Raw genomic sequence first — 57,671 nt, 5'->3', positions numbered from 1 at the left:
ACTGCAACCTTGGTTTCTGCTATGCCATGATCCCGGCTTTGAAGAAGTTCTATAAAAACGAAGAGGAATATAAGGAAGCGCTTGCGAGAAACAACGAGTTTTTCAATTGCCATCCCTACACCGGAAATGCAGTCATTGGGGTGACCCTGGCACTGGAGGAAGAAAAATCGAGGAATCAGCAAATGGCTCCGGAAATCATCTCTTCCACAAAAGCCGCGTTGATGGGACCGCTGTCCGGAATTGGGGATTCTCTTTTCAAAGCGACCTTTATGACCATTTTTGCGGCGATCGGCGCCGGAATGAGTTTGAACGGGAATTTTCTGGGGCCCATTGTGTTCATCGTTCCGAATGTTTTGCTGAATGTTTTTTCGCGGTGGTACTTTATCAAGTATGGCTATCGGTTCGGAATCAAGCTTGTCAGTAAAATCAATGAATCAAATCTGATCGATAAGTTTGTTCAGGCGGCCACTATTGTGGGTTTGATGGTCACCGCCGCAATGGTTGTCAGCTTTGTCAAGCTGCCCATTGCCCTGCAGTTTATTTCCGCCGGCAAAAAAGTCGTGGTGCAAGAGCTTTTGGATCAGATTCTGCCCGGCCTGCTTCCCGTTGCGGTCACTCTCATTTATTATAAAATCTTAAACAAATCACAAAAAGGCAATTATATTTGTATTGTTTTAAGTTTTGTGATCGGTATTTTTGGAAAACTGTTTGGGATACTTTAAAGTTCTCTGTTGAAAGGAATGGTTGGATGACGTCGAAACAGGAAACTGTTTTAAACCAGATCAAAAACGGTCTCATTGTCTCCTGTCAGGCCCGGGAAGGCTGGGCGATGCGGGGCAGCGATATTATGGCGGCCTTCGCAAAAGCCGCTGAAGAGGGAGGCGCAGTGGGAATCAGAGCAAACGGCGAAGAGGATATTCGCGCCATTTCCCGGAAAGTAAAGCTTCCGATTATCGGGATTCGTAAAATATGGGATCAGGATAAACGTGTTTTTATCACGCCGGATTTTGAAAGCGCCAAAAAAGTGATTGAGGCCGGCGCCTCCATTGTTGCACTGGACGGGACAAAAAGAGAAAGGCCGAACGGCGAAACGCTCACTTCCATTATTCAGGGTATCCATAAAAATTACCCGGATATATTGGTTATGGCGGATATTTCAACCTTTGAAGAGGGTGTTTACGCAAGTGACTGTGGCGCGAATATCGTGTCAACCACGCTTTGCGGATACACTCCCCAGACGAGCCATATAAACGGACTCAGCTATGAGCTGGTGGAACAGCTTGTCCGTCATCTCGCAAAACCGATCATCGCAGAAGGCAGGATCCACACCAAAGAAGAGGCGCTTAAAATTCTGGAGCTGGGCTGCCACAGCATTGTTGTGGGAACGGCGATCACCCGACCGGAGATCATTACCTCGTGGTATGTCGAAGAATTGAAAAAGCGGAAAGCTTCTCCCACGGCCTGACGGACAAGAGATTAAAAAAGGATGCACTATGATAAAATTTGATTACACGATTCAGGATAAACTTGGATTACATGCGAGACCGGCGGGAATGCTGGTGAAAATCGCGCAGGGCTCCGGCTGTAAAATCAGTGTGCTGGCCAATGGCACGACAGCCGATGCCAAACGCCTGTTTTCCATCATGAGCCTGTGCGCCAAAGAAAACGACAGACTTACCTTTGCCATCGAAGGGGAAGACGAACAGACGGAAACGGACCGTTTGAAAGCGTTTTGCAAACAAAATTTATAACAAATAGTCTATTTCAAATTAGCTGTCGGTAATGGAAGCGGACCCGGAACAATCTGTTCCGGGTCCGCTTCTCTGTTCTCCTCTTAACCCGGTATCCTCACCGGTTAAGAAATGCCTTTCCTTTTCCCTGAAACGATTTCTTTGGTACCCCGCCGGACTTTTTATGTCCGCTTTGTATGGGATTGTGCCGGGATTTGTGTCCTGTAACCGCCTTTTCAAGCTCTACCACCGCAAGGGGAATCAGGGACAGCAGCGCTACGATCAGCCATTGGCGGCCGTTCAGCACCGCGGTTTTGAAAATTACGGCCAGTGGTTCAAAGACGATCACCATTGTCTGGAGCGCCGTGCAGATTATCCCCGCCAGCACAAGCTTGGGGTTGGCGAAAATGCCGGCTTTAAACACGGAGTGCGGAGACCGCATGTTAAAGGTATGTACGATCTGAGAGAGGCTGAGGACAGCGAACGCCATGGTGCGGCCGACATACGGGGACGACGGGTCGACGTCGAAATAAATGCGGCCGATGCTGTAGGCCAGGAGCGAAATAGCGCCGATCAGGCACCCTTCCACAATAATATTGTATCCCATGCCGCCGGAAAAAACGCTTTCGTTCGGTTTTACCGGCTTGCGGTCCATGATGTCCCTGTCTATCGGTTCAACACCCAGCGCAAGCGCGGGAAGGGAATCCGTCACAAGGTTTACCCACAGCAGCTGAATGGCCAGCAGGGGGGTAGGCAGGCGCAGCAGAAAGCTGACAAACACGGTCAGAATTTCCCCGATGTTGCAGCTGAGCAGGAAATGTACGGTTTTTCGGATGTTCTCATAGATGCCCCTGCCTTCGCGTACAGCGGTCACAATCGTTGCGAAGTTATCATCCGTCAGAACCATATCCGACGCCGCCTTGGCCACGTCAGTGCCCGAAATGCCCATTGCGCAGCCGATGTCCGCGGCGCGCAGCGCGGGGGCGTCGTTTACGCCGTCCCCCGTCATGGCGACGACCTCGCCATGGGACTGGAACGCGCGTACGATGCGTACCTTGTGCTCCGGGGAAACGCGGGCAAACACGGCGTAGTCGTAGATGCTTCTTTCAAGCTCCTGCTGGCTGAGTCTGTCCAGCTCCGCGCCGGTGATGACGCGGCTTTTTCCGTCCATAATGCCGAGCTGCTTCGCAATCGCCGCCGCGGTGGCGGCGTGATCCCCTGTGATCATAATGGGCCGGATGCCGGCCTTGCGGCATAGATCCACAGCGGGTTTTACCTGCGGGCGGGGCGGGTCGATCATTCCGATCAGGCCGCAGAAGGTCAAGCCGTGTTCAATATTTTCATCCGGGTCCGGCAGAAAGTCGATGTCCCGGTAGGCGACGCCGATCACGCGCAGCGCGCGCGAGGCCATCTCCTCGTTCTGCCGCGGCGCTCCGCCCGTACAGTGCGTGAACAGAATGTCGGGCGCGCCCTTGGTGATAATCCGGTAACGCCCGCCGCCCAGGCGGTGTACGGTCGTCATCATCTTGCGCTCGGAGCTGAACGGGATTTCCATTACGCGGGGATACTGTTCGTCGAGCCGTTTCTTTTCGGTGGGAGCGGCGGAGACGATCGCCGTTTCGGTCGGGTCGCCGTGGATCGTGCTCCCGCTGACCGTACAGTTGCAGCAGAGCGACGCAAGGCTCAGAAGGAAATCTCCCTGCGTCGAGTGGATCGGTACGGTCCCGCCGGAGCCCCTCAGCTCCACCACGGTCATCCGGTTCTGCGTCAGGGTGCCGGTTTTATCGGAGCAGATCACACTGGCGCTGCCAAGCGTTTCCACAGCGGGCATACGCCGTACAATGCTCCTTTTCGCCGCCATGCGGCGTACGCCGATCGCCAGCACAATGGTGACGACCGCGGGAAGGCCCTCAGGGATCGCCGCCACGGCCAGACTGATGGCAATTAAAAACATTTCCAGTGGTTGAACGTGCTGAAACAGGCCCATAATAAAAATGACAAAGCAAATGACCAGGGCGCCGATTCCAAGCCAGCGCCCCGTCTGTGCCAGCTTGCGCTGCAGCGGGGTCTGGGGAGCCGACTGGGTGCTGATCATATGCGCGATTTTCCCCACCTGTGTTTCCATCCCGGTCGCCGTAACGATGCCGGCGCCGTGCCCCGACGCAATGGAGCTTGAGGAAAACAGCAGATTGTGGCGGTCGCCGAGAGGGGTGCTGGCGGAGCAGGTCATGTCCGCGCGCTTTCTGCTCGGCAGGCTTTCCCCGGTCAGGGCGCTTTCCTCCGCCTTCAGGTTGACGGCTTCGGTCAGCCGCAAGTCGGCCGGAACAAGATCGCCCGCGTTCAGAAGGACAAGATCGCCGGGGATCAGGTCCTTTGCCTCAATTAGCGCTTCCGTGCCCGCGCGCACCACATGGGCGTGAGGACTGGACATCTTTTTTAGCGCTTCGATCGATTTTTCCGCCCTGCTTTCCTGTATCATGCCCATCATCGCGTTCACCGTGACGATTGCCAGAATGATGATGGAATCAATATAATCGTTGTCCTTCTGCAAAAAGGAAGTCACAAACGAAATTCCGGCCGCCACCAGCAGGATGATTACCATAAAGTCTGAAAACTGCGCGAAAAACCGCAGCAGAACGCTCTTCTTTTTCGGCTGCTCCAGTTCGTTCGGGCCATACCTGTTCCGACGCTCTTCCGCCTGGGCCGGCGACAGGCCCGTCTTTATATTGGTACCAAGTTTTTTTGCACATTCTTCTTTTGTAAGACTCTGCCAATCCAATCGTATCAACCCCCTGTTATGGTTAAGTATATTCGCGGATTTCTCAAAATATGGTAGTATCGTCCAACGATAATACGTTCCCGTTTCCCACACGGGTAGGCGGAAAGGAGGAAAAGAGAGGATGAATCTGGATTTTCTGATCCTGAATTTTATACAGAGCCATTTTCACAACGGCTTTACGGATTTCTTTTTCCCCGCCGTCACCGTGCTGGGAAACGCGGGATTCATATGGGTTGTGGCCGGCATCTGCCTGATCTGCTCTAAAAAATACCGTCCGTACGGAGTGATGCTTCTGGCCGCTCTGATGCTGACGCATACGGTCGGGGAAGGAATCCTGAAGCCGATTGCCGCCCGCCCGCGCCCGTTCAGCGTTATCCCCGGGTACAGGCTGCTGATTGCCGCGCCGCACGGGTATTCCTTCCCGTCGGGTCACGCCGGTTCTTCCTTTGCGGCGGCGTTCATCCTGCGCAGGGCAAACCGTAAATTTACGGCTCCTTCTTTTTCCCTTGCGCTGCTGATTGCCCTTTCACGCATTTTTTTATTTGTGCATTACCCGTCGGACGTTCTCGCGGGCGCAATACTGGGCGTATTATGTGCCGGTTTTATTTGCTTCCTGTATAAAAGAGTTTAAATAGTTCTTAAATCCAATATACAAGATATGCCTGAAAAGTCCAAAAGAGCCAAACATATTGCGTAAATATAATTTTCGTGAAGAAAGAGAACGTTTTCGTCTTGCATATCTGACAAAATTGAATTATCATTAAACTAGTTTGTGGTCATATTTCACACAAAAAGGAGGGGAAAAATGAGAAGATGCGTAGGGAATATTGAGCTGTGCGGCAACAGTCTGAAGTATTACGTTTATGGTAGCCGCAGCACGGGCTTCGGGGTGGAAATCACCGTGACCCGTGTAGAAAAAGCTGACCAGATAGTGTCACATGATTTGGGGACGGCAATGAGTGTGGCGCAACAGCTGCAGAGGGGTTCGGTTTTTCCGACCAATTTAAGCGAAATAATCGAAGACTTTCAATTTGAGGCCAATTCCGATTGACAAAAAAGCTGTGCTATTCTATACTAATGACAAATTCAACCAAAGGAGCGAAGTTTATGAAATATGTTTGCAATGCATGCGGCTATGTATACGACCCCGCGGTAGGCGATCCGGACAACGGCATCGCGCCCGGAACAAAATTCGAGGATCTGCCCGACGACTGGACCTGCCCTATGTGCGGGGTCGGCAAGGATATGTTTTCTCCGGAATAACTGAAAAGGAAGAATGTCATTAGAATGGGTGCAATCAAACTCAAAAACAATGTTTATTCAGTCGGTGTGCTGAATCCGTCACTTCGTGTTTTTGACATCATTATGGAGTCGCGTTATGGAACCAGCTATAACGCGTACCTCATTACGGGTGAAAAGAACGTTCTGATCGATACGGTACACGCTCCGTTTTTCGACGAGTACCTGAATAACATTCAAAGTGTCATCGATATTTCAAAAATTGATTATCTGATTATGGACCACACGGAACCGGACCATTCCGGCAGCGTTGGAAAGCTGCTCGAAATGAATCCCAATATTACGGTTTACTGTACGACAGCGGCAAAGATGTATCTTTCTGCCATTACCAACCGAGACTTTCAATGCGTCACTGTAAAACAGGGAGACAAGCTTTCGATCGGAGAGGAAGAGCTTGAGTTCATCATAGCGCCTCTTCTTCACTGGCCGGATTCCATGTTTGTCTACATGGGTTCGGAAAAGACGCTGTTTACCTGCGACTTTCTGGGGACGCATTATTGCGAGCCCACTATGCTTGATACGACCGTCCATTATCCGGACAAGTACAGCGAGCAATTTAAACATTATTACAATTGTATTTTCGGGCCATTCAAGCCTTATGTTCTGGCCGGACTTGACAAGATAAAGGACCTTCCGGTTACCTTGGTCTGTCCCAGTCACGGCCCCTGTCTTACCGAAAGCATTCAGAAATGCGAGGACCTTTACCGGGAGTGGAGCACTCCTGTCCCGCGTGAGAAAAAAACGGTCGGTATCCTTTACGCTTCCGCTTACGGATGTACTGGGAAGCTGGCCGAAGCGGCCTATGACGAACTGAAAAAAGACGAGAAGCTGGATGCGAAGCTGATCAATGTCGTCTTTACGCCGTTGGAAGAGGCAGCGAAGCTTGCGAATGAAGCGGACGCTCTGCTGATCGGTTCCTGCACCATTAACCGCGACGCGCCGAAAGTGATCTGGGATATCCTTGCCAGCGTGGACGCGATCAACACCAGACAAAAACCGGCCGGGGCGTTCGGCGCTTATGGCTGGAGCGGCGAAGCCGTTCCGATGATGAAATCCCGGATGGAACACCTGAAGTTCCGGTTTATCGGAGAAGGCTTCCGTGTTCTTTTCAATCCTACGGACGAAGACCTGACGGCCATCAGGGCGTACGCGAAAGAAATAGCATCCAACATGAAGTAAAAAAAATAAATCCGGGAGCGCTGATTTGTCAGTCGCTCCCGGATTTTTCTTTTTTGTCCTGTCGGTACCGTCTGGAAATTTTGCGGTAAGCAATCGCGCCGATCAGGCTGGCGGCCGCCGTGATGGAATAAATGATGGCCGCGATCCTGTAATCCTGCATTCCCAGCGCGTTGCCTGTAATCGTAGAGGTGATCACGGAAGGAATCCGCGCAATGCTGGTCAGAATTAAAAAGGTTTTCAGCTTCATGGACGTAAGACCGATGAAATAGGTCATAAGGTCCTTCGGGGTTCCCGGAATCAGGAACGCGAAAAATACGATGAAGTTCAGATTCCTGCTGTATTTCATAAAGCGCAGGGAATGGATTTTTTCCCGGCTGATAAACGCTTCCACCAATCTGTTCCCCCAAAGCTTTGTAAACAGGAAAATAACGGACGAGCCGACCGCCGCTCCGGCCAGGCACAGCAGGGTGCCCTCCAGAGTGCCGAAGGCGTATCCCGCGCCAACCTCCATCGGTTCGCCGGGGATGACGGCAAAGATGATCTGCAGGACCATCATACCGACGAAGGCGAATCTTCCCGCCACGCCGTGCAGGTTGACCCACGCGCGGAACTGCTCCGGGTTGGAGATGGTGTCGATCAGCGGCCTCCAAAGCAGCGCGGTGGCTGCCGCAAACAAAAGGAGCAGCACGGAAACGGAAACAATGCCGGTGATTTTTCTTTTCTCTTCGTATTCCTTTTGATTTTCAGTGTTTATAATTTCAGGTTCCTCCCAAAACATATTTCAGGACCAATTTTTAACCGGCACAGTATGGACCGGAGGAGCGCATGACGGTATTTTCGGATAGAAAAGGCGGCCGGGTCCGAGAGCCGGCCGCCTTCCTGTATTGATATGCTGTATTTGCGTGATGATGCAGCTTGTTATTTGTTCCAGCCGAGTTTTTCCACCAATTCTCCGGTTTTGCTGGAGTTGTTCAAAAAGTTGTAGCTGTTCATATACAGGTAAATATCGCCTTCGTATCCGTTCAGCAGGGCCTTCAGTTTCCCGTCCTTCACCTGAAGGGGGGACTTGTATTCGATCACCAGATAAGAGGAATCTGCGGCAAGATTTTTGCCGTTGCTGAGCTTGCCGTCCAGGTAATCCTGCCTCATTGCGTCCAGCAGTTCCTTTTTGGTGTTCAGGTCCGGCGCGAAGGTGGTGCTTTCTTCCCCGCTCCATGGCTCCAGGTCGACGCTTTTCATGTACTCCGGCTCAACATAAAACAGGAGATCCTGCGTTTCCTTGTATTCCCTGGTGTCGGCGATTTCGCCCAGCGGAGAGATCGGATTTCCCTGTCCGTCATTCTTGTATTCAAAATAATAAGTTCTGTCTACGGCGCCGCCGTTTTTCAGATGATAGGTCAAAGTGAAGGAAGTGCCGTTTCCGCCGTTCAGGGAATAAGGATAAGAATGGCTTCTCTTATCCTGCACAATTTTCTTATGGAAATCGGTTACCTTCGCGATGTTGGCTTTTTCCGTCAGCGTCGGCGTAATGGAGGCAAGCAAACGGTGGTTCCCGTCAAGAATCCCGCCGTTATTCGTATAGGGATCCCGGACGGTGACGCTTGCCACGTCCTCCGCCAGGGGAACGCGGGTGTCATAGCCCAAAGCGCCCGTGGCAAGAAAAGCGTAAGCGGCCACAAACACGGCCATGAAAACGCCGTATCCGACGAAGCTCTTTTTCAGCTGCTTAAACCCGCGGGAATAAATGGTCTCCGTCACAATATGCGCGGCAAGGGACCCGGCGATCAGGCCGATGAAAAAGTTTCCGGAGCTTTCCGTTCCGCTCTGGAGCAGCAGTCCCAGTCCGAGGCCCGTTACGGCGGTGATCATGAACCGGATCCCGTTTTTGGGAAGGGAAAAGGCAAAGCTGCTTTCGGCGCATTCGCTGCGGCGTTTCCGGTAGAGAAGGACGGTGCCCGCCAGAAGCACAAGGGTAAACACGATCCACCAGATATAAAAGCCTGTATCCACGGCCAGAACGCCGCTGCGAGCCTGGCTTCCGCTCACAATATACGGCATGAAAGCGGCCATAAAGGGGGAAAGCGCGGTCATAATCAGAGAGCTTGGGGTTAATCCGGTATGCAGGCCGGGCAAAAGCGAGGAAGCAAACCGGTCGCCCAGGAAAATCAGAAGAGGATATGCCGCGTTAATGCCCAGCAGGGACAGGATCATGTCGGTGGTCATTCCGGTACAGACCGCCATGAAAGAGGAAAGGCACAGAGCCGCCGCACAGATCAGCAGCAGCCACAGCAGATAGGAAAATACGGTGACCCAGCAAAGCGGAAGCTGTACGGGGTAGGCCGCTCCCACAACGAATATCAGGGCGAAATTCAGTAAAATAGGCGCGTAAAGCGCGGTCAGGCCGGCGAGCAGCCGCCCCAAAATCATGGGCGTCCTGCCGACCGGTAGCGCATGGAACAAATCCACGCTGCGCTTTTGATGCATATATCCGAACAGGGAGACGGAAATCACCAGAACGAAAATCAGGGCCATCGGGGTGACAAGCAGAGCGGTCAGCCCTGTGACGCTGCTCAGATAGGCCTGCGTCCACATTTCGGGCGTGTAAACCTCGGTGGTAATCCGATTCTGCGTGTTCGCCATCAGGATCATCAGGATCATGGGCAGCGCGATAAACATCAGAAGCGTAAGAAGCGCCATCATACCGCGGTTTTTCTTCAGCGACCACAGATAGGTTTCCCAAAACTCTTTCCTGCGTCTAATTGAGGATGTTTTCGAGGTCATAACCGGCCACCTCCATTTCACTGATAAATACTTCTTCCAGAGTGAGCGGAAGCACTTCCGCGAAAACGGGGTTCAACCCGTTTATTTTTTCCAGAATCTCGTCTTTTGAACCCCGGACCACCAGATTAATCAGAGAACCGTGCATTTCGGTCTTAATGATTTCCAGCGGCGCGAAGGCGCTGATTTCGGGCATGGGCTTGAACACCGCCTGCACCTTGTTGATGCCGAGCTTCAGCTCGTCAAGGTCGCGCTCGAACACGACGCCGCCCTTGTGGAACAGCCCCACATGGTCGCAGAAATCTTCAAGCTCCCGCAGATTGTGCGAGGCGATGATCACCGTCATGCCGCGCTGGGCGACTTCCCCGGAAACAATACGCTTTAAAAGCTGGCGCATTACCGGGTCAAGGCCGTCGAACACCTCGTCCAGAAGAAGGCAGCTCGGCTGGGTTGCGATCGCGCAGATAATCGCCGCCTGCCGCTGCATCCCCTTCGACATATTGACGATTTTGCTCTTGCTGTCGATCGGGAACAGCCCGCACAGCTCTTCAAACCGCTTTTGGCTCCAGCCGGGGTAAACGCGGGAGAAAAACCCCGCCATTTCCCTCAGCGTGGCCTGCGGCAGAAAATAGGGGAAATCCGATATAAAGGAAATCTGCGACTTGACCTCCGAGTTTTCAAACGGCGCCGCTCCGTCCAGAAGCACTTCGCCGCCGTCCGGCTGGTAGATTCCCGCGAGCGTGCGCAGAAATGTGGATTTTCCGGCGCCGTTGGAACCGACCAGCCCGAACACCGAGCCCGACCCGATGGAAAAAGATATCTCATCCAGCGCGGTGGCCGCGCCGAATTTCTTCGTTAGTTTTTTTGCTTCTATCATCGCTCACTCACCTCTCCCGCTTACAAGGCTTTCCACCCTTACAATGATTTGATTTTTTGTGATTCCAAGATCCGCGGCGGACCGGATTGCGTCGTCCAGCTTTTCCAGCGCGATTTCCCGCTGCTGGGAAATTGCGGAGAGGTCCTCGGAAAGAAAGGACCCTTTCCCCGGGACGGAACAGATAATGCCGTCGTGTTCAAGCATCCGGTAGGCCTTTTGCACCGTGTTCGGGTTGACCCCCAGCTCCTGCGCCAGCGCCCTTACGCTCGGAAGCGGCTCCCGCTGGTCCACAGCGCCCACGGCGGCCATGCGCCGTATGCTTTTGTACAGCTGCTCGTAAATCGGCAGCCGGCTCTTATAATCGAGTGTGAACACCATTCTCACCTCTTCTGTGTTTTCTGTATTATTAAGATTAGTACAGTTAGACTATAGCATGCAACCTTCCATAAGTCAATCATCATTACAAAACTGTCAACAATGGAAAAACAGCGGAGAAAAACGTTTATGGCCGGGTTTTTTCTTCTGTCAGACTTTTGGTGGCGGCGGATCGTTTTTCGGCGCGGATTTTGAGGCCTCGCCGCCGGCGGGCTTCGCTTCAAACAGGGTGGGGAGCACGCCGATCTGGGTCAGGATCTTGTAAAGGATCAAAAGCGCGGAACAGTAGATCAGAATCAGAAAATTCTGGGCCACCAGCGCGAAATAGATCGCCGCGAGCATGGTCAGCGGATGAATGTCGATCGAAGAGGAGATCAGTTTCGGCTCGATGATCTGGCGGATGGCGGTAATCAGCAGCCAGCAGACCAGAAGCGCGCCCGCTTTGAAAAAGCTGCCGCTTACAAGGTAAAGAAGCGTCAGGGGGATATAAATGGTTCCGGGGCCGAGCACGGGCAGAATATCGGCGATGCCGGTCACAATGCTCAGCACAAGCGGATACGGGACGCCCAGCGCGGAAAAGACGATCAGCGTTTCGACAAAGGTGATGAAATAAATCAGCAGATAGGAGCCGACGTATTTTCCGCTCATATTCATTCCGTGGCGCGACGCGGAGCGGATATTGAGCGCGGTGGTTTGGGAAAACAGCGACATGATGTGCGATTTGATCGAGGTCATGTCCTTTGAAAAGAAGTACGTGGAAAGGATCATGACGATAAACATGGTGAAAATGGCCGGCAGGGAGGTCAGGAAGGTGAGCACGCTCGCCAAAATCGTTTTTACGATTCCGGCGCCGGACTGGGCGATATTCAGAATCTGCTGCTGATTCTGTTCGATATATTTGGAGTTGATCCGATTCAAATACTCTCCCGCCATGCTGATCAGGCTGTTGACCGGCGCGGTCAAAGCGCCTACGTCCGTGGTCAGGTTGTTCAGCAGGTTGCTGATTTCATAAATCAGCCAGTAACCCAGCAGGAACAGAAGGCCGAAAACCACTACAAAAACCAGAACCGTGGAAAGCGCCGCGGCCGCCGAAGGGTTGAAATGCATCCGTTTTTTCAGCTGGCGGATGACGGGCTGTACGATCAGGGCCAGCAGAAATCCCGCCAGAAAAGGGAACGTGAATTTCAGCGTAAGCGCGAAAAAATAGAAAAGCAAAGTAAACCCTGCGAAAAAGACCAGCAGCGGCTTTAACCGGGTAAGCTGTCGCCTGTCAAACAAAATCATATCCTCCTTGCCTTTTTTTGTCCAAAATAGTAATATAATATCGTTATATTCCAGACTGACGACAAAGCCGCGCAACCGAAAGATTGCAAAGCAATTTTGCTTTCCGTGTTGCCTGCACTTGCACGATTTGCCGCAGTCTGACAGTTTGTCTACAACCCGTAATATAATATCATTATATTCGATCTTTTGCAAAAAAGAAAGCAGAAAAAGAGCGCCCCGCTCAACGCGAAGCGCCTCAACCTGCCCCGTTATTCAAATACGATTATTTTTCGCGGCCTAAAAGCCAGTCGACTGAAACATTTAAAATATTAGCTAAAGCAGAAAGTTCAAAATCCGTTACATAGCGAATTTGGCCTTCCAATTTAGACAAGCCGGAGGCGTTCATATCGACACCGTTAACCTGAAGCTGAGCCAGAAGCTCTTTCTGCTTCATCCCCTGGTTTTTGCGTGCCATCTCCACACGCGCACCGACTAAATTACGGGTTCCAAGTGCCTGTTTGCGTAATCTCACTGAATTCATCTCCCCACGAAATATTTTTTACGCACATACATATTCCATCTGCACAGCGCCTGTAACAAAATTTCCTGGAAATTTACAAATCATTGGAAATTTACCATCGTAAATTCTGTTAATGTCATATAGTATAATATTTTATTGTTTATAATGCAATAAAATATAAAAAAATTTCACATAATGAACCAATATTTTTCAAATTAGTAATTATTTCATCATATTTGCATTTCTTATTTGTTATTTTGCCTTAACCTTGTTATAATATTCTTCATACGGCTTATAATTTATGGTAATTTTCAGAAAGAGATTTTTCTATAAACCGGATGCCGTTACGGTATCCATGAGACACTTTACTGCTGTTCTATAATATGATAACCAGCACAGGTGGAGTTACAGCAAAATTTAATTTATTGGAGCTGAACAGGATGAATGAACAGAACGGATTCAAAACCAACCTGACCATGCTGACCGATTTTTATGAAATCACCATGGCCAACGGCTATTTTACAAACGGCTATCAGGACACGGTCGTCTATTTCGACATGTTTTTCCGGCGCGTGCCAAGCGACGGAGGCTATGCGATTATGGCCGGTGTCCAGCAGGCCGTGGAGTATCTGGAGAACCTGAAGTTTACCGAAGAGGACATTCAGTATCTGCGGGACTGCAAGATTTTCAACGAGGATTTTATCCGTTATCTGCAGAACTTCCGGTTCGCCTGCGACGTGTGGGCGGTCCCGGAAGGAACCCCCATCTTTCCGACCGAGCCCATCGTTACGGTGCGCGGCCCGGTGATCCAGGCGCAGTTCATTGAAACCATGATTCTGCTCTGTATTAACCACCAGAGCCTGATTGCCACCAAGGCCAACAGGATTGTCCGCGCGGCGCAGGGAAGAGCGGTCATGGAATTCGGCTCCCGCCGCGCGCAGGGACCGGACGGAGCCGTTCTCGGGGCCCGGGCGGCCTATATCGGCGGGTGCTGCGGGACCGCCTGCACCCTCTGCGACCGTGATTACGGCGTAAAGGCGCTGGGCACCATGGCGCACAGCTGGGTCCAGCTGTTTGACAGCGAGCTGGAAGCCTTCCGCGCCTATGCCCGGGAATATCCGAACCAGTGTACCCTGCTGGTCGATACCTACAATGTCCTGAAATCGGGCATTCCCAACGCGATCCGCGTGTTCAACGAGGAGCTTCTCCCCCTCGGGTTCCGCCCCGCGGGAATCCGCATCGACAGCGGCGACATTACTTATCTTTCCCGAAAAGCGAGAAAAATGCTGGACGCCGCCGGATTTGAGGACTGCAAGATCTGCGCGTCGAATTCCCTCGATGAGTATATAATACGCGACATGCTGATGCAAGGTGCCTGTGTGGACAGCTTCGGCGTGGGCGAGCGCCTGATTACCGCGGCCAGCGAGCCTGTTTTCGGCGGTGTCTACAAGCTGAGCGGCGTCGAGGACGCGCAGGGGAACGTCACTCCGAAAATTAAAATCAGTGAGAATGTGGCGAAAATTACCACTCCCTGCTTTAAAAATCTCTGGAGGCTGTTCGACCGGGAAAGCGGCAAGGCGATTGCCGACCTGATTACTCTGCACGGAGAAGTGATCGACGACACCAAGCCGTACGAGCTGTTTGACCCCGAGCATATCTGGAAGCGGAAAATTGTCAAAAACTTCCGCGCGGTGGAGCTGCGCCAGAAGCTGTTTGAAAACGGAAAGAGCCTGACAAAGCCGCGCGACCTGGACGAAATTAAGGAATACTGCCTGCAGCAGGTGGACACGCTCTGGGACGAAGTGAAGCGTTTTGAAAATCCGCACCAGTATTATGTGGATTTGTCGCAGAAGCTTTGGGACGAGAAAAACCGCCTGATCTCCGAGCACAGCTTTTGACGGCATGGTATCGCATCCGCGCTTCAGCCGGCGGAAGGCCGCTTCCATAATCTGCAGTTGACAGACGGCCTTTCATCGATTAAAATAGTTTAGCGAGCAGGCTGAACGGCTGCGGACACAGTCCGAAAGGACGTGCCCGAGGAAAGTCCGAGCTCCACAGGGCAGAATAACGGCTAACGGCCGCCGGGGGCGACCCCAGGGAAAGTGCAACAGAGAGATACCGCCGGTAACGGTAAGGGTGGAAAGGCGAGGTAAGAGCTCACCAGCGCGCGGGAGACCGCGCGGCTCTGCAAACCCTATTCGGAGCAACACCGCAGAGGGACTTATGCGCCGGCCCGGCGCGTCCCGAGAAGGTGGCACTGAGCCGCGATGGCAACATCCGGCCAAGATAGATGGCTGTTCACGACAGAACTCGGCTTACAGGCCTGGTCGCATCAAAAAGACGAAAACCCGCTGTTTCAGCAGGCTTTCGTCTTTTTGTCTTTCATTGCGCATTTAAATAATACAGAATGTATCATTTAAAACAAAAAATACTGTTATTGCGGCGGAAATTCCGGGATCGTGCCGGATCCAGGCTATAAAGCGGGCAGCCCTGCCACCCCGTTGACCGGCAGGGAGAACGCAATGGCTTTGGCGTCCGTATGAAGGCCCTTTTCGCGCGTAATCGCCTGCATGATTTCTTCACGGTGTTCGCTTTTTGTTAAAATCAGAATCAATTCCTTTTCCGGCTGAATCGTAATGCCGAAGAATTTTTCGGCATCCTTCACACTGGCGCCCCGCGCGTGGATCACGGTACCCCCGGTCGCTTTCGCGGCCTTTGCGGCATCCATCACTTCATCTGAAAAGCCCTGATTGGCGATCGCAACGATGAGTGCGTGTTCAAAGGATTGGTCCATAAAGCTCCCTCCTGTTTTCTGTAATACGGTATGGCAGAGAGTCTCTTCCCTGCATCCCGCGGCACCGCTGATCGGTATGGTCATGGCAATGCCGCTTCCGGGCCTGCCTATTTTTTCATTCAGTTCTTCCATAAAGCTCTCGGCTGTTTCCCCGGGCATCACACTGAACAGAACGTCTTTTTCCGTTTCGCCAAGGCCCCAGTAGGACAGGATTTTTGAATCCGCGGTTCCTTTTCCCAAAGCCAGGAAATTCAGGCGCACACCTCTGCCGGAAAACAGATCTGCAATTTTTTTGCCGTTTCCCCGGTTGAGAATCGTGATCATCAGTACGGTCGATTCCGATCCGGTATTTGTCTGCGTCATTTCATTCCTCCCTTTCCAACAAATTGTCGCCATCTGTTCTATTTTCGCTGGTTTCCTCGGAATTTGCAATAGGGTTTTCCACTTTTCCCTTATTTTCCTCCGATTCTTCCGGAAATTCCGGATTTTCCTCCGGGAATTCAGACGATGGAACCCCGTCCTCCGGCAGTGCGTTGTCCGCTTCTTGCGCCTTTTCCGCGCGGTCCAGCTTGATCCGGTAAATAATGCCGATTGCCTGTACGGTGATAATCGGCATCATGGCCACCATGGCGATCATGCCGAAGGCGTCCGTCATAATATTGCCTCCCATGGCTTCGCACGCGCCGGAAGCAAACGGGAGCAGAAACGCCGCGGCCATGGTCCCGGCCGCGACGCCGCCGGAATCGAAAGCAATAGCGGTAAAAATTTTCGGGCTGAAAAAGGTCATTGCCAGCGCAACGGCATAGCCCGGAAGCAGGAAGAACCAGATGGGGATGTGCGCCATGATGCGGATCATGGCCAGGGCCAGCGCAAGCCCTACGCCGATGGAAAGGCCGGCCATCATCATCCTTCCGGAGATCGCGCCGCTGGTGATATCCTCCACCTGGTTGTTCAGAACATGAACCGCAGGCTCCGCAAAGACGACGCAGCACCCGATCGCCGCGCTCAGCGGAATAAGAATCCAGCGGTAGGGAAGGGACGCGATGGAGCGTCCCAGGTAGGTACCGGCGGGCATAAAGCCGATGTTGACGCCGGTCAGAAAGACCGAAAGCCCGACGAGGGTGTATATAATCCCAATCATAATGCGGATCAGTTTGGTTTTCGGGAGCTTTAGATGGATCAATTGGAGGAATACGAAAATCACGACAATGGGAAGCAGAACAATACAGACTTCCTTGAAAAACTGGAGAAAGCCGTTCGCAAACAGCGCGATCAGTTCGCCGGCGCTGTCTACGGTGGCGGCGGACTCAAACGCGAACCCCGTTCCCGAGGGATCGAAAAACATTCCCGTGATCAGCACCGCCAGAATGGGACCGATGGAGCACAGGGCGCACAGCCCGAAGCTGTCCCCCTCCGCGGTGCTGCCGCCGCGCACCGCGGAAATGCCCAGGCCAAGCGCCAGAATAAAGGGCACGGTAATCGGTCCGGTGGTTACGCCGCCGGAATCGAAGCTGACAGCCAGATAGTCCGGGGCCGTCAGCGCGGCTATAATAAATACAAAAACATACGAGACGATCAAAACGTGGGAAAGATTCATCTGGAACAGGATGCGCAGAAGCGCAAGCACCAGAAAAAGTCCCACCCCGCACGCGACAGACGCGATCAAAGCGGCGTCCGGCACGGCGGGCACCTGCTTGGTCAGCACCTGCAGGTCCGGCTCCGCCACCGTCACCACGACGCCCAGGACAAAGCTGCTTACCACCATCAGCCAGAGCTTGCGCGATTTGGTCAGCACCGAACCGATGGTTTCTCCCATGGGGATCATCGATATTTCCGCGCCCAGAGTGAAAATGCTCATCCCAACGATCAGCAGAACCATTCCGGTGAGGAACATCATCAGAGTGCCTGTGGGCATGGGCGCGATTGTAAAGTTCAGCAGAAAAACGATGATGCCGACAGGCAGAACGGATTGCACGGATTCTTTCAGTTTTTCGGTCATTACTCCATTCATTCTCAACTTCCTTTCGTTCCTGTTCTCTATTTCAGCTTTCAAACCAGCCATTCAGCCATTCATGGTGTCGACCGCATCTTTTACTAAAATTATAACATATTTTGTATAAAATAGACCGGATAATACAAAGAGTTCAAAAAGTGTTCATAATATCAAGACAATATATAAAGCGGGCGGCCTGCCGGAATGACAGACCGCCCACTTTATATAGGAAGATATGTAAAGATCTTGTACTCTGAATGAATATACACCCGGCAGGCGCCGTATCTTTTTACCGATGGTTTGCCGGGACGCGGCAGGCCGCCGGGCGGCTGATAAAAAAGAAGCGTGTATTCTGCAAGCTATAACAGAATACACGCCCTTGTGCATTATATTACAAGATACCCTCTCAAGCCAATGCTGTTCCCGCTTTTTACATCACGCTGAAAAGCAGGTCGCCGTAGGTCGGGTACGGCCAGTATTTCGCGCCGACCAGGCTTTCGATTTCATCCGCGATGACACGGGTTGCTTCCATCTCCGCGAAAACCGTATTGCGGTAGTATTTTGCCTGTTCCAGAACATCCTTGAATTCTTTTTCCGGTACGACGGTCTCTTCCAGAACAAGCATTTTTTTGTACAGGTCGGAACTGAGGCTGGAAAGCTTTTTCAGCAGGGTCTCTTCCAGTTCGCAGCAGATGTCCGCACAGAGCTGCTTCTTGTTGATGGCCTCCTTGCTGATGTCCTTCATATAGGAGCAGGCCGCCGGCAGAATGTCTTTTTTGATCATATCCACCATGGTCAGCGCTTCAATGTGGAGCTGTTTACAGTAGTTTTCCAGCTGGATTTCATAGCGGGAATGAACTTCCGTTTTTGTCAGCACGTTGTATTTTTCAAATAAAGCGATATTGGCGTCGCTGATATAGTACGGCAGCGCGTCCGCGGTGGAACGAAGGTTCAGCAGGCCGCGTTTTTCCGCTTCCTCGACCCACTCTTCGGAATAGTTGTTGCCGTTGAAGATGATACGGCTGTGCTCCTTGATCGTATCCTTGATAATCTCAGCCAGCTTGGAGTTGAAATCATCAGCCTTTTCCAGCTCATCCGCAAAAGTGCACAGGGCGTCGGCAATGATCGTGTTGAGCATGATGTTCGGGCACGCGATGGAAACGGTGGAGCCGAGCATACGGAACTCAAACTTGTTGCCGGTGAAAGCGAACGGGGAGGTGCGGTTGCGGTCCGTGGAATCCTTCGGGAAAGCGGGCAGAACATCGACGCCGATTTTCATGGAAACTTTGTCCTGCTGATGATAGGAGGAGCCGTCCTCAATGGACTTCAGCACGCTGGCCAGCTCGTCGCCCACGAACATGGAGACGATCGCCGGGGGGGCTTCGTTCGCGCCCAGACGGTGGTCGTTCCCCGCGCTCGCGACGGAGATGCGGAGCAGGTCCTGATGCTCGTCGACCGCTCGGATGATCGCGGCGAGGAAAAGGAGGAACTGCGCGTTCTCGCGGGGAGAATCGCCCGGCTCAAGGAGGTTTACGCCGGTGTCGGTCGAAATGCTCCAGTTGTTGTGCTTACCGCTTCCGTTGATGCCCGCGAACGGCTTCTCATGGAGCAGACAGGTCAGGCCGTGCTTTGTGGCGACCTTCTTCATGACCTCCATGGTGAGCTGGTTCTGGTCGGAGGCTACGTTGCTTGTGGTGAAAATGGGAGCGAGTTCATGCTGGGAAGGAGCGACTTCATTATGTTTTGTCTTGGCGAAAATACCAAGCTTCCAGAGTTCTTCGTCCAGTTCTTTCATGTACGCGGACACTCTCGGCTTGATTACGCCGAAATAGTGGTCCTCAAGCTCCTGTCCTTTCGGGGGCTTCGCGCCGAACAGCGTTCTGCCGGTGTAGATCAGGTCTTTTCTTTTTTCGTACATCGCCTTGTCAATGAGGAAATATTCCTGTTCCGGTCCTACCGTGGTGATGACCCGGTGGGCTTCCGTGTTGCCGAACAGCTTTAAGATTCTCATCGCCTGCCTGTCGATCGCGTCCATGGAACGCAGCAGGGGAGTCTTTTTATCGAGCGCCTCGCCGCCGTAGGAGCAAAACGCCGTGGGAATGCAGAGGGAGCCGTCTTTGATGAACGCATTGCTGGTAGGGTCCCAGGCCGTGTAGCCTCTTGCCTCAAAGGTCGCTCTCAGTCCGCCGGACGGAAAGCTGGAAGCATCGGGTTCGCCCTTGATCAGTTCCTTCCCTGAAAATTCCATAATGATCTTGCCGTTTTCCACCGGATAGATAAAGCTGTCGTGCTTTTCCGCGGTGATCCCGGTCATCGGCTGGAACCAGTGGGTGAAATGGGTCGCGCCTTTTTCCACCGCCCAGTCCTTCATCGCGTTTGCAACGACGTTTGCGACCTGCAGATCCAGCGGCTTGCCCTGTTCCCTGGTCTTTCTCAGAGCCTTATAGGTGTCCTTTGGCAGTCTTTCCTTCATGACTGTATCGTTGAAGACCATGCTGCCGAACATTTCAGGAATATTGCTCATGAAAATCACTCCCTACATAAATTACAAAAAAGAATAAAAAAAGAAGACACTATAGGGCAAATCCCTACAGCGCCTTTGCTGCTATGCGCTTATTATATGACAGCCGGGACGGAATGTCAATAAAAAAATAAAAATTTGCAGGATTTGATAATATTACATGCATAACCGTCCTGTTATTAATAAAGTTTTATGGAAAATTGCACTAACCTGCAATTTTAATACCATAATTATGCAAAATCTATTGACATTAGAGCCTAAACATTATATTATAAAAAAACGCAAATCTTAGTAAACAGCCGAAAGCTGTGAATTTCGCAATTTTTGCTGACGGGGCATAAAATGCGTCGGAATACGAAATTGCAGGGAGGTCAATTTTTTATGCAATTAGAGGGAGATGTAAGGATACCTTCGGGCTGCGCCATATCGGGAATTTTTTCGCGCAGCGGAAAGAAAATGAATGGCGAGGCCATCATTCGTTCCATTACCACCATGCACGACCGCAGCAATGGATTGGGCGGAGGATTTGCGGCCTACGGAATTTATCCGCATAACAGGGATCTGTACGCGTTCCATGTTTTCTACGGCAGCGCCCGCGCCAAAGAGGAATGCGAAAAAGAGATCATGGCGAACTTCGACGTGACGGTCGCGGAAAAGATTCCGACCCGAAAAATGCCGGAAATTACGGATGAACCTGCAATATGGCGCTATTTCGGCCTGCCGTTTGAAAAGCTGCTCAAGGATACGCAATTGGACGAAAGGGAATTTGTCGCGCGCTGCGTGGTAAAGATCAACACGCAGATCAAGGACGCCTATGTGTTTTCCAGCGGAAAGAACATGGGCGTGTTCAAGGCGGTCGGCTTCCCGGAGGATGTGGGGAGATACTACTGTCTGGAAAACTACGAGGGCTACTGCTGGACGGCGCACGGGCGTTACCCGACCAACACGCCGGGCTGGTGGGGCGGGGCGCACCCGTTCGCCATGCTGGACTATTCCATTGTACATAACGGTGAAATTTCCTCCTACGACGCGAACCGCCGTTTCATTGAGATGTTCGGCTACAAATGTACGCTTCTGACCGATACCGAAGTGATTACCTATATTATCGATTACCTGAACCGGAAACAGGGGCTCAGCCTGAAAGAGGCCGCAGACGTCATCGCCGCCCCGTTCTGGAGTGAGATCGACCGGATGCCGGAGGCGGAACGCAAAAAGTTCACCTACCTGAGAAACGTGTTTTCCAGCCTGCTGATTACCGGCCCGTTCTCCATCCTGCTGGGCTTCAGCGGCGGCATGATGGCGCTGAACGACCGTCTGAAGTTGCGCTCCATGGTCGTCGCCGAAAAGGGCGACATGGCCTATGTGGCAAGCGAGGAATGCGCGATCCGCGCGATTGAGCCGGACCCGGACAGAACCTTCGCCCCCAGAGGCGGAGAACCGGTCATCGTAACGTTAAATGAGGGGGTGGATGCATAATGCCTGTCGATTTCTTATATCCTGAATATGAAGTGATCCGCAATCCGCAGCGCTGCATTGCCTGCCGCGTGTGCGAACGACAGTGCGCCAACGAGGTGCATTCCTACGACGCGGAACTGAATTTGATGAAGAGCGACGAGTCCAGGTGCGTCGACTGTCACCGCTGTGTGGCGCTTTGCCCGACAAGGGCCCTGAAAATCGTAAAGTCCGACCACACCTTCAAGACGAACGCCAACTGGACGAACGAGGTCATCGGCGAGGTATACCGTCAGGCCGGATCGGGCGGCATGCTGCTTTCCTCCATGGGCAACCCGAAGCCGTATCCGGTTTACTGGGATAAGATCCTGATCAACGCGTCGCAGGTGACGAATCCGTCCATCGACCCGCTGCGCGAGCCGATGGAAACCAGAACCTTTCTGGGCAAGCGGCCGGAAAAACTGGAGCGCAACGCGGACGGCAGCCTCAACACGGAAAACCTTCCCCCGAATCTGGAGCTTTCCGTGCCGGTGATGTTTTCCGCCATGAGCTACGGTTCCCTCAGCTACAACGCGCATGAAAGCCTTGCGAGGGCCGCCCAGGAACTGGGCATTTACTACAACACCGGCGAGGGCGGGCTGCACGAGGACTTTTACCGGTACGGCGCGAACACCATCGTGCAGGTTGCGTCCGGACGTTTCGGGGTACATAAGGACTATCTGGAAGCCGGCGCGGCAATTGAAATCAAAATCGGTCAGGGCGCGAAGCCGGGAATCGGCGGGCATCTGCCCGGAGCGAAGATCGTCGGCGACGTTTCCCGCACCAGAATGATCCCGGAGGGCTCGGACGCGATTTCTCCTGCGCCCCATCACGACATCTATTCGATCGAGGACCTCCGCCAGCTGGTTTACTCCCTGAAAGAGGCCACCAACTATAAAAAGCCGGTCATTGTAAAAATCGCGGCGGTGCACAATGTCGCCGCCATCGCCAGCGGCATTGCCCGCAGCGGAGCGGACATCATCGCCATCGACGGCTACCGCGGCGGCACCGGCGCCGCCCCGACCAGAATCCGCGACAACGTCGGTATCCCGATCGAGCTTGCGCTCGCGGCTGTGGACGAGCGGCTCCGTCAGGAGAAAATCCGCAACAACGTTTCCCTTGTCGTCGGCGGCAGCATCCGCAACTCCGCGGATATCGTCAAGGCCATCGCTTTAGGCGCGGACGCGGTGTACATCGCGACGGCGGCGCTTCTGGCGCTTGGCTGTCACCTTTGCCGCAGCTGCCAGACGGGCAAATGCAACTGGGGCATCGCGACCCAGCGGCCGGACCTTGTCAAACGCCTGAACCCCGATATCGGCTATAAGCGCCTCGTCAACCTTGTCTCCGCGTGGCAGCACGAAATCAAGGAAATGATGGGCGGCATGGGAATCAATTCGATTGAAGCGCTCAAGGGCAACCGCCTGATGCTTCGCGGGATCGGATTAAATGAGAAAGAGCTTGAGATTCTTGGTATCAAGCATGCGGGGGAATAAGCGATGAAAAGGATCTATGTAAATGAGAAATGGTGTCTCGGGTGCCATCTTTGCGAATACAACTGCGCTTTTGCCAATTCCGGCAGCGACGATATGGTCAAGGCGCTCAAGGATATTCATATCAACCCGAGGATACGGATCGAGGAAAACCAGGGGATCAGCTTTGCCGTTTCCTGCCGCCACTGTACGGAACCGCTCTGCGTGAAAAGCTGCATTACCGGCGCGCTCAGCGTGGATAACGGAGTCATCGAGGTCGACAAGGACAAATGCGTGGGCTGCTACACCTGCGTTATGATATGCCCCTACGGCGCGATCATGCCGGGGAACGACGGCAGCGTCATTCAGAAATGCGAGCTCTGCACGAACAACAGCTTCGGAGAGCCGGCGTGCGTGCGGGGCTGCCCGAACAAGGCGATCGTTTTTGAGGAGAGGTGAGCAGAATGAATTATGTCATTATCGGAAACTCGACTGCGGCTGTCGGCTGCATCGAAGGCATCCGCTCCGTGGATAAAGCCGGAAACATCACGGTGATTTCCAAAGAGCCGCATCATGTTTATTCGCGTCCGCTGATTTCCTACCTCCTTTACGGAAAAACCACCCGGCAGCGCATGAAGTACCGTCCGGACACCTTTTATGAAGACAACCGGGTGACCCCGCTTTTAGGGGTTACGGTTACCGGGGTGGATTACGAAAACAAAAAAGTCCTTTTGGACAGCGGGGACGGGATCGAATTTGACAAGCTGCTTTTCGCGACCGGTTCCTCCCCCTTTGTTCCGCCCATGGCGGGGCTGGGGGAAGTGGAGAATCAGTTCAGCTTTATGAAGCTGGACGACGCGGCGGCCTTACAGAAGGTCATTGATCAGGAAAGCCGCGTGCTGATCGTCGGCGCGGGCCTGATCGGCCTGAAATGCGCGGAGGGAATCTGCAGCAAGGTAAAGCAGATTACCGTTGTGGACCTGGCGCCCCGCATCCTGCCGAGCATCCTCGACGAAGCGGGCTCCGAAATCGTGCAGAAGCATATTGAGGAGCAGGGGGTAACCTTTATCCTCAGCGACAGCGTCGTACAGTTTACCAAAAATTCCGCTCTGCTGAAAAGCGGCGGAAAGCTGGAGTTCGACGTCCTGATTGTCGCGGTCGGCGTCCGCCCGGAGACGAAGCTTGCCGCGGACATCGGCTGCAAGGTCAATAAGGGAATCGTTTCCGACATCCACTGCGCCACGAATCTGGACGGCGTTTACGCGGCGGGCGACTGCAGTGAAAGCTACGACATCACCTCCGGTCAGTACCGCGTGCTCGCCCTTTTGCCCAACGCGTATATGCAGGGCGAGACCGCAGGCATCAATATGGCGGGCGGGGAAAAGGTCTACGACAAGGCCATCCCGATGAACGCGATCGGATTTTTCGGGCTGCATATCATCACCGCCGGAAGCTACGACGGAGAGGCCTATGTGGTGCGGACCGAACAGACTTATAAAAAGCTGGTCTCGAAAGACAATCTGTTAAAGGGCTTCATCCTGATCGGCGACGTCGCCAGGGCGGGAATCTACACTTCGCTGATCCGCGAAAGGACCCCGCTCGACACCGTCGATTACGAACTGATTAAGGAAAAACCGCAGCTCATGGCGTTTACCGCGTCAGAAAGGGCCGTTAAGCTCGGAGGTGCCAAAGAATGAAAATCAATGCGGACAATCAACATTTCAAAGACCTGAACAACGAAATCCGTGTCTCCTCGGAAGCGGATATCACGGTGGACAACTGCCTTGGGCAGCGCTACATCGCCTCCGGCATGAGCGGGAAAAACATCACGATCAACGGAGTGCCGGGCAACGATCTGGGCTGCTATCTGAACGGCGCCACCATCCGGGTAAACGGCAACGCGCAGGACGCCACCGGCGACACCATGAACGAGGGGACCATCATCATCAACGGTTCCAGCGGAGACGCCACCGGCTACGCGATGCGCGGAGGAAAAATCCTCGTGCGGGGCAACGCGGGGTACCGCGCGGGCATCCATATGAAGGCGTATCAGACGCACCAGCCGCTGATCATGATCGGCGGCGAGACCGGCAACTTTCTGGGCGAGTACCAGGCCGGCGGCACTATCGTCGTGCTGGGCCTGGGTTCCGAAAAAAAGGTGCCCGTGGGCAACCTTTGCGGAACGGGAATGCACGGCGGCAAAATTTACCTCCGCTGCGAGGCGCTTCCGGAGGATCTGCCGAAGCAGGTGCAGGCGGCCCCCGCCTCCCCGGAGGACATGGCGGCAATCGACGGCCATCTCGACGAATTCTGCGGTATTTTCCATATCGATAAGCGGGAAGTGCTTTCCAGAAACTTCTATGTCTTAACGCCCAATACGAAAAATCCGTATAAATCGCTCTATACATTTAACTGAAGCGCAGGCTGCCGGACCTACCGGTCGGGAAGCGCCTTCGGCCATACTCTCGAATAGTTGCATGTTGAATCGGTCTCGGAGCACTCCGAAACAAATCCCTCTTTGAGGGAGGCAGGAGTTTGGGGCAGGCGGAGCCCGGACCGGCGAGGTCCTGACTGAGGGAGTTCCCGATTCAGCAAATTTGGTTAAATTATAGAAAGGCGGAGCAGCTGTTCCGCCTTTTCGTATGTTATGATTTACAGGTTATTCAGCGACTGGTCGATATCCTCAAGGATATCCGCGATGTTTTCGATGCCGACCGACATCCGGATCATGTCGGGGCCGATGCCCGCCTCCCTGAGCTGATCGTCGTTCAGCTGGCGGTGGGTCGTGCTGGCCGGGTGAAGCACGCAGGTGCGCAGGTCCGCCACATGGATGACGATGGACGCGAGCTTTAAGCCCTCCATAAATCCGGCGGCGGCTTCGCGCCCGCCCTTTATCCCGAAGGAAATCACGCCGCAGGTGCCGTTTGGCATATACTTTTTCGCGAGTTCGTAATATTTGCTGCTTTTCAGGCCGGGATAGTTTACCCACGCGATTTTGTCATTCTGCTCCAGATGCGTCGCCACGGCGAGCGCGTTGGAACAGTGCCGTTCCATTCTGAGCGCGAGCGTTTCCAATCCCAGGTTGAGCAGGAACGCGTTGTTCGGGCTCGACTGCGCGCCAAGGTCCCGCATCAGATGCGCGCGGGCTTTTACAATGTAGGCCGCTTTGCCGAACTGCTTTGTATAGACGATTCCGTGATAGGATTCGTCCGGTTCGGTCAGGCCGGGGAACTTTCCGTTTTCCCAGTTGAAATTCCCGCTGTCCACAATCGCTCCGCCGACCTGAACGGCGTGACCGTCCATGTACTTCGTGGTGGAGTGGGTGACGATGTCGGCGCCGAAAGCAAACGGGCGGCAGTTGATGGGAGTGGGGAAGGTGTTGTCTACAATGAGGGGGACACCGTGCGCGTGCGCCGTTTTCGCGAACAGCTCTAAATCGGTTACGACGAGCGAAGGATTGGTCAGCGTCTCCGCGAATACGCAGCGCGTGTTCGGCCGGAAAGCGGCGTTCAGCTCTTCCTTCGTGCAGCCGGGGGCAAGAAAGGTGAATTCCAGTCCCATTTCGCGCATGGTTTTGTAAAACAGGTTGAAGGTGCCGCCGTAAATTGCGCTGGAGCAGACCACATGGCCGCCCGCGGGGCAGATGTTGAGCACCGATATCAGGGAAGCCGCCTGACCGGAGGAGGTCAGCAGCGCGCCGACGCCGCCTTCCAGGGCGGCGATCTTTTTTTCCACCGCGTCAATGGTCGGGTTGCCCAGGCGGGTGTAGAAGAATCCGTCGGCCTTCAGGTCGAAGAGCTCGCCGAGCGTTTCCGCGCTGTCGTATTTAAAGGTTGTGCTCTGCACAATGGGCAGTGCGCGCGGTTCTCCGTTTCCCGGTTCGTAACCCGCGTGGATGCAGTCCGTATCAAGATGGTAATGGCTCAATGGAATTTTCCTTTCACTTTAAAATCCGCCTTTTGTGAAAAACGCTTTCAGCGCGTTGGCCAGAAAGTCGGCCGCCGCCACAACGCCCCACACAATCAGAATAAACATCATTGCCGAAACGATCCGCCAGAAAAAGCGCTTGCGGGAACTCATCGGTTCCGGCTCCTCTTTCGGTTCGGACGGTCCTTCGGGTCCGGGCCCTTCCTCCGGCGCAGGGGTGCTGCTTTCCAGCTTCGCGTCCCCCGCGTCCGCGATTCCGATCCCGTTCAGCAGCTCTTTGGCGGTATCCAGATCCCGGAAAGCCACAAAAATATTGCGGGACCCGTAAAAGGGCCTGCTGCCAAGCAATATGGAAGGCGGCGAGCCGAAGCCGCTGTCCTGCTCGACAAATACGATTCCGTTTTCCTGAAAGACGGACCGGATCATGATGATATTCGTTTCGTCCGTCGTCAGCAAAAGCACCGGGTCGTCCGGTCCGGGCTCCCGCAGCTTTTTGGAACCGCACGCGGCGCAGCGGTCGGCGTCGCTGTCGATGAGCAGTTGGCACTTAGGGCAGTACAGCATTCCTTTCACTTCCATTTCATTGCTTTATCATATCACATTTATTGACTAACTTACAAGAAATCCGCATAAATATTTATGAATATCCATCCTCACAGCAGGATGGGCTGAAGCTGCCTTCCCTCCAGCGCGGCAAGCGCCGCGGGCTGAATCAGGCTGAAGTCCGCGACCACGGAGGTCGGCTTTTTGCCAGGGTCATCCTGTTTCATAGGAACGAAATAGATGTTTTTGGTATTGAGTAATTTTGCGATATTCTGCGCCGACGCGGCGAGCGCGTCGTTTGTGGCAGGGGCCAGAAGCACCGGCCTGCCGATGCGCAGGTTGGACTTCACCGCCATGGTCACGGTGGTGTCGGTGATTCCGTTCGCGATTTTGGCCAGCGTGTTGCCGGTGCAGGGAGCGACGATCATCAGGTCGACCATCTTTTTCGGCCCGATGGGTTCCGCCTCCACCATGCTTTTGATGATTTTTTTATCGCAGAGGTCTTCGATCTCCCAGATAAAATCGTCCGCTTTCCCAAAGCGGGTGTCCGTCGTCGCGGCGTTCTGCGACATGATCGGCAGAATGTCGTACCCCGCTTCAACAAGGACGCGGATTTGCTCGATCGCCTTGTCGAAGGTGCAGAAGGAACCGCAGAGGGCGTAACCGAAAGTAAGGCTTTTCATCTTTCACTCCTCCATCATATTATAAATGGTATTTTTGATGATTTCACCGGCGGTTTTCGGAGCGACCTTTCCGGGCAGGGAAAGAGCGTGGATCGCCTTGATGCCGAATTTCTGCGCGGCTTCGTAATCCACGCCGCCGGGCGGGGACGAAAGGTCGATGATCAGCGGTTTGGAGCGCATCTTCGAAAGCATGCGCCGGTTGAATATCAAAGCGGGCGCCGTGTTGAAAATAACGTCGTACTGATCTTTGTCGCAGATTTTGTCCGTCAGGGCGGAGGAATACCCGAAGGATTCGATCCAGGCGATATCGGAATATCTGCGGGCGCTCACCGTCACCGAAGCTCCCAGCCCGCGCAGCATCATCGCCAGAATTTTTCCGATTCTTCCGTAGCCGACAACAAGGCATTTGCTCTGGCTGACGGTACCGGGGTACTCGCGCATCGCGATCTCGATCGCGCCTTCCGCGGCGGGAACGGCGTTGTGCACGGCGAATTCCTCCCGGGTATAATAATCATAGGCGTCGATGGAATCCCACACGTCGCTGGTCTGGTAAAGCTTTCCCATCATTCCTCCGTAAACCTGTTTATTTCTCATCAGTTCGGCAAAGCTGTCGTTCAGCTCGATGCTGTTTTCGCTGAAAACCATATTCAGATGACTGCCGTCCGCCGTAACCGGCAGCGGAAGGATCATATTTTCACACCGGATTATTATTTCTTCAAGATCCGCCTTTTTTACGTCCTTGGAAAATTCGATGTTGTCAAATCCATAGACATAGACGGTGTAGCCGTCCGACGCAATGGATTCGGCCAGCGCAATCTGGCGTTTGTCACCGCCCAGTACGCCGAAACTGTTTATATCGACCATTGTACAAACCTCCACAAACTTCTTTCTCCATATTATGGAGATGGAACGCTCGGTGTGATTACGCGGTATTTTCGTTTTGATTTTATTTTTTATTGCAAATATCCGAAAAACTGTTTATTATAAACAGGTATGGCAATATAATAGAGAGGATCAATATTTTGCAGCGGTTTCATTTGCGCCGGGTCACGGGACCGAACGGCTTTTTCCTCACGGAAGGTGAGGAGCGGTTTAACCGAAAACGCTGCAATTGAATTGGAAACGCTGTCACATTATCTCATTTAAGGAGCTCAACAAGCATGGATTATCAAGATACTTTATCCAAGGTTAAGAAAATACATTTTGTGGGAATCGGCGGTTCCGGCATGTGCCCGATCGCTGAAATCCTGTACCACCGCGGCTATGAACTGACCGGGTCGGACACCAACGAGTCCGATACGCTCGCCAGGATCCGTTCCTACGGAATTCCCGTCTCAATGGGTCACAGGCCGGAAAACATAGGCGACGCCGAAATGCTCGTGTACACGGCGGCCGTCAAGGCCGACAACCCGGAGCTTGTCGCCGCCCGCGAAAAGGGAATCCCGGTTGTGGAGCGCTCCGTCATGCTCGGCATGGTGACGCGCCGCTACCCGCACCCGGTGGCGGTTTCCGGTACGCACGGCAAGACGACCACGACCGCGATGATTACCCAGATTCTGCTTCACGCGGGAAAAGACCCCTCGGCTGTCATCGGCGGAAAGCTCCCGCTGATCGGCGGGAACGGGCGCGTGGGCAAATCCGGCACCATCGTCTGCGAGGCGTGCGAATATGTGGACACCTTTTTGCAGCTGAACCCCGAAACGTCGATCATCCTCAACATAGACGCCGACCATCTGGATTACTTCGGGACGGTGGAGAATATCATAAAATCCTTCCATCAGTTTGCGCTCCAGACGTCAAAGACGCTCATTGTCAACGGCGACGACGCCAATACCATGAAGGCGGTGGAGGGCATAAAAAATGCGTCCGTCGTTACGTTCGGCCTGAACCCGTCCAATGAGTATTACGCCGATCATATCGCGGACACAAAAGGGGCAAGGGAATGCTTCTCGGTGATGAAAAACGGGGAAAAGCTCGCGGATGTAACGCTGAGTATCCCCGGAAAGCACAATATCTATAACGCGCTGGCTTCGTTTGCCGCGGCGGACAGCATGGGCGTTAAGGCAGACACCATCGCGGAAAGCCTGCACCAGTTTACCGGCGTCCACAGGCGTTTTGAAATCCTCGGCACGTTCGGCGGGATTACGGTTGCCGACGACTTTGCGCACCATCCCACGGAACTGACGGCGACCCTTTCCGCCGCCATGAAAATGAATTTCCGGCGCGTGTGGGCGGTTTTCCAGCCCCACACCTATTCCAGAACCTACCTGCTTCTGGACGAATTCGCAAAGGCGCTTTCCATCCCGGACAGGGTTGTCCTTTCCGAAATCCTCGCGGTGCGCGAGGAGAACACCTACCATATTTACGCAAAGGATCTGGCCGACAAAATCCCGGGCAGCGTATGGTTTAAAACCTTTGAGGAAATTACGGAGTACGTGACCGCCAACGCGGAAGACGGCGATCTGATCCTTACCCTGGGCGGCGGCGACGTTTACAAATGCGCGAACATGATTGTAAAAAAATACAGGGAACGCTGATCGGCTTTCATCTTGCACATGCCTGTAAATTGTATTATAATATGTGTACGTTAATATTATCACATGCATATTATGATTGGCCGGACTTTCATTTTTACAGGGAAGGGATTACAAATGCTGAAAAATCTATCATTTCTCAACATGTTTCTATGGAATCTTTTTATTATCGGCGTCTGGCATTTGACGGTCTTTCTGGCCGGTGTCAAGCTTCCCCATTCCATTTCCCAGAAGGAGCGTTACGCGCCGAAGGAATGGGAACACGGCGGGCGTTGGTACAGGGATAAATTGAAGATTCAGCTTTGGAAGGACAGAGTGCCGCAGCATATCGGCAAAGACGGCTTTTCCAAAGAGCATCTTACGGATATTTCCATTGATTATGTCGACGAGTTTATTTTTGAAACCTGCAGGGGCGAGTGGGTGCATCTGAAAAACTGTATCTGTATTGTCGTTACAATGCTGATTAACCCCTTTTTAGTGGGAATCGTGTTTTCTTTTTTGATTATGCTTGGAAACCTGCCCTTTGCCATCATCCAGCGGTATAACCGTTTCCGGCTGCAAGTCCTGCGTAAAAAACTCTTACGCGATCTGCGCGCGAACGGAATGGGGCAGACCGTTACCGCTTGATAAATCAAATGTTTTTTAAAAATCAGCTTTGCCGGAAAACCGGCTCAGCTGGTTTTTATCTATCTGCCGTTGGGGGGAGCCGTCTGTGAAAAAACAGGATCTTCGCGCCTTTTTGCTTTTACTGCTGCTTCCGGTGATTTTACGGATTCCTGCGCACGCCGCTACCGTACCCTATTTTACATACAGCGTGGACAAGTCCTCCGCCGCGCGCGGGGAGCTGGTCAAGCTGCAGATCAACGCGGGGCAGGTCCCCGACACCGCGGCCGGGTTCCGGATGCGGATTGGGTATCACGCCGAAGCGCTCAGCTTTGTCCGTACCGAGACGTCCTCGCAGATCAAAAGCGGGACGATGGTCACAAACAGCGTGTCGAACCCGATCTGCAGCGTTTATGTGTGCAACGTGGATCAGGGCGCCGCGCCCCAGCTTTCCGGGAATATCATTTCCTTTGTGTTTCAGGTCAGGGACGGCGCTTCTTCGGGCGATACGGCGATCAACGCGCATATCGACGAAGTGTGCAACTATGCGGCGAAGCAGCTGGATGTGGATATTGAGGAGAATCTGACCGTTTCCATCGAACCGCCGGAGGAAGAGCCTTCCGACGAGGCGGCGCTTTCCCGCTTGGACCCGTATAACGGCGAGCTGGTACCGGGATTTTCCCCCGACGTCTATCAATACCGGATGTCCGTCGGTTACACGGTGGAGTCGGTGGAATTTTACGCCCGCGCGGAAGAAGGCGGGACGGTCAAAATCAACCGGAAATCCCTTTTCAAGCCCGGCACGGATACGCCCATTGTCGCGACGGTCACTTCCGCCGATAAAACAAATCAGGTACAGTATGTCGTCCTTGTCAGCAGGGCTGAAAAACCCGCGGGGTCTGCCGGACTCAGCTCGGATCCGCCGCGTTCCGGTGAAAAGGCATCCGGGCCGGAGAAAACGGATGCCGGGAAGGCCCAACTGCCTGAAAAGGAAACAGAAGAAATGGCAGCGCAAGGGGAAGATGATTTTTCAGCGGCTGCGGAAGCGGAGAATCCGGCTCAGCCGCAGGCGGTACAGACGGCTGCCCAGCCATATGCAAATACCGGCTATGGCGGCAGGAATATTTATATTATCGGGAATCAGATGCCCGTCTATGTGAATGGAATGCTTACAGCCGCTTTGTGCATACTGCTTGGAATTGCGCTCAGCCTTTATCTGAAAATCAAGCCCAGGGAATAGCGCTCATAAAAAGAAAACGGCCTGACGGCCGTCGGTATACGATAATATTTTACCGTGAGAAAGGCCGTTTTAACGGCCTTTTTTCTATTTGGTCTCTGTAATGTCAAAATTTAAAGATGCTTTTTCTGTTGAGGTCAAGGGTGGGGGAGGTGAGATGGATCAGGCTTTCCTCTGCTGCGGACAGGGCCGCGACGATACATACGGGCCAGAGAATCTGTGTATGCTGGTAAAGAAGGAAAAACGGGGTTATAAAAAGAAGAAATCCCGCCAGTTTATTTCCCCAGGTGTGCAGCATGGCGAGAGTATGGTATTTCAGGGCAGCCATTACAATATTTGCAAGACGAATGAGGGCAACAGCGATAACAAGGGGAAGAAATACCCGGCCCTTTTCCCCGATCCACAGAATAACGGATACGGTTATGACCGTGAACAGGAGAAAGTCCGCGATGGAATCCGGTCGGGCGCCCAGATCGCTTTGCGTTTTCGTTTTCCGCGCGATATAGCCGTCCAGAATATCGCTGAGTCCGCAGAAAAGATAGATTACAGAAAACAGCGGAGGATTGTGAAGTGTAAAAAACAGAAAGAGCAGAAGCACGATCCTGCTGATAGAGAGAATATTCGGAATGTGTTTCAAGCGGTCACCGTCCTTCCTTCAGATCGACGTTATACAAGGCCCTGCTATCAAGGATACCGGATGATTGTGCAATTAAAATTCCAAATTGGATTTTTACGCAGAACGTTCAGCGCGCAGTTAGTTTTTGTATGGGAGCGACCTTGCCTACGCCCACAAGCCGGAACAGGAGGAAGTTTCAATCCACGCTCCCGTGCGGGAGCGACGCATAATCATTAATTATGCGCTTACATGAGAGTTGTTTCAATCCACGCTCCCGTGTGGGAGCGACCTAAAGTTGAGCATGCAATTTATGGCTACATGAAAATTTCAATCCACGCTCCCGTGTGGGGAGCGACCTAAAAATGCCGGAGAAACCGATAGAAAGATTTCAATCCACGCTCCCGTGTGGGGAGCGACTATTGCGGCAGAAGATTTGCCGTTTGATTAATTGATTTCAATCCACGCTCCCGTGTGGGAGCGACCCATCATTTTCCCATCCGCAGACAGGGCAAATGTCATTTCAATCCACGCTCCCGTGTGGGGAGCGACGATTTCACGCAGTTCATAAAGGCTTGCAGCCATATTTCAATCCACGCTCCCGTGTGGGGAGCGACGATTTCACGCAGTTCATAAAGGCTTGCAGCCATATTTCAATCCACGCTCCCGTGTGGGGAGCGACTCAAGGCCCCGAAGGATGTCCAGTACGGTGAATATTTCAATCCACGCTCCCGTGTGGGGAGCGACATCGGCATCATAGCCCGCTGTGTAGGTAATAACCATTTCAATCCACGCTCCCGTGTGGGGAGCGACCAAGCGGCTTGAATGCATTCAAAGAGTCCATCGAATTTCAATCCACGCTCCCGTGTGGGGAGCGACCCTTTTCCTTGCCAGTGTCTGTTTTTCGGAATAAATTTCAATCCACGCTCCCGTGTGGGGAGCGACGGGAGCTGATCAAGATAATTCGATTCGTCATCATATTTCAATCCACGCTCCCGTGTGGGGAGCGACCGTGCTGCCGACTTGGTACAGTGCTCAGATGATGATTTCAATCCACGCTCCCGTGTGGGGAGCGACCAAGCCACGCCTCCATAGTCGTAACGATAAAATCATTTCAATCCACGCTCCCGTGTGGGGAGCGACCAAGCCACGCCTCCATAGTCGTAACGATAAAATCATTTCAATCCACGCTCCCGTGTGGGGAGCGACCTCATTTTAAGGAGGTAAAATATGGCCTTTGTCATTTCAATCCACGCTCCCGTGTGGGGAGCGACATGCGAGTATCAATTGGGCTAAAGATCATGGGATATTTCAATCCACGCTCCCGTGTGGGGAGCGACTTCATTCTTACTCGAAACAGGATTGCGGCGTGGTATTTCAATCCACGCTCCCGTGTGGGGAGCGACCTTAAGCTTTTTCCACTCCCCGGAGTACCGGAATAATTTCAATCCACGCTCCCGTGTGGGGAGCGACCTCTGGCTCCACGGGTTGAGGTTTACGCGAATACATTTCAATCCACGCTCCCGTGTGGGGAGCGACATAGACAGGCAGCGCGCGGCCCGCAAAGTAATGCATTTCAATCCACGCTCCCGTGTGGGGAGCGACATAGACAGGCAGCGCGCGGCCCGCAAAGTAATGCATTTCAATCCACGCTCCCGTGTGGGGAGCGACTCACGAGTTGATGGAGGCGGGGGCACTGAGTGCAATTTCAATCCACGCTCCCGTGTGGGGAGCGACTGTGAAGACGTTGGATATTGTAACCTCCAGCAAATTTCAATCCACGCTCCCGTGTGGGGAGCGACGCTTTTTCCAGTGGGTTTTATGCTCAGGCATTACATTTCAATCCACGCTCCCGTGTGGGGAGCGACTGGTAAGGATATCTACCGCTGCGCAGACGTCAGTATTTCAATCCACGCTCCCGTGTGGGGAGCGACATCTTTGCTGTATGGATTTCATTGCAACCATATTATTTCAATCCACGCTCCCGTGTGGGGAGCGACTTCTATCTTCCACTTTTACCCGGTTCGCCATTCTATTTCAATCCACGCTCCCGTGTGGGGAGCGACAAGTTGGCCGCAACGGTATATGACTGTACGGATGATTTCAATCCACGCTCCCGTGTGGGGAGCGACTACCTGGGCTTCCGACAATTATATCCCCTCAATCATTTCAATCCACGCTCCCGTGTGGGGAGCGACTCCTCTTGCATCTTCTCAATAAGCGGCTGAGTTTATTTCAATCCACGCTCCCGTGTGGGGAGCGACCGAAGCTCGTAAGGCTTTAAAACAGCGCTTGGAGATTTCAATCCACGCTCCCGTGTGGGGAGCGACGAGGTCGAGCCACGGCCCCGTAGCGTGGGAGAGATTTCAATCCACGCTCCCGTGTGGGGAGCGACTCGGCGCCCCGGTGAACTTGGCGGTCGCTGTGAGATTTCAATCCACGCTCCCGTGTGGGGAGCGACCTGCGGTTGCATGTGGAATTGTACCACGCATACCATTTCAATCCACGCTCCCGTGTGGGGAGCGACACGACTACGACGACTTCCTTGCGTGGTGCAAGGCATTTCAATCCACGCTCCCGTGTGGGGAGCGACGCGTCGCCGCATATTTGACGTTGGTGCCGAGTGCATTTCAATCCACGCTCCCGTGTGGGGAGCGACAGACGCCGAGGACGGCCTTCGCGTCCCGTGACTCATTTCAATCCACGCTCCCGTGTGGGGAGCGACCGATCGTCCCGAGATTCGAGGCGAAGTGCTTGTCATTTCAATCCACGCTCCCGTGTGGGGAGCGACGCGGGAGCTCCGGCCTTGAGGTCGAGCAGCTCGCATTTCAATCCACGCTCCCGTGTGGGGAGCGACTGATGATCTCGTTTTTCTTCTGATCGTTCATAGTATTTCAATCCACGCTCCCGTGTGGGGAGCGACGCGGGCCTTATTCTTCGGTGCTGCCGTCCGAGCCATTTCAATCCACGCTCCCGTGTGGGGAGCGACGCAGTGCATAGCCTATCCGAATCAGCCGAATAGGATTTCAATCCACGCTCCCGTGTGGGGAGCGACTTCCGCTCTTTCGCATAGGTTTGTCCTTGATACCATTTCAATCCACGCTCCCGTGTGGGGAGCGACCCTTCGGAGCCTGAGCAGGAGCAACCAAATTCTTATTTCAATCCACGCTCCCGTGTGGGGAGCGACAGCAAAAAGTAACAAATGAATCGCATGTTATCAAGAAAGATAACAGCGATTTTCCTATAAATTGGCTGGAGATCATCTCAAAAAATCAGAATATAATTCCTAATAGAAATAATAATAAAACATTATAAGGTGCGAACAGCAGAGTAAAAGCATGTGCGCTTGCCGTTCGCACCTTATAAAATAAGCGGTTCCGTAACATCAAAAGAGGGTTTTGCTCCCATGTGTTCGACCTTTGTTTTGTAGTGATCGCCAAGGTAGTAAAAACGGAGACTGTCTTTTTCCGGGTTGATTATTTTTTCGAGCTGATGCTTGACCGTGCAGCACAGGGCGGCGTCCATAATACATTCAAATACGGAATTCTGGACACGCTGTCCGTAATTTACGCATACTTTTGCGACCTTGCGCAATCGTTTTTGCCCGGCCGGGGTTTCCGTATTTACATCATAAGTAATTAATACGAGCATATGACTTCTCCTATTTCCATAAAAACGGCGGATAAACATCCATGTCTCCGCGCAGGTACCGCGCAAGAAGCAAAGCCTGCGAATACGGGACAAGGCCCCACTCCATTTTTTCTCCAAGCATTGGGTGGGTGATCTGTTCCTGCTTTTTCTTTTGCCAGGCAGTCAGAATGGTTTTTCGCGTATCATCGTCCATCAGGACGGCGCCGTTTTCTTTCTGGATAAAACCTCCGCCGTTGACCTGCTTCGTATTGATCAGAGTCAGAACAAAGCGGTCTGCCAGAACCGAACGGAACTCCTCCATCAGATCCAGCGCGAGGGAAAGCCTTCCCGGCCGGTCGCGGTGCAGAAACCCGACATAAGGGTCCAGCCCCACGGTTTCCAAAGCGGAGGCCGTATCGTGGGCGAGAAGGGTGTAGACAAAGAATATCATCGCGTTGACGTTGTCCATGGGAGGGCGGCGGTTGCGGCTGCGGAAGAAGAAGTCGTTCTTCTGCTGCAGGATCATATCGTCCAGCACGGAAAAATACTGTGTCGCCGCTTTCCCCTCGATCCCCCGGATATCTTCCAGTGTTTCCGCACACGGAAGGCTTCGGATCGCGTCCGCCAGAGAAGCGGAAACGCCGCTCAGTTTTTCCTTGTCCAGTCTCAGGGGATAATCCCGGGCGGCCCTCTCGACAATCCAGCGGGAATTAAATAGTTTTCCGGTAATAAAACCCCGGGCGATCCCCGCGCTTTGCGCCTCGTCATCGGAAAAGCGATACTGGGTTTTGCGCAGCAGCACGTTTCCCTGTTCCGTTCCCGATACGCGCGCCAGAAAACGCCCGTGCATGGTGAGAAAGGTCAGCACGACGCCGCGTTCGGCGCAGGCCCCCATCAGGGCGGGGCTGGCGCCCGTATAGCCGAAGGTGACGATTCCGTCCAGATTATGCAGCGGAATCCTCCGGGTTTCGCTTTCTTCCCTTTGTATGACCACGTTTTCACCGTCCAGCGCCAGATAGGCGTCCTGTGAAGTAACATACAGCGTGTTTCCCAATATCTTCACGAAAATTCCTCCAGACGCTTTTTCAGATAATCCGCCGCAGAACCGCCGCGGCACAGCTTTGGTAAACAAAGCCCTTTCAGCGAGCAGGCGTTGCAGCTTTTTGCCGGCTTTACGCGGGGTGTATATTTCCGACGGGAAAGCTCGTGCATTTCCGAAAGCATGGCGGCGACTTTCCCGCGCAGGGCTTCGTCCAGAGGGACGGCGGTCCTGCGGGCGGTTTCTCCGTAATACAGATAGGCCTTTGGAATTTCTCCGCACAGGAGCATTTCTTCCAGGCACATGGCCTGACAGCACAGCTGCAGACGGTCGGCGTCGTTTTCTTTCGGCGCCCCGCGCTTATATTCCACCGGCACGGGAAGCCACTTCCCTTCGCGGCCGAAAATGGGCACGCCGTGGGGAGAAGCGTGAAATTCCACGATGTCACAGACTCCGTTTACGCCGAGTCTGCGGGAAAACACAGCCATCCCGCGCGAAATAATCCGGTCTCCGCGCTTTTCAGCGGAGAAGGAGTCGTGCGCGTTCTCGTGCAGGATGTGGCCCTCGGCGGTGCGCAGGTTTTCGTTCCACTGCATCTCAAGATAGGCGAGCGCCCACTGGCGGCGGCAAAAAGCGAAATGCTGGAGGCCGGCGATGCTCAGAAATTCCTCCTCGCTATATTCCATCGTAAATTTCAGGGGTGAGTCCGTCCAGCGTATCGACCGTGACGGTATAGTAATCCTCCATACGGAAAGGCAGATTGCCGCCCGGGGCCTTTTTGCCTTCGATCTGGTCAATGTGTAGGGAACGGTGCACCTTGGCGGAAGAGTACTGTCCGGTTTTACAGTTGTGCTTCCACCAGAATACCTTGCAGATTTCCATGCTTCCGTCCGGCCGCGCCGAGGAGCTGTCGTTTTCAAACAGAGAAATCAGTGCTTTGCGGATGAGCTCTGCGTCCTCTTCCGTAAATCCCGTCTTTTCCGCCAGCTGGCAGTTGATACTGCCGTAAAACACGTAGACGCCGAAAGGAACGCAGTGCTTCATCCCCATGGTGTCGGAGGATTTCTTATCTCCCGTCACGCTGTTGACGCTTTTGGTGATCTGGATGCTGGCGATGTCGATGGGGTCGACGCTGAAGGCCGGGTGGACGGAAACGGGACCGCGTACGCCGACGGAGACGTCGTTGCCTTTGAAAGCGAAGACCTGCCCGAAGGAACGCACATCCATCCATTTTTCACAGGCGACTTTCGCATAGAGCTCACTGTCTTTTGTCTTTTTCAGCTCGTCTACGGAATCCGCGCGTTCCTTCAGGCTTTTGAAGCCGTCCGCGCGTTTGTCATCGGACTGGACGAAAACAGGCTGCCCCATATCCATCAGGCGGTTGCGGATTTTCCGTTTGATGCATACGTCCGAAATTTCGCCGATGCCGTCATAGGTCTCGCGGGGACGGTTGCCGTTCAGCGGGTCGCCGTTCGGGTTTGCATTTTTTACGGACAAAATTACCGCGAAGTCGATCTTGTTGGCCAGTGTGCTCATTTATTTTCCTCTCCTTTTGTACTGCTTTCAGCAGCTTCCATTTTTTTACGGATGTTTTCCTGCTTTTCCTCATGAAATTTCTGCATCTGGCACGCATAGCCCAGCAGATAAATTTCGGAGAGCGGAGCGTTTGAAAATTCACTGACGGGAATACGGGAAATCACTTCGTCCAGCTCCTCCCGGTACCGTTTCCCCCTGTCGCCGAGCTTCTGCAGATAGGGCAGAAGCTGATGGTATAACGTTTTCCATGTTTTCGCGGGGTGCTGGCTGAACGCCGCCTGCACCCGCTCCGCGTTGGTGCTGCGGGATGTTTCCGACAGCCCGAGCGAATAGCTTTCGATCTGCTGCGCGTAGGCGAGCGCCCTGCCGAACAGGTAGCTTCTGTCGTTTTCCTCCGGATTCAATGCCATGGTCCAAACCTCCCTGTATGTTTCATCCTTGATTTGTTTATGGTTGATGCGGTCGTTGCGGTATTTGCGGATTAAGGCGCAGGCGACCCCGAGCGTCATTCGGTATTCCCCTTTGTCCATTGCCTCGGGGTTGGAGGCGCGCCGGGCTGCGCAGAGCATCAGGTCTTCGGGCAGGGGAGCGCCGTCCACAATACACGGCAGCAGGCGCTGTACGGCGCTTTTCATAAGCTTGTCGTCGGCGCGGCTGCCGTAGGCCGCCTTCACAATGGATTTTGGGGAAGGCGCGCCCCGGAAAGGCATCGGCCTTGTTTTTTCACCCGACTTCCAAGCGGTCTCAGGAAAGCCGTACAGCTCCCAGGAACAGGTGTCGTGCCAGCTTTTCACGCGCGTAAAAAGGTCCTTCGCCTGCATTTCACGGTAGTAAAAAACGGAAAGCCGGCCCGGTGTGGCGGAATCCAGCCCGATGACGCACATGTCCTCCCAGCCTTTCAGATTGCCGCCGTATCCCGCCATCGCTTTTGTAAAACGCGCCGCGAATTCCTCCCCGGTCGTGACCGGCGGCGGGTCGGGCTCAAGGTCGAACAGCAAATCCAGCGCTCCTTCACACGGGTCGATCGCTTTGCTGCCGTCCGTCCTCCACGAAAGGATGATCTGGTCCCCGTTGACATAAGCCTGCCGGGGAATCAGCCATTTTAGGGCGTTGTGGGCTTTTTCCGTCGTTTCCCGCCCGACGCAGAACGCCTGGGAAGGCGTTTCAAATCTGCCGCGGTAGGTGAAACTGCTGTCGTCGTTGGCGGAAATCAGCTTTGCGCCGTCGCCCGGCCGTCGGATATATTTCGGGCTGAAGGAAGACACGGGCATCTCTTTTCCTAAAACATAGCAGTAGCCCCGGTCCGTCTGCAGGCTGTTCTGATAGTCGATAAAGCTTTTCCAAACGGTTTCATCCTCCCACGGTCGGCTCTGCAAATCCTCCGAGCCGTCCGCCGGAACCACCCAAAATCGGACAAAGGCATCGGCCTGGTCCTTGGAGCACACTTTGAAAATGGGAGGGGTATCTTCTTTTTTGCCGTCCCAGCTTTCCGGCAGCCGCCCGGATTCCTCCCGGTATAAAATATTGTCGCGAATCAAATCGGCCATCAGCGTTCCCTTTTTCAGATATTCCAGAATGGCGCGGACCTTCGGATGGACGTACGGCGAACCGCACCATGCGGAAAGCTGCTCAATATATTCGGCGTAGTGGCTGCTTTTCGGGTCACGGTAGTTTCCGTAGTCCCCCGCAATGTATTTCAGACCGTCAAACAGCGGGTGGGGTACGGGGCCGCTGGTTCTGACGGACGACTGTTCCGTACAGGGAATCAGCGTGGCCCGGTCCTTTTTGTCGGCCAGGACCTTCGCGCGGCCGGGCCGCCAGCAGCCGTTGGTGTCGATGACCGCTTCCACGTGCGCCTGTTGGATGGTGTGGTAAATGGGCATGAGGGGAGGGAGCTCGCCTTCCTTTACGCCCACAAGGCTTTGGCAGTTTTCATAGGTTTCATAGAGCTTCTGCATCCAGCCCATTCGGTGCCGCCTCCTTTGCCGGACCGTCGCAGCCGGACATGTTCTGCCCGATTACAAACGCCTTTGGCTTTTGCTTTTTAATGACCGTTACCACGGGGCAGTCCCCGGGGGTACAGAATTCGATGACGCCGTTTCTCATTTTCGGATACCAGAAGCGGCTTTCCAGCTGATTCCGTCCGGTTTCGTCGGGATAATTGAATCCGTGGAACATCAGGCCGAAGGAAAGCTCGGGCGTATCTCGGTAATACCCTTTCGCCGTATCGGAAAACCCGGATTCGCAGGGCTCGACATACGCCTGGCATTCCCTTGTGCCGAGGAATACGTCGCGCCGCCCGCCGCGTTCGATCATGCGCTTCGCGATCAGGTAATGCTTGTTTTCATTGCGGTCGCCCGAAAGGTCGGGCCTGTTTTCGTTCCACTCAAAATGGGCTTTTACCTCATAGGCGACGTCGGTCAGGTACGTGTAAATGGAAAGCGTGTTCCCGCCGGTATAACCGATGGGGCGGATCCCCTCCGACCGGCTGCAGATGGGGTTCATGACCCGCACCGCGTCCACATGCCACACAAAAGTCGGTTTCCAGTACACGGATTCCAAAATACCCTTGAGCGCCTGATAGGTCGGTACCTGGTAGCTGCATTTTTCCCCTCCGGCCCTTGTGACCGGGTCGCTGAAAAGCGCCATTTTGCCGGAAACCAGAAAACTTACGCTGTTTTCATATTCCAATGATGATTCTCCTTTCTGTAAACAGATTATTCGATCAGTGTGTCCATTTCCGCGCGGCGTGTCTGTACGCCGAGGTCGGGGTGGTAAAACCCTTCGCGCAGAATGGCCGCGCCGCTGTCGGGCAGAATATGGATCGCTCCCAGATCGCTGAGCTTTCTCCGCTCGCCGTCGAACAGGTGGACGGTAAAACGCTGCGCCCGCCGGATCAGCCCCGGCAGCTCGCGCAGATCGGGTTCCGCGCACAGCTCCGCGATCAGGTTTTTTCCTTCCCCATACGGAACGATCACGTCAAGGCCGCCCTTTTCAATGGCTTCAAAAAGCTTTCCCGCCGTTTCAAACGCCTGATGCATCGGGTGCGGCGGGCGGGGAACACGGTTTTCCGCACTGCTTTTTCGGGACAGGGAATTTTCGGATAAGAGATCGAACAAATCGGTCGGAGCGAAGAGCTTGGGATCGTCTTTTTCGCTGACGGGATAAGGAAGCTGATGCTCCTGTAGATGATAGTAGTCGTGGTAATATCGCCTGACCGCCCGGGGGGAAAGCGGGTCGTCCCCGAATTGCCCGGAATTGATCCGAAAGGCATCCAGCACTTCGGCGGCGGCCTCCTGTGCCTTTTGGATATCTGGAAGCGAGGAGAGATTTTCATCCGCGCATTTCACAATGAAAATATCGCGGCAGGCGCTTTCCCCGTGGCGGTTGCAGCGCCCGGCAGCCTGCGCAATGCTGTCCAGCCCGGCGAGAGAGCGGATCACGCACTGGAAAGACAGGTTGACCCCGGCCTCGATCAGCTGGGTGCTGACGCAGACCATCCGGCCGGCGCCCGGAACCTTGAGCCTGTCGCGGATTTCCCGGATCCGGTCGATACGGTGCTGCGGGCACAGGCTGGTGCTCAGGAAATAGAGCGGCACGCGCTCTTCCCGCGGGAGCTCCTCCATGCGGGACTGCAGTGTGCGGTACAGGGAAGCTGCGGCGGATTTTGTGTTCAGAATTGCCAGCAGGTTTTCACAGCCGTCCAGCCGGCCGGCGCAGAAATCCGCCAGCCGGTCCGCGGAAAAAGCGCCTTGGGCGGTTTTGTCCACGACCCGGGTGCGTCGGAAGGCCGCGAACGTCTCTTCCAGATTTTCGGTCATCTGCGCTGGCTCGCCCGGAATAACCGGAACTTTTAGCTCCTCCGAACTCGGCTGGGTCGCGGTGCAGAGAACGACCGCGCAGTTGCAGACGTACGCGAGAAAATCCAGCGCCGCGTTGAGCAGAAGCGTGCATTTCACAGGGATCGCCTGAACCTCGTCCAGAATAATCACGGAATTTGCCAGACTGTGCATGCGTCGTACGCATCCGGTCCTCCCGTCGAAAAGCGTGTTGAGAAACTGTACCGTGGTGGTGAGGATCACCGGCGGCGACCACCGCTGGGTCAGGAGCTCGCGGCGGCCGGCCTCCTCCTTTTCCTCGTCGTCAACAACCACGTCGCTGTGGTGTTCCAGCAGGATTCTGGCCGTCTGTGCATTCTCGTCATCCAGGCCGAGGGCGGCCCGGATATCCGAAGCGTTCTGCTCCAGAATGCTTTTATAGGGGGCTATGTAAAAGACGTGCTCCTTGCCGTTTTCCTTTGCGCAGTTCAGGGCGTAGCGCAGGGAGCTGAGCGTTTTTCCGGAGCCGGTCGGTACGGACAGCCGGTAGATTCCGCTGCCGTTTTTGCTGAACCGAAGGCATTGCCCGGAAATTGCCCGGCGCTTTTGGTCGATGGGGGACTGCCCGGAGAATCCCCGCAGATGGTTTTCCAATTTTTCGGAAAGCTCCCGCCATAAAGCATGCAGATCCGGCGGCTGCGGTTCCTGCTCGTTTGCTTCAAATAAAAAGGTGTCATACCGGTCGGCGTCGATCAGGCAGCTCAGCAGATACCGCTGGACCATTCCCAAAAGAAAGCAGAACGCCTTCCTTCTGCCGCCGGCGGGAATTTTTTCACAGAGGCTTCGGATGGAATTTCCGAGCTTTCCAACCTCCTGCTGCGCTTTCAGAAACAGATCGTCCAGTTCCCGGGGACAGGAACTTTCCTGAAAATAGTTTTGTAAAGCCTCTTCGTAGCTGATCTCCTTTTCGGGCCACGCGCGCCGCCGCAGGCAGTCGTCCCCGGTAACGCCCGTTACATCCGGCAGCCCGCCGTGGTGCCCGCAGACAGCGGCGGCAAGAAGTTCCGCCGTAAGCCCCTTGACGGAGCCGTCCAATCCCCAGTTTTCATAGCAGTACCGGGCTCCGCAGAAGGAGTGGGGGATTTTCCCCCGCTGCGACGCGTCTCCGCCGCGCAGATAGCGCTGGAATTGCATCGTTCCCTTGCCGCTGTCATGCAGGAGGCCGGCCAGCAGCCCAAGGGAAGAAAGCCCGATTTTTTCACAGGATTTCCCGCAGGATGCGGCCACGTTCCGGCTGTGCTCCGAAAGCGGCTGTTCGCGGCCGGTTTTTTGATCGATGTGTGCTAAAATGCGGTGATCTTCCATTTGTCCACCTCTGAATTTTCGTGTTTAAAAGGGATACTTTTTTCCAGTATACTTCCTGAATATAAATATATCAATAATAAGCCGACAAAATTTTGGTATTTTAACTATAATTTTACATATTGCAAGTTGATTTTTATCATAATATCAAAATCCATCATGGCGTCGTAATTTCAGGATGCCTTCCTTCTTTTTAAAGTGAATCATTTTTTAAGCCCCTGACCGTCTTGATGGCGATAATAAAGAAAAATCATGCGGACAGCAATGGAAAACATTCGCTCGCAGTCTGGATCATAGGGTAAATCGAAAGCGCAGGAAGTTTTCTTCCTGCGCTTTCGATTTATCGGGGGCGGCCCCTTTGATATGACGGCTGTTCTCTCAAGAAAATTGCGTGAAACATGGGACTAAAAATCTTTGGCTTGCGGCAGAGGCTGGGAACCCGTTCTTAAAAATCTGTGAGTAGAATTATATTTTATTGGTGGTGAGAATCTCGTTGGATTTTTCCATCGCAACCGCAATGGCCATGTCCATTTTACGAGCCAGACTGATATAAAGACTTTCGATAATGCAAAGCGCGGGAATACGTTTTGTCATGATTTCTCCGATAACGTTTTTGACATAGGCTGCGGTGATCAGAGAAATGTTGGACAGCTTTGCCAGCGTCGACATCGGGAAATTAGTGATGCTGATGATGGTTGCGCCTTCGCCTTTCGCCGCGCGGACAACATCGATCACCGTTTTCGTCTGCCCGGAATGCGAGATTGCTATCACTACGTCCCCTTTATCGAGCTGGGAAGCGGAAATCAGCTGAATATCGTAGTCCTGTGAGAATATGGCGTTGATGCCCATCCTGCTGAATTTATAGTACCCCGTCATCGCGACCGTCGACGCGTCGCCCGCTCCGATGAAGAGGACCTTGCCAGCTTTTTGCAGGGCCCCGACGGCCTGTTCGTAGTGGGAAATGTCAATGATGTTCAATGTATCGGAAACAGCCTGAATGGAGGTCTGGAATACTTTGCGGACGACATCCATTTCATTGTCTTCCGAAGAAATCGCTTCATAGAGCACGTCGCTGTCATTTTTTGTGCGCAGCAGCGATCCCTTCAGCTCCACGTATCCGCTGAATCCGAGCTTGCGCGCCACCCGGACAATCGTAGCTTCGCTGCACCCCGCCTGCGCGGCCAGATCGACGATGGTGTTGTTGGCAAATTCCAGAGGATGGTTGAGCATGAAGTCAACAGCTTTCATTTCCGCCGATTTGAGGGATTTGTAAACCGCGTTGATTTTCACGAGGCATTTATGCGAGATGAGCGAATTCGGGTCATTAATGTAAGGCACGAGATCTAGCATTTTATCACCAGCATTCCTGTTTATGATTTAAATCTTTTAATAATTTGTAAAGTCCGGTATAAATTTGATACTTGTCATGATACCTTGCGTGGTTCTTTTTGTCGGGATCGTATGTTTTATCCGATTGGACACGGCTGACGGCGTCTGTAGGACCGTCGTACGCCCCAACCCCTATTCCCGCCAGGAAAGAGGCTCCCAGGCAGGCCGCTTCCCGGATTTTCAGGGTTGAAACCGGAATTCCCAGAATATCTGCTTTCAGCTGCAGATCAATCGCCGAGCGGGCTCCGCCGCCTACGCAAAGAAGGCTTTCGATCCCGACTCCGGTTTTTTCCATCCTCTCGAGGTTGCCCCTGAGCTCAAAAGCGGTGGCTTCCATCAGGCTCTTTGCGATGTCGAAGCGCGTGGATGCCATCGTCAGCCCCAGAATCGCGCCCTTTGACTGCGTGTCACAGGTCGGCGTTCCGCTGCCGTTAAAGTGGGGAAGCGCCAGCAGGGGGGACGGCCCGGGCGTGGCGGTTTTGGCTATCTGCTCAAACGGGCGCTCTCCCAGCCGTTCGGCCTGCGCTACTTCCGGAAGCCCCAGATTATCCCGATACCATTTCATCAAAATACCCGCCGTATGATTGAGCCCAAAGGTGAAATACATTCCTTTTGCCGCGTACCGGTAACATGGGAAATAGCTTTCGTACATAATGTCGCTGAGCTGCTCTTTTCCAAAAGCGGTCGATACGACTTCCGCGGTGCCGTGGGAATCAAGCGCCATGTTTTCCCCGGCGATTCCGGCTCCCAGCGCCGCGCAGCATTGGTCGTGGCCTCCGGCCGTCAGCTTCGCACCTTTTCGTATGCCGAGCTCGCTGCAAAGCGCGGGGGACAGCTCTCCGACCACGGTCCCCGATTCGACGGGACGGCTCAGCCATGAAATGTCGATTCCGGCTGCGTTCAGGATTTCCGGGCACCATTGTTCCGTTTTCAAATCCAACCCCATGCTGCGGGAGGCCATTGTAAGATCCATTACCGGTTCGTCGCTTCCCATTTTAGCAAGCAGAAAATCGGAATAGGTGACGAATTTCCAGACTTTTTCACACAGTTCCTTCTGATGGCGCACAATCCACATGATTTTTACCATGGAATTCATGGGGTGCGGCCGCATGCCCGTGATATCGAAAATATGCCGGTCGCCCAGAAGAGCTGAAATGTCCGCCGCTTCACGGGTTCCGCGATAATCCATCCCCAGATGCGCATGTCCCAGTGCGTTTCGCTGCCGGTCCATTGGGATCACGGCGTCCCCCTGCGTTGAAATGCTGATGGCTGCAATATCATCTCCGGACTGCCTGGCCGCAGCCGCCATGACTTCTTTCGTATACTTCCAGACGAGCTCGGCATCCTGTTCCGCCAGGCCGTTCTTTTTGCAGATCACGTCGTATTCATGGAAACCATAGCCAAGCATATCGCCCTGCAGATCAAATACTGCGGCTTTCACGCCGGTCGTGCCAACGTCGACACCCATTAGTTTCATTTTTTATCCTCCAGACGACGGCATATTTTAAAAGAGATATTCCCGAATGGTATTACTCAAAATAAAAGTTTCTTGTTTTGCGTTCCTGCTCCTCGTCGTAGAAATCGGGACGTACCCCCTTTATGTAGGTCAGCGCCTCGAGCATGACCGGCAGCAGATTGCCGTGAATGCCCACGGCATGATGAACATACGGGCCTTTGACGATCATGGATTCCACTTTCGGCCAGTTGGGAACTTCCACCCACAGGTAGGTTCCGTTCGTATACGGCCCCTCGATGCCTTTGGCATTCCCCATGAGCATTCCGTACTCGCCGTTGTCGCCGTCGAAGCGGAAGAGGGAGATCGGCCCGCCTTTGATTTCTGCGGATACGGAGCCCGGGCAGTGCTCGGGGAAAGCAAAGGGCCTGCCGAGCACCGGTGTGGATTTTGCCAGCGAAAGCGGCCAGGGACCGCAGTGCTGCAGCAGTTCGCCGTTCGGGTTGCTGGGATGGCGGACGGACCAGTCGACGAAGAAGGACGGAGTTTTTCCCATGCCGGCGGCCATCGTCATGATGGAAGTCACGGCGCCGTGAATATCGGTTTCGCAGGCTACGGGAATCCCTTCTTCGGTAAGAAGGGCATTCGCGCAGCAGGGCATCATATGCAGGGCCTGCTGCAGGGCATCCCAGCACTGAATCGCAACCGCGTTGCAGCCGTTTTCAACTGCAAACAGCTTCATGGCCGTCTTGAGCGCGGCAACTTTGCGGACGTCTTCCTCGGGAATGCAGACCTTCATTTTTTCGTGAATCAGGGAAACCGTCTTGTCCACTTCTTCATTCTTTGACGCCGCGAGTTCCTTCACTCTTTCGGTGAATTCCACCATCGTGATCGGGAAAAGCTGAATCCCGAATTTTTCAAGAAGTTCGCCCTCGTTGCAAATCATCGTCCAGAAATCCGTCGGACGCGTTGCAATCTGGAGAATGCGCGCTCTGCGGAATTCTTTTACCACATTGGCGGCAGCGACAAAATTCCTGACGCCTTCCGCAAACTGAGGATCGCCGACGTTGCAGTTGGGAATATAGGTGAAAGGAACCTGCATCCGGCGCAGGACCTTTCCGGTTGCGAAAAGGCCGCACTGGGTGTCGCGAAGCCGGCTTCCGTCCTCCAGCGGCGCTTCGTCCCTCGGACCCCAGAGAAGGACGGGGACGTTCAGGGCGCGCGCCACTTTACCGCAGCTGTGCTCGGAACCGAAATTGCAGTGCGGGATGAACAGCGCGTCAACTTTAGCCGCCCTGAATTTTTCAATGACAGGCTCGACATCTTCGGCGCAGCGGAGCAATCCTTCTTCGTTGATGTCTTCAATGTCCACGAATTCGATCTCAAGCTCGCTGAGTTTGTCTCTGATAATCTTTTTGTACTTTAAGGCGTCCTCTACACTGAAAATTCTTCTGCGCGTGGGAGCATATCCGATGACAACTTTGTGATCCATGATACAAATCCTCCTGACGTATTATAAATTAAATTTTTATTTCCCCATTAACTGATCCTGCATGCGGCGGAGCTGCAGAAGCACGGAATTGTTGTTCAGCTCAACCATATCATAGGTAATGACTTCATCGCGCTTCAGGTCGCATTTCATCACCGCGCCTTTGGCCAGACCGACCGGGAGCATGTTGCCCTTGCGGGCGACGTCCGCAAGCTCTATGCTGCCGCGGTAGCAGTATTCGCCGATTGCGTCGAGCTTTTCGCCCTTTTTAAGATCCTTTTTCGCGATGGTGATGCATTCCGAAACCAGATGGTCCATCGGATGCGCGGTGGATTCTCCGTAAAGTACGGCCTGAGCCGCGGTGATGGGCGTTTCAATGGAGCAGAGATGATAGGGACGGTAAAGCAGGTAGTTGGGGCCTTCGCCCATGTCGCGCTGTACAAGGCCGTCGACGATCCTCTTCTGGTCGGTGGTGACTACGACAAATACGCCCGGGTTGATGTTGCCGATACCGAAATCGACCACGCCCTCCCTGTCAAGGATGCCTCCCTGGGACTTCAGGCTGAACACGGTTTTGAGGTCCTCCACGTTGCAGTGCGGGCCGTGCATTCCGCGGCAGTCGGGAACAAGCCCGGTGGCGTTGGAAACGGCGGTCATCTCGATCATGGTTTTGGAACCGTCCACGAACTCAAGCAGCATACGCGCGTTCATGTTGCGCGCCGCGGCTTTGTCCTGCCACTCTTTCATGCCGGGGTTTGCGTAGATGTCGAGCGGATTGTTCTTTCCTTTTCCGGCCGCGACGACTTTAAAGCCGAGTGCCTTTGCGAAGCGGTAAACCTCTACGATGGAGCCGGGCTCGTCGCCGGCGGTAAGGGAATAAACAATGCCGGCCTGTTCGCAGAGCTTGCGGAGAATGGGACCGATGGTGATATCGCATTCCACATTCATCATGACGATGTGTTTTTTGAAGAAAATGCAGTCCATTGTAATGTGAGCGCCCATCTCCGGGGACCCGGTTGCGTCAATGACGCTCTGGATCTGGCTGGTTTCGACTGCGACCCTGTAGTTTGTAGAAACTACCTTCTTCCCATCGGCAATCGCCTTCTGAGCCTCCGCGGCCGTGGAAACCTCTACGATGTCGCCCTCGTATCCCGACTGAAGATAAGCGTCTTTGGCAATTTCGGGGGTAAGATCCACAACAACGTCGCATTCCATGCCCTTCATTTTTGCAATCTGGGCGACAATATCCTTGCCCATCTGCCCTGCACCGATCAGACCTACGTGGATCGGCCTGCCCTCTTCGTGGAGTTTTGCCAGTTTGGAATCAATTTCATACATAATTATATACCACCTTTATTGATAATCAAAATGTTATTTTAACCAGGGATCAATAATCACCTTCAGCGCCTTTCCCGAAGAAACAAGTTCCATGCCCCCGACAACCCCTTCAAGCGGCACATGCGCGCTGATGTACTTTTCCGCGTGTATTTTTCCGGAATGGATGGCGCTCAGCGCGTCGGCCAGCCCGGTAGCCGGATATGAGAAGGCGCCCAGCACCATAATTTCGTTGTAGTGAATCAGATTGGAGTTCAGCTGCGCGGTCTGTTTTGTTTTGGCAACGCCGCCGTAGATGACAACCCGTCCGCGCTTTCGCACCATTTCGAGCGCCTGTTCCTGAACCGCCACCGAGGGCACGGCACAAATTACGATATCCGCGCCGATTCCGTCAGTAAGTTCCAGTACGGAAGCCTTCACTTTCTCCTGGTCGGTGTTCTTAAAAAGATAATCGGCTCCGAAGCTTTCGGCGAGTTCCAGCTTATCCATACCCACCATAATTACTTTTTTGGCACCCCTTGCCCGCGCGACCTCAATGTGAAGGCATCCCACAGGGCCGTCCCCGATGATGACTACCGTATCCCCCAGCGAAACATCGTTGTATTTCTGGCAGGCGATGACTGCGGAAGCCGTTTCGGCGAAAGCCGCGTGGTCAAAGCTCATCCCGTCCGGTATTTTTTCGATGAAACCGCGGTGCATTACATCAGAGGGCAATGCGATATACTGCGCGTAACCGCCGGGGAAATGCGTGCCGAGCATCCGGTGCGAAAGGCACAGGTTGACAAGCCCGCGTTTGCAGTACCAGCACTGGCCGCAGCTTACGTCGGGGGCAAGCGCCACCCGGTCGCCCGGTTTGAACCGTGTGACCGTGTTGTCCGTTTCCACGACGACGCCCGCGATTTCATGCCCCATAATCTGGTTTTTGATGCCGTCTTTGAGCCCGTTGTGGTAATTCCTGACGTCGCCTCCGCAAATTCCGCAGGCCACGACTTTGACAAGCATCCCATCCCGGGGACATTCGGGGATGTCGCGTTCTTCAACAACGATGTTTTCTATGTCCTTAAAAACTGCCGCCTTCATCTTTCCTTCCATAATACCGGTTCCTTTCTCTATGTCATTCTTGAATAGGGTCGTCCGTTTTGCCAAGCAGCCGGTCGCCCACGGCCCCTCCCGGATGGATGACTGCAAACTGTTCGCGCGTATATCCTTTGTACTGCATCAGCGCAATGCAGATTGAATCGAAAACGGCGATCACCGCAAGGGTGCTTGCCGTGGCAAGCATGTTGAAGCGGCACGGTTCCCGGTCAACCTTTACCATTAAGAGAAGATCGGCGGCCCGGCCGATTTTGGACTCCGGGTTTTCGGTTACGCCAATCAGCATTGCGCCTTTGGTGCGGCAGGCGCGAATCAGGCTGACGAGCTCGTCCGTGTTGCCGCCCTTGCTCACCAATATAAGGATATCTTCCTTCTGCAGCACTCCAAGCCCGCCGTGCACGGCGTCGGACGGGGTGAGAAACAGCGCCGGGCACTCAATACAGTTCAGTGAATGCACCGCCTTTTTTGCGGCCATAGCCGAGGTCCCGCAGCCGGAAATTACAATTTTCCCCTTGCATTCCGCGATCGCTTTGAGCGCCGCGAGCATTGCGCCGCAGTTAAGCGTTTCTTTCAGTTTCAGAACGGATGCCGCTTCCATCTCAAGGGTGCGGTTGATTTCGGAGATAATTTGCTTATCGTCCATTTTTTCACCTTCACTTTTCAATTTTCATTATTTAATTTGAAAAACAAAAACAGCTGCATATAATAGATCATTGAAATACAACCACTTTTTACTAAGATTATAGCATTTTATTTTAAAATTGCAACTACTCTTTACAGTTTAAAGATATTATTGTGAAAAATACATAAAATAATAATTTTCATTTTTTCATATTGATCAATTGAATTATGAAAATTTGTGATGTATAATACAGGTGTTATAGAAAAACGCACAAATTATCAATCGCAATTTCGAATAAAAATGTAGATTAATTATTTCATTTACGTCATTACAGGATCGATTTTTCATTATTTTTCAAAAAAGAAATAAATAAAACGAAATATAGGTGATATTATGAATCAACCGGATCGGGCTGAAATGGAGCTGAAACTATCCAGAGTCCGTACATATATGAAGCGTTCGGGACTCACGGGGGTGGTGCTTGCCCGCAAGGACAATTTCAGCTGGCTTTCATGCGGCGGAAACAACCGCGTTGTGGTACCTGTACAGGAGGGCGTAGGCGCTTTGGTGGTTACGATGGACCACCTTTATCTGGTCGCCCAGGTCATGGACGGCCAAAGGCTGCTGGACGAGGAGCTTGCCGGAATTGAGCTGGAATATGTACCGCTTCACTGGTATGAAGGTCCCATCATGCAAAAAGCGCTTGCGCTTGCGGGCAGTGCGCCGGCGGCGGATGTTCCGGCGGACGGAGCGAGGGAGGTCCTTTCCGATCTATATGCGCTGCATTATCCGCTCACGGAAAACGAAATCAGCAAGCTGCGGTGGCTGGGCAGAACGGTGGATGAAATTTTAACCCGTACCGCCTATAGGATTCAGCCGGGGATGGTCGACTACGAAGTCGAAGCGATGCTGCTGGGGCAGTTTGCTTCCCAAAATATCCAGTGTGACGTTCTGCTGGTCGGCACCGACGAGCGGATCGCGAAATACCGCCATCCCAGCCCGGCGGGCGCCAGGCTCGGAAAATATGTGCTGCTGCATCCGGCGGCCCGGTTTGAAGGGCTTCATGCAAATGTGACGCGCAGCGTTTATTTTGGTGACACGCTTCCCGAAGAAATTGAAAGGCCCTACCGCGCGGTAATGGATATTGAAGCAGCCTGCATTGCTTCCTGTGTGGCCGGCAGACGCTGGAGCGATATTTTGGAAATGCAGAAATCCATGCTTGCCGAAAGGGGTTATGAAGAAGAATGGCGCGGACATTTTCCCGGCGGACGCACCGGATATCCGGTGTGCGAGGCGGATTTTTCGCTGGACCCGAAAAAATGCATTGCCGACAGAGAAGCATATGACTGGTTTATCACCGTCACCGGCGCAAAAGTGGAGGAGCTGAGCCTTTATTCGGACGGCAGGCACGAAGTGCTTTCCGCCGCCGGAAACTGGCCCGTCAGAAAATATGAGATAAATGGAGAGGTGATTGAGTTGCCCGATATGCTTCTGCGTTAGCGGGGTACGGCGGCCCTTTTCTTCCTGATATTAATAAAAATGAAAGAGGTGAGCCCTGAATGGGTGTGGAGTACATACTTCAAACTTATGATATTTGCAAAGTATTTCCGGGAAATGTAGCACTCCAGGACATCAGTCTCGGCATTCAAAAAGCTTCCGTTCATGCGCTGGTTGGTGAAAACGGAGCAGGCAAATCCACGCTGGTCAATATCATCAGCGGCGCATGTCCTGCGACTTCGGGATATTTTGAGTTTGAAGGCAAAAAGGTTACGCAGCTTACCCCTCATGAAGCACAGAAAATCGGAATCGGCGTCGTTCATCAGGAACTGAACCTGATTCCGGAGATGACGGTGGCCGAGAATATCTTCCTGGGCAGAGAGATAACCGGCAAGGCCGGAAAGATCGACTGGAACGAAACGAACAGAAAGGCGAAAGAGCTGCTGCGCTCGTTTGATATCTCTTTTGATGAAAAGGCAAGAATCAACACGCTCAGTGTTGCCGAGCAGCAGATGGTTGAAATTATAAAAGTCATTTCGATGGATTCCAAGCTGATTGTCATGGATGAGCCGACCGCGGTTCTGACGGGCAAAGAAACCGAGCAGCTTTTCAAACTGATTCACCGCCTTAAAGAGGAAGGAAAGACCATTATTTACATATCGCACAGGCTTGACGAGCTGAAATATATCTGCGACATGATTTCTATTTTCCGTGACGGGCAGCTGATCTATACCGGCGGCATTGGGGAGCGTTCCAAGGAAGAGATTGTGCAGATGATGGTGGCGCGCAAACTTACGGAACAGTATCCGTATGCGGAATCCGTCCACGGCGATGTTGCGCTGAAGGTTGAAAATGTCTGTCAGGGCAGTTTCTTAAAAAATATTTCCTTTGAGGCCCATAAAGGAGAAATATTGGGCCTGTACGGCCTTGTAGGGGCGGGAAGAACCGAGCTTGCACGCTGTGTGATGGGGGCCGACCACAAAAGCTCCGGCACAATTGAGGTTGACGGCGAGCGCGTCCAGATGAAAAACCCGACGGATGCCATCAGGCACGGCGTGGCTTACATTACGGAGAGCCGCAAGGAGTTCGGACTGATGCTCGACATGCACGTTGGATTTAATACCAGTATCTCCGTGTTGAAAAAATGCCTGAACAAATTCAGGGGAATTGACAGAAAGACCGAAAATAGCCGGATTGTCAATATCATACGCGAGCTCTCCATTAAGACGGAATCACCACGGAAAATTGTGCGGGAACTCAGCGGCGGAAATCAGCAGAAGGTCCTGCTGGCAAGATATATTCTCACGAAGCCGAAGGTGCTCATCATCGACGAGCCGACGCGCGGCGTCGATGTCGGCGCAAAGGTCAGTATCTACCAGATCCTGAACAAGCTGAAGGAAGAAGGGGTGTCCATTATTATGATCTCTTCCGATCTTCCCGAAGTGGTGGGAGTCAGCGACAGGGTGCTGGTAATGTACAATGGCGCCATCACGGGTCAGTTCAGCCATGAAGAGCTTAGTGAAGAAGCCGTCGGCTTGTGTGCATTCGGAAATGAGAAGGGATGAGTATAATGGAAAACACTTCAACTGTTGAAAAGCGCGAAAATGTATTCAAGAAATTTATGAACAACGATCTGTCAAGAACACTGATTATCTTCCTGCTGCTGTGTGTGGCGTTGGGAATCGCGCGCCCGGCAACTTTTCTGACGGTCAGCAATGTAATCAATGTCCTTTCGCAGATTTCCGTGAACGGAATCGTTGTGATTGGAATGACTTTTATTCTGCTTACGGGCGGAATCGATATTTCCGTAGGTTCGGTGGCGGCATTTACCTCGCTGATTACGGCGATGCTGCTCGTCAGCGGCAATCCGTTCGGCAGCAATATTGTGGTCGCGCTTGCCGCAGGCATCGGCATCGGCGTCCTGGTCGGGGCGGTTTCCGGCTTCTTTATCAGCAAAATTGAATTGCAGCCTTTCATTGTTACACTGGCTATGATGACTATTTTCCGAGGGATGACGATGGTGGTCTCGCAGGGCAACCCCGTTTCGCAGTTGGGGGAAACCTTCAGCTTTATCGGCGTGAAATATCTTGGGCCGATCCCGATCAACGTCATCATTATGATTTCGTTTTACGCAATCGCCTATTATGTTCTGGAGCACACCTGCTTCGGCCGGTATGTCTATGCGGTCGGCGGCAACAAGGAGGCCGCCCGGCTGAGCGGTATCAACACCACTAAAATTATTATGGGAATCTATATGATCTGCGCGGCTACAGCCAGCATTGCCGGCATGATTCTTGCCTCCCGTGTCAATTCCGCAACGCCGACCGCCGGCAACGGGTCGGAAATGGACGCCATAGCGGCAGCGGTAATCGGCGGAGTCAGCCTTACCGGTGGAAAAGGAAAAATTATGGGTGCGCTCATCGGCGCGTTTATCATCGGCGTGCTCAACAACGGACTTGTGCTGCTCAATATAGATGTTTACTGGACACAGGTTGTAAAAGGCGTTATCATCCTTCTCGCAGTTGTAGCCGATGTGCTCAGCAAGCGCAAAATGGCAAAATAATCACTGATTCAGCGCATTATTCAAAATTAAAGATAAGAAGGAGTTAATTGAAAATGATGAGAAGATCGACAATGAAGAAAAGATGGGCCGCCGTATTGTCCTGCGCAATGGCGTTCATGATGGTCGCGGCAGGATGCGGCACATCCCCCTCTGCAAGCACCCCGGCGGAAAATTCCGGCGCTGCGCCGGTAAGTACGGCTCCCGCGGCATCGGGATCCAAAGAAATCGGTATCGTGTTTACCGACCTGAACAATCCGGTTTTCGTCACGATGAAAGAGGCTATGGAAGCTAAAGCAAAAGAACTCGGCTACACCACCACTGTTCTTAACAGCCAGGACAACTCTGACACCGAACTCCAGAATGTGCAGAACTTAGTTTCCAAAAAGGTTGCGGCGATCTGCCTGCTGCCGAATGACGCCAATTCTGCCATAAACACCGTCAAGGTGGCGAACGACGCCAATATCCCGATCGTCGGCTTCAACCGTGTCATCGACACGAAGGATCAGTGCAAATTTGTGACCCAGGATGTTACCGACAATGTTACCGGCGCTGTTGACGCGGGTAAATATGCGGTGGAACTGCTCAAGGATGTCAAAGATCCTAAGATCGTTATCCTCAGGGGCACCTCGGGTGTTGATGCAGACAAGCAGAGGTATGAAGGCTTTATGCAGGGCATCAAGGGCAGCCCGCTTGAAAATGCAGTCGTTGCGCAGGTGAACGGTCAGTTTGACACCCAGACCGGGTTCTCCGTTATGCAGAACGTAATTCAGGCGCAGCCAAAAATCGACCTCGTCTACGCAGAAAACGATACGATGGCCCTGGGTGCTCTGCAGGCTCTGGAAGGCGCCAATAGAAAAGACGTTAAGATCATTGGATACGACGGCTCTACCGAATGCGTACAGAAAATAGTTGAGGGCAAAATTACCGCCACTGTCGCACAGAAGTTCAAGAGTCTGGGCACCACCGCTGTTGACTGGGCGGTAAAAGCCGCTGAGGGTAAGGCGAACGATGCTCCTCCGACCATTTCCATCGGCACCGAGCTCGTTACGCCCGACAACGCGAAAGGCTATGTGTTCCAATAATTTCCTTGCATAGCATCCCAAGAATTCACCTGCAAAACTGGCACCGAAAAACGGTGCCAGTTTTCAATATTTTTTCTTTTTCAAGATATAAAGTTCAAATAATGGCGTTTAACGTTTGGAGATGCAGAGATCAATGTTAAAAAATATGAAAATAGGAAAGAGATTAATCCTGACCTTCACCGCAGCGGTACTGATCTCCGCGATATCCGGGATATCCGGTCTCATTGAAATGAACAGAATGGACAAAAGCTATGGAGAAGCGCTGACGATGTACGGCTTTTCCCAGGGTGATGTGGGGATTTTCAATACTGAGTTCAACAACAGTCAGACCGTTATCAGGGATGTCATCAACGCAGGCGATGAAAACAGGAGAAAGATGTCCCTGAATCAGATGGCAACGTCTATTGCCAAAACCAATATGTATTTTGCGGCCATAAAAGGCAGCATGGTCACCAGCGAAGAGCTTTATTATTATAATGATATCAAGGGAAATCTGGACAGTTTCAATCAGATTAAAGACCAGATTGTTTCCCTTGCCGATAAAAAGGATAAA

49 protein-coding genes, 1 other RNA gene and 1 CRISPR repeat array (2 of these 51 cut by a window edge) are annotated in these 57,671 nt (G+C 53.3%); of the genes, 22 read left to right on the top strand and 28 right to left on the bottom strand.

Translation table 11 applies throughout. From position 1 onward, the window contains the following. The 3 genes in view from VXK30_RS15095 to VXK30_RS15085 are tightly spaced (at most 28 nt apart) and all read left to right on the top strand, a layout consistent with a single transcriptional unit that may run on beyond the window. On the top strand, positions 1 to 722 hold the end of the coding sequence (locus VXK30_RS15095; protein ID WP_275713447.1) for a PTS system mannose/fructose/sorbose family transporter subunit IID. Its footprint begins 856 nt before the window's first position; only the last 722 of its 1,578 coding nucleotides appear in the window; its start codon lies off the left edge, out of view; it ends in the stop codon at positions 720 to 722. Between the two features lie 26 nt (positions 723 to 748). Then, positions 749 to 1,465, top strand: coding sequence for an N-acetylmannosamine-6-phosphate 2-epimerase (locus tag VXK30_RS15090; protein ID WP_275713448.1), 717 nt, complete (start codon positions 749 to 751; stop codon positions 1,463 to 1,465). Positions 1,466 to 1,493: 28 nt separating this feature from the next. Beyond that, positions 1,494 to 1,751: an HPr family phosphocarrier protein gene (locus tag VXK30_RS15085; RefSeq protein WP_275713449.1), complete on the top strand. Its 258-nt coding sequence runs from the start codon at positions 1,494 to 1,496 to the stop codon at positions 1,749 to 1,751. A gap of 97 nt (positions 1,752 to 1,848) precedes the next feature. On the opposite strand, the gene VXK30_RS15080 is transcribed toward VXK30_RS15085, so the two are convergent. Beyond that, on the bottom strand, positions 1,849 to 4,539 hold the full coding sequence (locus VXK30_RS15080) for a calcium-translocating P-type ATPase, PMCA-type (RefSeq protein ID WP_442867958.1): 2,691 nt from the start codon (positions 4,537 to 4,539) through the stop codon (positions 1,849 to 1,851). 91 nt (positions 4,540 to 4,630) lie between these two features. On the opposite strand from VXK30_RS15080, the gene VXK30_RS15075 reads away from it, so the two are divergent. The 4 genes from VXK30_RS15075 (at position 4,631) to VXK30_RS15060 (ending at position 6,987) form a co-directional block, all read left to right on the top strand. Beyond that, positions 4,631 to 5,140, top strand: a complete 510-nt coding sequence (locus VXK30_RS15075; RefSeq protein ID WP_275713451.1) for a phosphatase PAP2 family protein — start codon at positions 4,631 to 4,633, stop codon at positions 5,138 to 5,140. 174 nt (positions 5,141 to 5,314) lie between these two features. Continuing rightward, complete coding sequence (locus VXK30_RS15070; protein WP_275713452.1) at positions 5,315 to 5,560, top strand: hypothetical protein; 246 nt, start codon at positions 5,315 to 5,317, stop codon at positions 5,558 to 5,560. A gap of 56 nt (positions 5,561 to 5,616) precedes the next feature. Continuing rightward, a complete protein-coding gene (gene rd, locus VXK30_RS15065) occupies positions 5,617 to 5,772 on the top strand; it encodes a rubredoxin (RefSeq protein ID WP_081928396.1) in 156 nt (51 codons plus the stop codon). A 24-nt stretch (positions 5,773 to 5,796) separates the two neighbouring features. Beyond that, positions 5,797 to 6,987 (top strand): FprA family A-type flavoprotein, encoded by a 1,191-nt coding sequence (locus VXK30_RS15060; protein WP_275713453.1) that lies wholly within the window; start codon positions 5,797 to 5,799, stop codon positions 6,985 to 6,987. 28 nt (positions 6,988 to 7,015) lie between these two features. Here the strand turns inward: VXK30_RS15060 and VXK30_RS15055 are convergent, their stop codons facing one another. The 6 genes from VXK30_RS15055 to VXK30_RS15030 form a co-directional block, all read right to left on the bottom strand. Further along, on the bottom strand, positions 7,016 to 7,765 hold the full coding sequence (locus tag VXK30_RS15055; RefSeq protein ID WP_275713454.1) for a TVP38/TMEM64 family protein: 750 nt from the start codon (positions 7,763 to 7,765) through the stop codon (positions 7,016 to 7,018). Between the two features lie 140 nt (positions 7,766 to 7,905). Beyond that, positions 7,906 to 9,768, bottom strand: a complete 1,863-nt coding sequence (locus VXK30_RS15050; RefSeq protein WP_275713456.1) for an ABC transporter permease — start codon at positions 9,766 to 9,768, stop codon at positions 7,906 to 7,908. Then, positions 9,743 to 10,642, bottom strand: a complete 900-nt coding sequence (locus tag VXK30_RS15045) for an ABC transporter ATP-binding protein (protein WP_275713458.1) — start codon at positions 10,640 to 10,642, stop codon at positions 9,743 to 9,745. The genes VXK30_RS15050 and VXK30_RS15045 overlap by 26 nt, the downstream gene beginning before the upstream one ends. A gap of 3 nt (positions 10,643 to 10,645) precedes the next feature. Then, positions 10,646 to 11,020: a GntR family transcriptional regulator gene (locus VXK30_RS15040; protein WP_275713459.1), complete on the bottom strand. Its 375-nt coding sequence runs from the start codon at positions 11,018 to 11,020 to the stop codon at positions 10,646 to 10,648. A gap of 147 nt (positions 11,021 to 11,167) precedes the next feature. Then, positions 11,168 to 12,295, bottom strand: a complete 1,128-nt coding sequence (gene ytvI / locus VXK30_RS15035) for a sporulation integral membrane protein YtvI (RefSeq protein WP_275713461.1) — start codon at positions 12,293 to 12,295, stop codon at positions 11,168 to 11,170. Between the two features lie 268 nt (positions 12,296 to 12,563). Then, a complete protein-coding gene (locus tag VXK30_RS15030; protein WP_038325855.1) occupies positions 12,564 to 12,821 on the bottom strand; it encodes a helix-turn-helix domain-containing protein in 258 nt (85 codons plus the stop codon). A 419-nt stretch (positions 12,822 to 13,240) separates the two neighbouring features. Here VXK30_RS15030 and VXK30_RS15025 point away from each other — a divergent pair, with 419 nt between their 5' ends. After that, entirely contained in the window at positions 13,241 to 14,698 is a 1,458-nt protein-coding gene (locus VXK30_RS15025) for a nicotinate phosphoribosyltransferase (protein ID WP_275713463.1), read from the top strand. A 93-nt stretch (positions 14,699 to 14,791) separates the two neighbouring features. Beyond that, positions 14,792 to 15,134: RNase P RNA component class A (rnpB, locus tag VXK30_RS15020), an RNA gene on the top strand. A gap of 139 nt (positions 15,135 to 15,273) precedes the next feature. Here the strand turns inward: rnpB and VXK30_RS15015 are convergent. The 3 genes from VXK30_RS15015 to VXK30_RS15005 form a co-directional block, all read right to left on the bottom strand. After that, on the bottom strand, positions 15,274 to 15,957 hold the full coding sequence (locus tag VXK30_RS15015; protein WP_275713465.1) for a P-II family nitrogen regulator: 684 nt from the start codon (positions 15,955 to 15,957) through the stop codon (positions 15,274 to 15,276). A gap of 1 nt (position 15,958) precedes the next feature. Beyond that, complete coding sequence (locus VXK30_RS15010) at positions 15,959 to 17,605, bottom strand: DUF1538 domain-containing protein (protein WP_275713466.1); 1,647 nt, start codon at positions 17,603 to 17,605, stop codon at positions 15,959 to 15,961. A 412-nt stretch (positions 17,606 to 18,017) separates the two neighbouring features. Next, positions 18,018 to 20,111 (bottom strand): glutamine synthetase III family protein, encoded by a 2,094-nt coding sequence (locus VXK30_RS15005; RefSeq protein WP_275713467.1) that lies wholly within the window; start codon positions 20,109 to 20,111, stop codon positions 18,018 to 18,020. 378 nt (positions 20,112 to 20,489) lie between these two features. Here VXK30_RS15005 and VXK30_RS15000 point away from each other — a divergent pair, with 378 nt between their 5' ends. Genes VXK30_RS15000 through VXK30_RS14980 form a run of 5 tightly spaced genes read left to right on the top strand, consistent with a single transcriptional unit; the run spans position 20,490 to position 25,484 of the window. Beyond that, positions 20,490 to 21,584 carry a class II glutamine amidotransferase gene (locus VXK30_RS15000; RefSeq protein WP_275713469.1) on the top strand — a complete coding sequence of 365 codons (1,095 nt, stop codon included), beginning with the start codon at positions 20,490 to 20,492 and terminating at the stop codon, positions 21,582 to 21,584. Further along, on the top strand, positions 21,584 to 23,092 hold the full coding sequence (locus VXK30_RS14995; protein ID WP_275713471.1) for a glutamate synthase-related protein: 1,509 nt from the start codon (positions 21,584 to 21,586) through the stop codon (positions 23,090 to 23,092). The genes VXK30_RS15000 and VXK30_RS14995 overlap by 1 nt, the downstream gene beginning before the upstream one ends. 3 nt (positions 23,093 to 23,095) lie before the next feature. Next, positions 23,096 to 23,527: a 4Fe-4S dicluster domain-containing protein gene (locus tag VXK30_RS14990; RefSeq protein WP_038325848.1), complete on the top strand. Its 432-nt coding sequence runs from the start codon at positions 23,096 to 23,098 to the stop codon at positions 23,525 to 23,527. A gap of 5 nt (positions 23,528 to 23,532) precedes the next feature. Continuing rightward, the gene (locus VXK30_RS14985) at positions 23,533 to 24,765 is read left to right on the top strand and encodes an NAD(P)/FAD-dependent oxidoreductase (protein ID WP_275713472.1); all 1,233 of its coding nucleotides are present in this window, start codon (positions 23,533 to 23,535) and stop codon (positions 24,763 to 24,765) included. Then, on the top strand, positions 24,762 to 25,484 hold the full coding sequence (locus VXK30_RS14980; RefSeq protein ID WP_275713474.1) for a glutamate synthase: 723 nt from the start codon (positions 24,762 to 24,764) through the stop codon (positions 25,482 to 25,484). The genes VXK30_RS14985 and VXK30_RS14980 overlap by 4 nt, the downstream gene beginning before the upstream one ends. 236 nt (positions 25,485 to 25,720) lie before the next feature. Here the strand turns inward: VXK30_RS14980 and VXK30_RS14975 are convergent, their stop codons facing one another. From VXK30_RS14975 to dpsA, 4 genes are all read right to left on the bottom strand, one after another. Further along, positions 25,721 to 26,995: an O-acetylhomoserine aminocarboxypropyltransferase/cysteine synthase family protein gene (locus VXK30_RS14975; protein ID WP_275713476.1), complete on the bottom strand. Its 1,275-nt coding sequence runs from the start codon at positions 26,993 to 26,995 to the stop codon at positions 25,721 to 25,723. A gap of 18 nt (positions 26,996 to 27,013) precedes the next feature. Further along, positions 27,014 to 27,559, bottom strand: a complete 546-nt coding sequence (locus VXK30_RS14970) for a hypothetical protein (protein WP_275713477.1) — start codon at positions 27,557 to 27,559, stop codon at positions 27,014 to 27,016. Between the two features lie 89 nt (positions 27,560 to 27,648). Continuing rightward, a complete protein-coding gene (locus tag VXK30_RS14965; RefSeq protein WP_275713479.1) occupies positions 27,649 to 28,221 on the bottom strand; it encodes a dipicolinate synthase subunit B in 573 nt (190 codons plus the stop codon). Positions 28,222 to 28,224: 3 nt separating this feature from the next. Continuing rightward, a complete protein-coding gene (dpsA, locus tag VXK30_RS14960) occupies positions 28,225 to 29,085 on the bottom strand; it encodes a dipicolinate synthase subunit DpsA (protein WP_275713480.1) in 861 nt (286 codons plus the stop codon). Positions 29,086 to 29,381: 296 nt separating this feature from the next. On the opposite strand from dpsA, the gene murC reads away from it, so the two are divergent. The 3 genes from murC (at position 29,382) to VXK30_RS14945 (ending at position 32,598) form a co-directional block, all read left to right on the top strand. Continuing rightward, on the top strand, positions 29,382 to 30,758 hold the full coding sequence (gene murC / locus VXK30_RS14955) for a UDP-N-acetylmuramate--L-alanine ligase (protein WP_275713481.1): 1,377 nt from the start codon (positions 29,382 to 29,384) through the stop codon (positions 30,756 to 30,758). A 114-nt stretch (positions 30,759 to 30,872) separates the two neighbouring features. Next, complete coding sequence (locus VXK30_RS14950; RefSeq protein WP_275713483.1) at positions 30,873 to 31,382, top strand: hypothetical protein; 510 nt, start codon at positions 30,873 to 30,875, stop codon at positions 31,380 to 31,382. Between the two features lie 85 nt (positions 31,383 to 31,467). Beyond that, positions 31,468 to 32,598, top strand: coding sequence for a cadherin-like beta sandwich domain-containing protein (locus VXK30_RS14945; RefSeq protein WP_275713484.1), 1,131 nt, complete (start codon positions 31,468 to 31,470; stop codon positions 32,596 to 32,598). 103 nt (positions 32,599 to 32,701) lie between these two features. On the opposite strand, the gene VXK30_RS14940 is transcribed toward VXK30_RS14945, so the two are convergent. The 14 genes from VXK30_RS14940 to VXK30_RS14875 all read right to left on the bottom strand — a co-directional run bounded on the left by VXK30_RS14940 (position 32,702) and on the right by VXK30_RS14875 (position 51,997). Continuing rightward, the gene (locus VXK30_RS14940; RefSeq protein WP_275713485.1) at positions 32,702 to 33,232 is read right to left on the bottom strand and encodes a CDP-alcohol phosphatidyltransferase family protein; all 531 of its coding nucleotides are present in this window, start codon (positions 33,230 to 33,232) and stop codon (positions 32,702 to 32,704) included. A gap of 303 nt (positions 33,233 to 33,535) precedes the next feature. Further along, a CRISPR array of direct repeats spans positions 33,536 to 36,395; the repeat unit is 32 nt; unit sequence ATTTCAATCCACGCTCCCGTGTGGGGAGCGAC. Between the two features lie 173 nt (positions 36,396 to 36,568). After that, the gene (gene cas2 / locus VXK30_RS14935) at positions 36,569 to 36,859 is read right to left on the bottom strand and encodes a CRISPR-associated endonuclease Cas2 (RefSeq protein WP_275713486.1); all 291 of its coding nucleotides are present in this window, start codon (positions 36,857 to 36,859) and stop codon (positions 36,569 to 36,571) included. A gap of 10 nt (positions 36,860 to 36,869) precedes the next feature. Continuing rightward, positions 36,870 to 37,901: a type I-C CRISPR-associated endonuclease Cas1c gene (gene cas1c / locus VXK30_RS14930; RefSeq protein ID WP_275713487.1), complete on the bottom strand. Its 1,032-nt coding sequence runs from the start codon at positions 37,899 to 37,901 to the stop codon at positions 36,870 to 36,872. Further along, positions 37,898 to 38,563, bottom strand: a complete 666-nt coding sequence (gene cas4, locus VXK30_RS14925) for a CRISPR-associated protein Cas4 (protein ID WP_275713488.1) — start codon at positions 38,561 to 38,563, stop codon at positions 37,898 to 37,900. Before cas4 ends, cas1c begins: the two co-directional genes overlap by 4 nt. Further along, positions 38,553 to 39,413, bottom strand: a complete 861-nt coding sequence (gene cas7c / locus VXK30_RS14920; protein WP_275713489.1) for a type I-C CRISPR-associated protein Cas7/Csd2 — start codon at positions 39,411 to 39,413, stop codon at positions 38,553 to 38,555. Before cas7c ends, cas4 begins: the two co-directional genes overlap by 11 nt. Beyond that, entirely contained in the window at positions 39,410 to 41,380 is a 1,971-nt protein-coding gene (gene cas8c / locus VXK30_RS14915) for a type I-C CRISPR-associated protein Cas8c/Csd1 (protein ID WP_275713491.1), read from the bottom strand. Before cas8c ends, cas7c begins: the two co-directional genes overlap by 4 nt. Then, complete coding sequence (gene cas5c, locus VXK30_RS14910) at positions 41,355 to 42,104, bottom strand: type I-C CRISPR-associated protein Cas5c (protein ID WP_275713492.1); 750 nt, start codon at positions 42,102 to 42,104, stop codon at positions 41,355 to 41,357. Before cas5c ends, cas8c begins: the two co-directional genes overlap by 26 nt. Before the next feature lie 26 nt (positions 42,105 to 42,130). Then, the gene (gene cas3, locus VXK30_RS14905) at positions 42,131 to 44,596 is read right to left on the bottom strand and encodes a CRISPR-associated helicase Cas3' (RefSeq protein WP_275713494.1); all 2,466 of its coding nucleotides are present in this window, start codon (positions 44,594 to 44,596) and stop codon (positions 42,131 to 42,133) included. Positions 44,597 to 45,058: 462 nt separating this feature from the next. After that, complete coding sequence (locus VXK30_RS14900; protein ID WP_275713496.1) at positions 45,059 to 45,943, bottom strand: MurR/RpiR family transcriptional regulator; 885 nt, start codon at positions 45,941 to 45,943, stop codon at positions 45,059 to 45,061. A 4-nt stretch (positions 45,944 to 45,947) separates the two neighbouring features. Continuing rightward, the gene (locus VXK30_RS14895) at positions 45,948 to 47,459 is read right to left on the bottom strand and encodes an FGGY-family carbohydrate kinase (protein ID WP_275713498.1); all 1,512 of its coding nucleotides are present in this window, start codon (positions 47,457 to 47,459) and stop codon (positions 45,948 to 45,950) included. 52 nt (positions 47,460 to 47,511) lie between these two features. Further along, entirely contained in the window at positions 47,512 to 48,927 is a 1,416-nt protein-coding gene (locus VXK30_RS14890; RefSeq protein WP_275713500.1) for an L-fucose/L-arabinose isomerase family protein, read from the bottom strand. Between the two features lie 36 nt (positions 48,928 to 48,963). Beyond that, positions 48,964 to 50,262 (bottom strand): NAD(P)H-dependent oxidoreductase, encoded by a 1,299-nt coding sequence (locus VXK30_RS14885; RefSeq protein WP_275713501.1) that lies wholly within the window; start codon positions 50,260 to 50,262, stop codon positions 48,964 to 48,966. Positions 50,263 to 50,295: 33 nt separating this feature from the next. Beyond that, positions 50,296 to 51,351 carry an alcohol dehydrogenase catalytic domain-containing protein gene (locus VXK30_RS14880; RefSeq protein ID WP_275713503.1) on the bottom strand — a complete coding sequence of 352 codons (1,056 nt, stop codon included), beginning with the start codon at positions 51,349 to 51,351 and terminating at the stop codon, positions 50,296 to 50,298. A 22-nt stretch (positions 51,352 to 51,373) separates the two neighbouring features. Next, positions 51,374 to 51,997 carry a KpsF/GutQ family sugar-phosphate isomerase gene (locus tag VXK30_RS14875; protein WP_275713505.1) on the bottom strand — a complete coding sequence of 208 codons (624 nt, stop codon included), beginning with the start codon at positions 51,995 to 51,997 and terminating at the stop codon, positions 51,374 to 51,376. Between the two features lie 372 nt (positions 51,998 to 52,369). Between VXK30_RS14875 and VXK30_RS14870 the strand changes: the two genes are divergently transcribed. The 5 genes from VXK30_RS14870 to VXK30_RS14850 all read left to right on the top strand — a co-directional run. Beyond that, positions 52,370 to 53,476, top strand: a complete 1,107-nt coding sequence (locus tag VXK30_RS14870) for a M24 family metallopeptidase (protein ID WP_329493657.1) — start codon at positions 52,370 to 52,372, stop codon at positions 53,474 to 53,476. Between the two features lie 59 nt (positions 53,477 to 53,535). Then, positions 53,536 to 55,038: a sugar ABC transporter ATP-binding protein gene (locus VXK30_RS14865; protein WP_275713509.1), complete on the top strand. Its 1,503-nt coding sequence runs from the start codon at positions 53,536 to 53,538 to the stop codon at positions 55,036 to 55,038. 56 nt (positions 55,039 to 55,094) lie between these two features. Continuing rightward, the gene (locus tag VXK30_RS14860) at positions 55,095 to 56,036 is read left to right on the top strand and encodes an ABC transporter permease (protein ID WP_275713661.1); all 942 of its coding nucleotides are present in this window, start codon (positions 55,095 to 55,097) and stop codon (positions 56,034 to 56,036) included. A 71-nt stretch (positions 56,037 to 56,107) separates the two neighbouring features. After that, positions 56,108 to 57,118: a sugar ABC transporter substrate-binding protein gene (locus VXK30_RS14855; RefSeq protein WP_275713510.1), complete on the top strand. Its 1,011-nt coding sequence runs from the start codon at positions 56,108 to 56,110 to the stop codon at positions 57,116 to 57,118. Positions 57,119 to 57,251: 133 nt separating this feature from the next. Further along, positions 57,252 to 57,671: the beginning of a methyl-accepting chemotaxis protein gene (locus VXK30_RS14850; RefSeq protein WP_275713512.1), read on the top strand. It continues 1,266 nt past the right edge of the window; the window shows 420 of its 1,686 coding nt (coding positions 1-420); its start codon is at positions 57,252 to 57,254; its stop codon lies beyond the right edge, outside the window.

The sequence above is a fragment of the Caproiciproducens sp. CPB-2 genome (assembly GCF_036287215.1).
GTDB lineage: Bacteria > Bacillota > Clostridia > Oscillospirales > Acutalibacteraceae > Caproiciproducens.
The sequence above is the reverse complement of the archived record's forward strand: the minus strand, read 5'-3'. Positions and strand labels throughout refer to the sequence as shown.

What these genes read in the sequence shown, in the direction of transcription:
- VXK30_RS14985 (WP_275713472.1), top strand. Translation starts at nt 23,533, where the DNA reads ATGAATTATGTCATTATCGGAAACTCGACTGCGGCTGTCGGCTGCATC.
- VXK30_RS15055 (WP_275713454.1), bottom strand. Translation starts at nt 7,765, where the DNA reads ATGTTTTGGGAGGAACCTGAAATTATAAACACTGAAAATCAAAAGGAA.
- VXK30_RS14865 (WP_275713509.1), top strand. Translation starts at nt 53,536, where the DNA reads ATGGGTGTGGAGTACATACTTCAAACTTATGATATTTGCAAAGTATTT.
- VXK30_RS14875 (WP_275713505.1), bottom strand. Translation starts at nt 51,997, where the DNA reads ATGGACGATAAGCAAATTATCTCCGAAATCAACCGCACCCTTGAGATG.
- VXK30_RS15075 (WP_275713451.1), top strand. Translation starts at nt 4,631, where the DNA reads ATGAATCTGGATTTTCTGATCCTGAATTTTATACAGAGCCATTTTCAC.
- VXK30_RS15005 (WP_275713467.1), bottom strand. Translation starts at nt 20,111, where the DNA reads ATGAGCAATATTCCTGAAATGTTCGGCAGCATGGTCTTCAACGATACA.
- VXK30_RS14995 (WP_275713471.1), top strand. Translation starts at nt 21,584, where the DNA reads ATGCCTGTCGATTTCTTATATCCTGAATATGAAGTGATCCGCAATCCG.
- cas7c (WP_275713489.1), bottom strand. Translation starts at nt 39,413, where the DNA reads ATGAGCACACTGGCCAACAAGATCGACTTCGCGGTAATTTTGTCCGTA.
- VXK30_RS14870 (WP_329493657.1), top strand. Translation starts at nt 52,370, where the DNA reads ATGAATCAACCGGATCGGGCTGAAATGGAGCTGAAACTATCCAGAGTC.
- murC (WP_275713481.1), top strand. Translation starts at nt 29,382, where the DNA reads ATGGATTATCAAGATACTTTATCCAAGGTTAAGAAAATACATTTTGTG.
- cas8c (WP_275713491.1), bottom strand. Translation starts at nt 41,380, where the DNA reads ATGGGCTGGATGCAGAAGCTCTATGAAACCTATGAAAACTGCCAAAGC.
- VXK30_RS14950 (WP_275713483.1), top strand. Translation starts at nt 30,873, where the DNA reads ATGCTGAAAAATCTATCATTTCTCAACATGTTTCTATGGAATCTTTTT.
- VXK30_RS14860 (WP_275713661.1), top strand. Translation starts at nt 55,095, where the DNA reads ATGAACAACGATCTGTCAAGAACACTGATTATCTTCCTGCTGCTGTGT.
- cas4 (WP_275713488.1), bottom strand. Translation starts at nt 38,563, where the DNA reads ATGGAATATAGCGAGGAGGAATTTCTGAGCATCGCCGGCCTCCAGCAT.
- dpsA (WP_275713480.1), bottom strand. Translation starts at nt 29,085, where the DNA reads ATGGTCGATATAAACAGTTTCGGCGTACTGGGCGGTGACAAACGCCAG.
- cas3 (WP_275713494.1), bottom strand. Translation starts at nt 44,596, where the DNA reads ATGGAAGATCACCGCATTTTAGCACACATCGATCAAAAAACCGGCCGC.
- VXK30_RS15030 (WP_038325855.1), bottom strand. Translation starts at nt 12,821, where the DNA reads ATGAATTCAGTGAGATTACGCAAACAGGCACTTGGAACCCGTAATTTA.
- VXK30_RS15010 (WP_275713466.1), bottom strand. Translation starts at nt 17,605, where the DNA reads ATGAATGGAGTAATGACCGAAAAACTGAAAGAATCCGTGCAATCCGTT.
- VXK30_RS15045 (WP_275713458.1), bottom strand. Translation starts at nt 10,642, where the DNA reads ATGATAGAAGCAAAAAAACTAACGAAGAAATTCGGCGCGGCCACCGCG.
- VXK30_RS15040 (WP_275713459.1), bottom strand. Translation starts at nt 11,020, where the DNA reads ATGGTGTTCACACTCGATTATAAGAGCCGGCTGCCGATTTACGAGCAG.
- VXK30_RS15070 (WP_275713452.1), top strand. Translation starts at nt 5,315, where the DNA reads ATGAGAAGATGCGTAGGGAATATTGAGCTGTGCGGCAACAGTCTGAAG.
- rd (WP_081928396.1), top strand. Translation starts at nt 5,617, where the DNA reads ATGAAATATGTTTGCAATGCATGCGGCTATGTATACGACCCCGCGGTA.
- VXK30_RS15090 (WP_275713448.1), top strand. Translation starts at nt 749, where the DNA reads ATGACGTCGAAACAGGAAACTGTTTTAAACCAGATCAAAAACGGTCTC.
- VXK30_RS14890 (WP_275713500.1), bottom strand. Translation starts at nt 48,927, where the DNA reads ATGGATCACAAAGTTGTCATCGGATATGCTCCCACGCGCAGAAGAATT.
- VXK30_RS14965 (WP_275713479.1), bottom strand. Translation starts at nt 28,221, where the DNA reads ATGAAAAGCCTTACTTTCGGTTACGCCCTCTGCGGTTCCTTCTGCACC.
- VXK30_RS15060 (WP_275713453.1), top strand. Translation starts at nt 5,797, where the DNA reads ATGGGTGCAATCAAACTCAAAAACAATGTTTATTCAGTCGGTGTGCTG.
- VXK30_RS15085 (WP_275713449.1), top strand. Translation starts at nt 1,494, where the DNA reads ATGATAAAATTTGATTACACGATTCAGGATAAACTTGGATTACATGCG.
- VXK30_RS14990 (WP_038325848.1), top strand. Translation starts at nt 23,096, where the DNA reads ATGAAAAGGATCTATGTAAATGAGAAATGGTGTCTCGGGTGCCATCTT.
- VXK30_RS14900 (WP_275713496.1), bottom strand. Translation starts at nt 45,943, where the DNA reads ATGCTAGATCTCGTGCCTTACATTAATGACCCGAATTCGCTCATCTCG.
- VXK30_RS14880 (WP_275713503.1), bottom strand. Translation starts at nt 51,351, where the DNA reads ATGGAAGGAAAGATGAAGGCGGCAGTTTTTAAGGACATAGAAAACATC.
- VXK30_RS14885 (WP_275713501.1), bottom strand. Translation starts at nt 50,262, where the DNA reads ATGTATGAAATTGATTCCAAACTGGCAAAACTCCACGAAGAGGGCAGG.
- VXK30_RS14855 (WP_275713510.1), top strand. Translation starts at nt 56,108, where the DNA reads ATGAAGAAAAGATGGGCCGCCGTATTGTCCTGCGCAATGGCGTTCATG.
- VXK30_RS15050 (WP_275713456.1), bottom strand. Translation starts at nt 9,768, where the DNA reads ATGACCTCGAAAACATCCTCAATTAGACGCAGGAAAGAGTTTTGGGAA.
- VXK30_RS14970 (WP_275713477.1), bottom strand. Translation starts at nt 27,559, where the DNA reads ATGCTGTACTGCCCTAAGTGCCAACTGCTCATCGACAGCGACGCCGAC.
- VXK30_RS15000 (WP_275713469.1), top strand. Translation starts at nt 20,490, where the DNA reads ATGCAATTAGAGGGAGATGTAAGGATACCTTCGGGCTGCGCCATATCG.
- VXK30_RS15015 (WP_275713465.1), bottom strand. Translation starts at nt 15,957, where the DNA reads ATGACGCAGACAAATACCGGATCGGAATCGACCGTACTGATGATCACG.
- cas2 (WP_275713486.1), bottom strand. Translation starts at nt 36,859, where the DNA reads ATGCTCGTATTAATTACTTATGATGTAAATACGGAAACCCCGGCCGGG.
- VXK30_RS15025 (WP_275713463.1), top strand. Translation starts at nt 13,241, where the DNA reads ATGAATGAACAGAACGGATTCAAAACCAACCTGACCATGCTGACCGAT.
- VXK30_RS14980 (WP_275713474.1), top strand. Translation starts at nt 24,762, where the DNA reads ATGAAAATCAATGCGGACAATCAACATTTCAAAGACCTGAACAACGAA.
- VXK30_RS14895 (WP_275713498.1), bottom strand. Translation starts at nt 47,459, where the DNA reads ATGAAACTAATGGGTGTCGACGTTGGCACGACCGGCGTGAAAGCCGCA.